General features: G+C 66.1%; 50 protein-coding genes (1 of these 50 running past the window's edge). 20 read left to right on the top strand and 30 right to left on the bottom strand.

The window, feature by feature from the left end; translation table 11 throughout:
- From gyrB to dnaA, 6 genes are all read right to left on the bottom strand, one after another.
- On the bottom strand, positions 1-870 hold the 5' end (the start) of the coding sequence (gyrB, locus tag GOPIP_RS05685) for a DNA topoisomerase (ATP-hydrolyzing) subunit B (protein ID WP_006368621.1). The gene continues 1,209 nt to the left of window position 1, outside the view; 870 of the gene's 2,079 nt are visible here — the first part of the coding sequence; its start codon is at positions 868-870; its stop codon lies beyond the left edge, outside the window.
- 365 nt (positions 871-1,235) lie between these two features.
- A complete protein-coding gene (locus GOPIP_RS05680) occupies positions 1,236-1,826 on the bottom strand; it encodes a DUF721 family protein (RefSeq protein ID WP_006368620.1) in 591 nt (196 codons plus the stop codon).
- Positions 1,823-3,121, bottom strand: coding sequence for a DNA replication/repair protein RecF (gene recF / locus GOPIP_RS05675; protein ID WP_006368619.1), 1,299 nt, complete (start codon positions 3,119-3,121; stop codon positions 1,823-1,825). Before recF ends, GOPIP_RS05680 begins: the two co-directional genes overlap by 4 nt.
- A gap of 2 nt (positions 3,122-3,123) precedes the next feature.
- On the bottom strand, positions 3,124-4,137 hold the full coding sequence (gene gnd, locus GOPIP_RS05670) for a phosphogluconate dehydrogenase (NAD(+)-dependent, decarboxylating) (RefSeq protein WP_020172915.1): 1,014 nt from the start codon (positions 4,135-4,137) through the stop codon (positions 3,124-3,126).
- A gap of 23 nt (positions 4,138-4,160) precedes the next feature.
- On the bottom strand, positions 4,161-5,351 hold the full coding sequence (dnaN, locus tag GOPIP_RS05665; RefSeq protein ID WP_006368617.1) for a DNA polymerase III subunit beta: 1,191 nt from the start codon (positions 5,349-5,351) through the stop codon (positions 4,161-4,163).
- A gap of 583 nt (positions 5,352-5,934) precedes the next feature.
- A complete protein-coding gene (dnaA, locus tag GOPIP_RS05660) occupies positions 5,935-7,605 on the bottom strand; it encodes a chromosomal replication initiator protein DnaA (RefSeq protein ID WP_006368616.1) in 1,671 nt (556 codons plus the stop codon).
- 605 nt (positions 7,606-8,210) lie between these two features.
- Here dnaA and rpmH point away from each other — a divergent pair.
- From rpmH to GOPIP_RS05620, 9 genes are all read left to right on the top strand, one after another.
- The gene (rpmH, locus tag GOPIP_RS28180) at positions 8,211-8,354 is read left to right on the top strand and encodes a 50S ribosomal protein L34 (protein ID WP_006368615.1); all 144 of its coding nucleotides are present in this window, start codon (positions 8,211-8,213) and stop codon (positions 8,352-8,354) included.
- Between the two features lie 55 nt (positions 8,355-8,409).
- The gene (rnpA, locus tag GOPIP_RS05655) at positions 8,410-8,847 is read left to right on the top strand and encodes a ribonuclease P protein component (protein ID WP_026920443.1); all 438 of its coding nucleotides are present in this window, start codon (positions 8,410-8,412) and stop codon (positions 8,845-8,847) included.
- A complete protein-coding gene (yidD, locus tag GOPIP_RS05650) occupies positions 8,844-9,326 on the top strand; it encodes a membrane protein insertion efficiency factor YidD (protein ID WP_006368613.1) in 483 nt (160 codons plus the stop codon). Before rnpA ends, yidD begins: the two co-directional genes overlap by 4 nt.
- A gap of 3 nt (positions 9,327-9,329) precedes the next feature.
- Positions 9,330-10,685 (top strand): membrane protein insertase YidC, encoded by a 1,356-nt coding sequence (gene yidC, locus GOPIP_RS05645; protein ID WP_006368612.1) that lies wholly within the window; start codon positions 9,330-9,332, stop codon positions 10,683-10,685.
- Positions 10,686-10,854: 169 nt separating this feature from the next.
- The gene (locus GOPIP_RS05640) at positions 10,855-11,415 is read left to right on the top strand and encodes a Jag family protein (RefSeq protein WP_035727266.1); all 561 of its coding nucleotides are present in this window, start codon (positions 10,855-10,857) and stop codon (positions 11,413-11,415) included.
- A gap of 314 nt (positions 11,416-11,729) precedes the next feature.
- Positions 11,730-12,380 carry a 16S rRNA (guanine(527)-N(7))-methyltransferase RsmG gene (rsmG, locus tag GOPIP_RS05635; protein ID WP_014362115.1) on the top strand — a complete coding sequence of 217 codons (651 nt, stop codon included), beginning with the start codon at positions 11,730-11,732 and terminating at the stop codon, positions 12,378-12,380.
- Between the two features lie 171 nt (positions 12,381-12,551).
- A complete protein-coding gene (locus GOPIP_RS05630) occupies positions 12,552-13,472 on the top strand; it encodes a ParA family protein (RefSeq protein WP_043457406.1) in 921 nt (306 codons plus the stop codon).
- 70 nt (positions 13,473-13,542) lie between these two features.
- Positions 13,543-14,634 (top strand): ParB/RepB/Spo0J family partition protein, encoded by a 1,092-nt coding sequence (locus GOPIP_RS05625; protein WP_006368608.1) that lies wholly within the window; start codon positions 13,543-13,545, stop codon positions 14,632-14,634.
- 164 nt (positions 14,635-14,798) lie between these two features.
- Positions 14,799-15,656: a hypothetical protein gene (locus GOPIP_RS05620; RefSeq protein WP_006368607.1), complete on the top strand. Its 858-nt coding sequence runs from the start codon at positions 14,799-14,801 to the stop codon at positions 15,654-15,656.
- 44 nt (positions 15,657-15,700) lie between these two features.
- Here the strand turns inward: GOPIP_RS05620 and GOPIP_RS05615 are convergent, their stop codons facing one another.
- From GOPIP_RS05615 to GOPIP_RS05590, 6 genes are all read right to left on the bottom strand, one after another.
- Positions 15,701-16,861: an N-acetylmuramoyl-L-alanine amidase gene (locus GOPIP_RS05615; RefSeq protein WP_006368606.1), complete on the bottom strand. Its 1,161-nt coding sequence runs from the start codon at positions 16,859-16,861 to the stop codon at positions 15,701-15,703.
- A gap of 226 nt (positions 16,862-17,087) precedes the next feature.
- Positions 17,088-17,426 (bottom strand): thioredoxin, encoded by a 339-nt coding sequence (trxA, locus tag GOPIP_RS05610; RefSeq protein ID WP_006368605.1) that lies wholly within the window; start codon positions 17,424-17,426, stop codon positions 17,088-17,090.
- A gap of 67 nt (positions 17,427-17,493) precedes the next feature.
- On the bottom strand, positions 17,494-18,489 hold the full coding sequence (trxB, locus tag GOPIP_RS05605) for a thioredoxin-disulfide reductase (protein WP_035727288.1): 996 nt from the start codon (positions 18,487-18,489) through the stop codon (positions 17,494-17,496).
- Positions 18,490-18,654: 165 nt separating this feature from the next.
- Positions 18,655-19,422 (bottom strand): RsmA family anti-sigma factor, encoded by a 768-nt coding sequence (locus GOPIP_RS05600; RefSeq protein ID WP_006368603.1) that lies wholly within the window; start codon positions 19,420-19,422, stop codon positions 18,655-18,657.
- 127 nt (positions 19,423-19,549) lie between these two features.
- On the bottom strand, positions 19,550-20,143 hold the full coding sequence (gene sigM, locus GOPIP_RS05595) for an RNA polymerase sigma factor SigM (RefSeq protein ID WP_006368602.1): 594 nt from the start codon (positions 20,141-20,143) through the stop codon (positions 19,550-19,552).
- Positions 20,144-20,380: 237 nt separating this feature from the next.
- Entirely contained in the window at positions 20,381-20,599 is a 219-nt protein-coding gene (locus GOPIP_RS05590; RefSeq protein WP_006368601.1) for a hypothetical protein, read from the bottom strand.
- Positions 20,600-20,831: 232 nt separating this feature from the next.
- On the opposite strand from GOPIP_RS05590, the gene GOPIP_RS05585 reads away from it, so the two are divergent.
- On the top strand, positions 20,832-21,380 hold the full coding sequence (locus GOPIP_RS05585) for a DUF1990 domain-containing protein (RefSeq protein ID WP_108772678.1): 549 nt from the start codon (positions 20,832-20,834) through the stop codon (positions 21,378-21,380).
- 99 nt (positions 21,381-21,479) lie between these two features.
- Here GOPIP_RS05585 and GOPIP_RS05580 read toward each other — a convergent pair whose 3' ends face one another.
- From GOPIP_RS05580 to GOPIP_RS05570, 3 genes are all read right to left on the bottom strand, one after another.
- The gene (locus tag GOPIP_RS05580) at positions 21,480-21,896 is read right to left on the bottom strand and encodes a histone-like nucleoid-structuring protein Lsr2 (protein WP_210739690.1); all 417 of its coding nucleotides are present in this window, start codon (positions 21,894-21,896) and stop codon (positions 21,480-21,482) included.
- Between the two features lie 274 nt (positions 21,897-22,170).
- Positions 22,171-22,599, bottom strand: a complete 429-nt coding sequence (locus tag GOPIP_RS05575; RefSeq protein ID WP_006368598.1) for a PPOX class F420-dependent oxidoreductase — start codon at positions 22,597-22,599, stop codon at positions 22,171-22,173.
- Between the two features lie 81 nt (positions 22,600-22,680).
- A complete protein-coding gene (locus tag GOPIP_RS05570) occupies positions 22,681-23,268 on the bottom strand; it encodes a TetR/AcrR family transcriptional regulator (RefSeq protein ID WP_035727263.1) in 588 nt (195 codons plus the stop codon).
- 266 nt (positions 23,269-23,534) lie between these two features.
- Between GOPIP_RS05570 and GOPIP_RS05565 the strand changes: the two genes are divergently transcribed.
- Positions 23,535-24,491, top strand: coding sequence for a sterol desaturase family protein (locus GOPIP_RS05565; RefSeq protein WP_006368596.1), 957 nt, complete (start codon positions 23,535-23,537; stop codon positions 24,489-24,491).
- Here the strand turns inward: GOPIP_RS05565 and GOPIP_RS05560 are convergent.
- The 3 genes from GOPIP_RS05560 to GOPIP_RS29000 form a co-directional block, all read right to left on the bottom strand.
- A complete protein-coding gene (locus tag GOPIP_RS05560) occupies positions 24,475-28,290 on the bottom strand; it encodes a murein biosynthesis integral membrane protein MurJ (RefSeq protein WP_035727261.1) in 3,816 nt (1,271 codons plus the stop codon). The genes GOPIP_RS05565 and GOPIP_RS05560 overlap by 17 nt on opposite strands.
- A gap of 256 nt (positions 28,291-28,546) precedes the next feature.
- Positions 28,547-31,378 (bottom strand): DUF6049 family protein, encoded by a 2,832-nt coding sequence (locus GOPIP_RS05555; protein ID WP_280110114.1) that lies wholly within the window; start codon positions 31,376-31,378, stop codon positions 28,547-28,549.
- Positions 31,371-32,663 carry an NUDIX hydrolase gene (locus tag GOPIP_RS29000; RefSeq protein WP_006368593.1) on the bottom strand — a complete coding sequence of 431 codons (1,293 nt, stop codon included), beginning with the start codon at positions 32,661-32,663 and terminating at the stop codon, positions 31,371-31,373. Before GOPIP_RS29000 ends, GOPIP_RS05555 begins: the two co-directional genes overlap by 8 nt.
- 206 nt (positions 32,664-32,869) lie before the next feature.
- Here GOPIP_RS29000 and GOPIP_RS05545 point away from each other — a divergent pair, with 206 nt between their 5' ends.
- On the top strand, positions 32,870-34,342 hold the full coding sequence (locus tag GOPIP_RS05545) for a CCA tRNA nucleotidyltransferase (protein WP_006368592.1): 1,473 nt from the start codon (positions 32,870-32,872) through the stop codon (positions 34,340-34,342).
- Between the two features lie 27 nt (positions 34,343-34,369).
- On the opposite strand, the gene GOPIP_RS05540 is transcribed toward GOPIP_RS05545, so the two are convergent.
- The gene (locus tag GOPIP_RS05540) at positions 34,370-35,464 is read right to left on the bottom strand and encodes an aminotransferase class V-fold PLP-dependent enzyme (RefSeq protein ID WP_006368591.1); all 1,095 of its coding nucleotides are present in this window, start codon (positions 35,462-35,464) and stop codon (positions 34,370-34,372) included.
- 85 nt (positions 35,465-35,549) lie between these two features.
- Here GOPIP_RS05540 and GOPIP_RS05535 point away from each other — a divergent pair, with 85 nt between their 5' ends.
- Positions 35,550-36,092: a hypothetical protein gene (locus tag GOPIP_RS05535; RefSeq protein WP_006368590.1), complete on the top strand. Its 543-nt coding sequence runs from the start codon at positions 35,550-35,552 to the stop codon at positions 36,090-36,092.
- Here GOPIP_RS05535 and GOPIP_RS05530 read toward each other — a convergent pair.
- The gene (locus GOPIP_RS05530; RefSeq protein ID WP_006368589.1) at positions 36,059-37,402 is read right to left on the bottom strand and encodes an MFS transporter; all 1,344 of its coding nucleotides are present in this window, start codon (positions 37,400-37,402) and stop codon (positions 36,059-36,061) included. The genes GOPIP_RS05535 and GOPIP_RS05530 overlap by 34 nt on opposite strands.
- Positions 37,403-37,438: 36 nt before the next feature.
- Here GOPIP_RS05530 and GOPIP_RS05525 point away from each other — a divergent pair, with 36 nt between their 5' ends.
- From GOPIP_RS05525 to GOPIP_RS05515, 3 genes are all read left to right on the top strand, one after another.
- Positions 37,439-38,116, top strand: a complete 678-nt coding sequence (locus tag GOPIP_RS05525) for a YqgE/AlgH family protein (RefSeq protein WP_006368588.1) — start codon at positions 37,439-37,441, stop codon at positions 38,114-38,116.
- Positions 38,117-38,213: 97 nt separating this feature from the next.
- Positions 38,214-40,265 carry a CocE/NonD family hydrolase gene (locus tag GOPIP_RS05520; protein WP_006368587.1) on the top strand — a complete coding sequence of 684 codons (2,052 nt, stop codon included), beginning with the start codon at positions 38,214-38,216 and terminating at the stop codon, positions 40,263-40,265.
- Between the two features lie 36 nt (positions 40,266-40,301).
- Positions 40,302-40,925 carry a DedA family protein gene (locus GOPIP_RS05515; protein WP_006368586.1) on the top strand — a complete coding sequence of 208 codons (624 nt, stop codon included), beginning with the start codon at positions 40,302-40,304 and terminating at the stop codon, positions 40,923-40,925.
- A gap of 112 nt (positions 40,926-41,037) precedes the next feature.
- Here GOPIP_RS05515 and GOPIP_RS05510 read toward each other — a convergent pair whose 3' ends face one another.
- A complete protein-coding gene (locus GOPIP_RS05510; protein ID WP_006368585.1) occupies positions 41,038-42,045 on the bottom strand; it encodes a bile acid:sodium symporter family protein in 1,008 nt (335 codons plus the stop codon).
- An 8-nt stretch (positions 42,046-42,053) separates the two neighbouring features.
- Entirely contained in the window at positions 42,054-42,590 is a 537-nt protein-coding gene (locus GOPIP_RS05505; RefSeq protein WP_006368584.1) for an SdpI family protein, read from the bottom strand.
- A 113-nt stretch (positions 42,591-42,703) separates the two neighbouring features.
- On the opposite strand from GOPIP_RS05505, the gene leuS reads away from it, so the two are divergent.
- On the top strand, positions 42,704-45,580 hold the full coding sequence (leuS, locus tag GOPIP_RS05500; protein WP_006368583.1) for a leucine--tRNA ligase: 2,877 nt from the start codon (positions 42,704-42,706) through the stop codon (positions 45,578-45,580).
- Positions 45,581-45,629: 49 nt separating this feature from the next.
- Here the strand turns inward: leuS and GOPIP_RS05495 are convergent, their stop codons facing one another.
- Positions 45,630-45,956: an ArsR/SmtB family transcription factor gene (locus GOPIP_RS05495; RefSeq protein ID WP_006368582.1), complete on the bottom strand. Its 327-nt coding sequence runs from the start codon at positions 45,954-45,956 to the stop codon at positions 45,630-45,632.
- 76 nt (positions 45,957-46,032) lie between these two features.
- On the opposite strand from GOPIP_RS05495, the gene GOPIP_RS05490 reads away from it, so the two are divergent.
- On the top strand, positions 46,033-47,085 hold the full coding sequence (locus tag GOPIP_RS05490; RefSeq protein WP_006368581.1) for an SDR family oxidoreductase: 1,053 nt from the start codon (positions 46,033-46,035) through the stop codon (positions 47,083-47,085).
- Between the two features lie 37 nt (positions 47,086-47,122).
- On the opposite strand, the gene GOPIP_RS05485 is transcribed toward GOPIP_RS05490, so the two are convergent.
- The 3 genes from GOPIP_RS05485 to GOPIP_RS28175 form a co-directional block, all read right to left on the bottom strand.
- Positions 47,123-47,458, bottom strand: coding sequence for a TfoX/Sxy family protein (locus tag GOPIP_RS05485; protein WP_035727284.1), 336 nt, complete (start codon positions 47,456-47,458; stop codon positions 47,123-47,125).
- A 480-nt stretch (positions 47,459-47,938) separates the two neighbouring features.
- Positions 47,939-48,808, bottom strand: a complete 870-nt coding sequence (locus GOPIP_RS28665) for a hypothetical protein (RefSeq protein ID WP_006368579.1) — start codon at positions 48,806-48,808, stop codon at positions 47,939-47,941.
- Positions 48,808-50,157, bottom strand: coding sequence for an AAA family ATPase (locus tag GOPIP_RS28175; protein WP_006368578.1), 1,350 nt, complete (start codon positions 50,155-50,157; stop codon positions 48,808-48,810). Before GOPIP_RS28175 ends, GOPIP_RS28665 begins: the two co-directional genes overlap by 1 nt.
- 953 nt (positions 50,158-51,110) lie before the next feature.
- On the opposite strand from GOPIP_RS28175, the gene GOPIP_RS05475 reads away from it, so the two are divergent.
- Positions 51,111-52,307 (top strand): acyl-CoA dehydrogenase family protein, encoded by a 1,197-nt coding sequence (locus GOPIP_RS05475; protein WP_006368577.1) that lies wholly within the window; start codon positions 51,111-51,113, stop codon positions 52,305-52,307.
- A gap of 41 nt (positions 52,308-52,348) precedes the next feature.
- Here the strand turns inward: GOPIP_RS05475 and GOPIP_RS05470 are convergent, their stop codons facing one another.
- On the bottom strand, positions 52,349-53,218 hold the full coding sequence (locus GOPIP_RS05470; protein WP_006368576.1) for an RDD family protein: 870 nt from the start codon (positions 53,216-53,218) through the stop codon (positions 52,349-52,351).
- An 83-nt stretch (positions 53,219-53,301) separates the two neighbouring features.
- Here GOPIP_RS05470 and GOPIP_RS05465 point away from each other — a divergent pair, with 83 nt between their 5' ends.
- Positions 53,302-54,297, top strand: a complete 996-nt coding sequence (locus GOPIP_RS05465) for a stage II sporulation protein M (RefSeq protein WP_006368575.1) — start codon at positions 53,302-53,304, stop codon at positions 54,295-54,297.
- Here the strand turns inward: GOPIP_RS05465 and GOPIP_RS05460 are convergent.
- From GOPIP_RS05460 to GOPIP_RS05450, 3 genes are all read right to left on the bottom strand, one after another.
- Positions 54,228-55,553 carry a PE-PPE domain-containing protein gene (locus tag GOPIP_RS05460; protein WP_006368574.1) on the bottom strand — a complete coding sequence of 442 codons (1,326 nt, stop codon included), beginning with the start codon at positions 55,551-55,553 and terminating at the stop codon, positions 54,228-54,230. The genes GOPIP_RS05465 and GOPIP_RS05460 overlap by 70 nt on opposite strands.
- 153 nt (positions 55,554-55,706) lie before the next feature.
- Positions 55,707-56,999 carry a DUF58 domain-containing protein gene (locus tag GOPIP_RS05455; protein ID WP_006368573.1) on the bottom strand — a complete coding sequence of 431 codons (1,293 nt, stop codon included), beginning with the start codon at positions 56,997-56,999 and terminating at the stop codon, positions 55,707-55,709.
- On the bottom strand, positions 56,999-57,671 hold a 673-nt coding region (locus tag GOPIP_RS05450), incomplete at its 5' end, for an AAA family ATPase (RefSeq protein ID WP_006368572.1). The genes GOPIP_RS05450 and GOPIP_RS05455, both read right to left, overlap by 1 nt.

Here is a 57,671-nt window from a genome sequence, read left to right as displayed (position 1 = left end):
CGACTTGTGGATCGGGTTCTTGGTGCGGTTGAGGTGCTTGATGTAGTCGATCAAACCGTCCGGATAGTGATAGGTCCGCGTCTTGGGTTTCGTTGCGGCAGCGGCTTTTTCCTCGTCGGACTTGATCTCTTCGGCGGTCTCGGTGGTGCCCTCCTCGCCCTCGCCGTTCGGGTCGCCGGGCGCCTCGACGGCCTTGGGTCGCCGGTCGGTGAGGGTGATGGTGAGGCCCTTGTTGAGGAAGGCCATCTCCTGCAGTCGGCGCGCGACCGTCTCGGCGTTGAACGAGGTCGTCTCGGTGAAAATCGACGCGTCCGGCCAGAACCGCACCGTGGTGCCCGTCTTCCGGGTGGGCTCCCCCTTGACCAGGCCGTCCGGCTTGGAATCGGTGAAGGTCTCCGACCAGTGGAAACCGTCGACGTCGATCTCGACCTCGACCTTGGTCGACAGCGCGTTCACCACGGAGATACCGACGCCGTGCAAACCACCGGAGACCGCATAGGAGTCGGAGTCGAACTTGCCGCCGGCGTGCAGCTGGGTCAGGACGACCTCGACGGTGGGTACACCGGTCGCGTGCATGCCGACCGGGATGCCTCGACCGTCGTCGACCACCTCGACGCCACCGTCCTCGAGCAGGGTGACGTCGACCTTGCTGGCGAATCCGGCCATCGCCTCGTCGACGGAGTTGTCGACCACCTCCCAGATGAGGTGATGAAGGCCACGTTCGCCGGTGGACCCGATGTACATACCGGGTCGTTTGCGCACGGCCTCGAGACCCTCGAGGATGCTGATCGATTCGGCACCGTACTCGGACGGCTTCTTCCGGGGCTTCTTCGATCCCGAACCACCGGTCTTGTCACTGCTGTCGGCCACGAGGTGCGTCCGCTCCTGTTCTGATCGATTTCGACCCGACGGTCATGAGATGATCAGCACAAAAGCGCCCGCACGACATGCTGTGGTCGGACGAAATCGTCCGCTGTCACCGCTGCCATCGCGGGCGGCTGATCCCCCTGTCGGGACAACTCTCAATTCATTGTACTGCCTCAGTCAGTCAGAAACCCACATCTGGTGCCGCTGATTTGCACACAGACCGATTTTTTCCGGCATCTGCCGGTCCGGTCGTGGTCTGAGGATGAAATATGGCTCAGAGTCGACGTGACGCGGAAAACTGTCGGTGGGGTGGAGTAGCACGTCACGCTGCACTCCGCCGGCTTGTCCGAGTCACCGGCTCCACCGGGTCATCCGTACGTGTCGCGGGGTCCGCGTCCACGCACGTGCCGCTCCCCCTTGCGCCACGACGGGCCCTTGGGTCCGGTGATCTTCAGTGACGTGACCATTCCGTCGCCGATCGCGGCCGCGATCTTGGCAAGGATCTGCGCCTGCACGTACCGCAGCTGCGTCGCCCAGGCCGTGGATTCGGCCTGGACGTATAAGACGTTGTCGCGCAACGATGTCGGTGTGGCATGCGCGGAGATGTCGGAGCCGACGATCTGCTCCCACATGCCGAACAAGGTGCCCTCGGCGATGCGCGGCTGCCATCCCCGTTCGCGGGCCAGTCCACCGACGAGGCGCCCGAAGGGCTGCGGATCCCGTGCGTCCGGACCGGATCCCGACCACCGCCGACGACCACCCTGGCGCACGCCGGACCGCCGCCGCGGTGGCGACGCGCGACCCTGACCGACCGACTTGCCGGCGGCACGCGCCGAGGCCCTCGCCTCTTCCAACGCGCGACGCGCACGCTCGTAGCCGGTGAGTCCATCGGCGGGCGCCGCGGAGCCAGTCCCCGGTGATCCCGTGTCAGGCGCCCCCGTGTCGGGCTGATCGGTCATGACGTCAGTCTCCCCGGCGGGTCTGACACGGCCGTCTCCGACACCTCAGGTTCTGCGACATCGCGTTCTGGGCCGTCGGGGTCTGGGCCCTCGGGGTCTGGGCCGTCGGGGTCTGGCGTCTCGGCTGCCGGCGCGACCACCGAGTGCCGGACCCCGTCCTCTTCGATCATGTTCACCGCGATCCGCCGACCCCCGACTCCCTCGGGGACGTCCTCGGCGACGGCAGCGGTGATGATCAGCTGCTCGGCACCCGCGGTGAATTCGGCGAGTTTGCGACGTCGCGTGGCGTCGAGTTCGGCGAACACGTCGTCGAGCATGATCACCGGTTCGACGCCCTCGGCTCTGGCGAGTTCCACCGATCCCAGTCGCAGCGCGAGCGCGAGCGACCACGATTCCCCGTGGCTGGCAAAGCCTTTCGCCACGTCGGTACCGAGAACGAGATCGACGTCGTCGCGGTGCGGCCCCACCAACGACAACCCGCGCTCGATCTCCTTGCCGCGGATCTCGCCGAGCCGGGTCAACAGCGCCGCCTCGATGGCCTCCGGGTCGGCGGATTCTCCTGCGGCAGGCACGATCTCGTCGCCGACACTGGGCCGATACCGCAGCGTCGCCGGTCGCGAGTGCGGCGCGATCGCCGCATACGATCCGGCGAAATGCGGTTCGAGGTCACCCAGAACGTCGATCCGTGCGGCGGTCACCTGCCCACCGAGAGCGGCGAGTTGGGCGTCCCAGACATCGAGTGTCGAGATCACCGAGTCGGCGTCGGATCCACCGCGCCGCATGGCCGCACCGGCCGTCTTCAACAGCGCCGAACGTTGTCGCAACACCTTGTCATAGTCTGAGCGTGCCGCGGCGAATCGTGGACCACGTTGTGCGACAAGCTCATCGACGAAGCGTCGACGGTCACCCGGATCGCCTCGTACGAGGAGGAGATCCTCGGGGGCGAACAACACCGCGCGCAGAACGCCCAGAAGATCGCGCGGCCTGCGCTGGGGTGCGGTGTTGAGCCACGCCTTGTTGGAACCTTCGGCGTTGATCTGCAGGGACGCGGTCAATTCCCGGCCGGCGTTCTCGACGGTGGCGGTCACCAGCGCCGACGTCGCCGACGAACGCACCAGCGGCGCGTCGGTGCTGACCCGGTGGGATCGCAAGGTGGCCAGATAGAACAGCGCCTCGACCAGGTTGGTCTTGCCGAAACCGTTGCGGCCGGTGATGATCACCGGTCCGGACGCCAACTCCACGTCCACCCGCGGCCACGAGCGAAAGTCACGCAGATGCAGTTCACGGACGAACACGGCTAGCCCGCCGAGGTGTCCGGCGGCGAGCCGGTCTCCCCCACCGAGCGGCCCGTGGTGTCGCGAACAGCGTGCCCGCCGAACTGATTTCGCAGTGCCGAGACAGCCTTGAGGGCCGGCGACCCGTCCTGGCGGGAGGCGAACCGGGCGAACAGCGCGGCCGAGATGACGTTGGCCGGAACCGAGTGCCGGATGGCCTCCTCGACGGTCCAGCGACCCTCGCCCGAATCGGTGGTGTAATCCGAGATCTCCGCCAGCCCCGGATCCTCCTGCAGCGCGCGCACCAGCAGGTCGAGCAACCACGAGCGGATCACCGTGCCATGGGTCCAGGCCCGCAGGGTGCCTTCGACGTCGGTGATCAGGGGTTCGGCCGAGAGCAGCTCGTAACCCTCGCCGTAGGCGTGCATCAGGCCGTACTCGATACCGTTGTGCACCATCTTCGCGTAATGACCGGCACCCACCGGCCCGGCGTGCACGAAGCCGTCGGCGCGTTCGCCCTCGGGACGCAGCGCGTCGAAGATCGGCATGACGCGTGCGACATCGGCGTCGGCACCGCCGGCCATCAGACCGTAGCCGTTCTCCAAGCCCCACACGCCGCCGGACACACCGCAGTCGATATATCCGATTCCCTTGGCTTGCAACAGTTTTGCGTGCTCGAAGTCGTCGGTGTAGCGCGAGTTGCCACCGTCGATGACGATGTCACCGGCCGACAACTCCTCGGCCAGTGAGGCCACGGTGGTGCGCGTCGGATCGCCGGAGGGCACCATCACCCAGATCACGCGGGGCGCATCGAGTGCGCCGACCAGATCGGCGAGGGTCTTGACGTCGGAGACCTCGGGACGCGGGTCGTAGCCGATCACCTCATGCCCGGCGCCGACGATACGGGTGCGCATGTTGGCACCCATCTTCCCCAGACCGACAAGTCCCAGCTGCATCGCGATCCTCTCGAAGGTGGTGGTGGCGATCCGCTTCTGATGTGGAAACCGTTGTGTAGGAACGTCTTCGGGGTGGAACATCTTCGCCGGAGAGGCGAACCGGCTCAGCCCGGCAGGCGGACCGGCATGAGCAGATAGCTGAAGGCGCTGTCGGGAGCGACGAAGGCACCGGACTCGTCGGCGACCGGCTCATCTCCGGTCGACACCCGCAGCACCGCCGGGCGACTGGGTGTGGTGAACCCGAAATCGACGGACTTGGCGTTGATCGCCGACAACCCGTCCTGCAGATAGCCGGGGTTGAACGCGATCGTCAGCGGCTCACCACGGAACTCGACGGGAAGCTCTTCCTCGGCCTTGCCCGCCTCGTCGCCGCCGGCGGTGAGTAGCACCGATCCCTCGGTGAATTCCATCCGCACCTGAGCTCCGCGCTCGGCCACCAGTGCCACACGCTTGATCGCCTCGATCAGGGGAGCGCTCTCGACGGTCGCGACGGCGGTGTGAGCGGCCGGCAGCAGCTGACGGAACTTGGGGAACTCGGCGTCGAGCAGGCGCGTCGTGGTCTGCTTCGACTCGCCGAGAATGCCAAGGATGCCTTCCGAGCCGATGGCATCGCCGGATCCGAACGCGAGTCGAACAGCCCCGGTGCCCTCGGCGCCTGCCGTCTTCGCGCTCTCCGACAAAGTCTTGGCGGGCACGAGGACCGCTCCACTGACGTCGGGCTGGGCCGGATCCCACTCGAGTTCACGCACGGCCAACCGGAAGCGGTCCGTGGCGGCGAGGACGACGGTGTTGCCCTCGATCTCGACGCGCACACCGGTCAGCATCGGCAGCGTGTCGTCACGGCCGGCGGCGATCGCCACCTGCGACACGGCCTCGGCGAACCGGTCGGCCGGGATGGAGCCGGTGATCGCGGGCACGTCGGGCAGCTGCGGGTAATCCTCGACCGGCATCGTCGGCAGCGAGAACTTCGCGCTGCCACAGGCGATGGCCACCCGGGATCCGTCGAGCGTGACATCGACCGGCTTGTTGGGCAGCGCCCGCGTGATGTCGGCGAGCAGGCGTCCCGATACGAGGACCTTGCCCGGTTCGGCGATCTCGGCGGCGATCGATTCCTGCGCGGAGACCTCGTAGTCGAAACCAGAAATCGTCAGACCGGCGTTGGCGTCGGATCCGGTCTCGTCAGGAGCCTCGAGAACGACGCAGCCGAGCACCGGCACCGGCGGACGGGACGGCAGGCTTCGGGCGACCCAGGCAACCGAATCGGAGAACTCGTCGCGCGCGACACGAAACTTCATAACTGGGGATGCGCCCTTCTCTCGTCTGCCTTGGTTGCTGTGCGGGGTCGGTGTGCGGGCCGGCATGGATGCGCTCAAGCGGCGTGTGGGCACGCGCTCGGTGCGAATCGGGAATTCCCACTCTAGAACGCCGACGCGTGCGGGTGGGCGGTTGGGGTCAAGTCGCCACGCCGCGAATCGGCGATCTCCACGCCGACCCCGGAGTGGGTGTGTACACACATCCTTCTTCAAAAGAGATTTCTTGAAAGAGAGATCAACAATAGTCATAGGAGCTGTGGATCCTGTGGAGATCGTGGTGTTTGAGCAGGCCATGTGCCTGATCGGGGTGTGCACAGTCGTGGGATGAGCCGTGGAGGTGCGGCGCGGTTGATGTGGATGACGAGTGTTGTTCGATTCCTGTCCACCTTCGATGCACATATCTGCGGGCTCGATCCCAAGGTCCATCCACAGGGCGGCGGGCACGGATTTCCGGCGTCGAGAGCTCGGAGATCCGTGGGTGAGGACGGCGCGTCGGAACCACAGAAGGCTCGCGTGTGAGTTGAGAGTTGATGCCCGTGGGGTCGGTGACCCGTGCCCAACCGGGTCAGCGGTCGGCGCGCTGCTTGATGCGGGCGGTGAGTTCCTGCACGTGGTCGTAGACCTTGCGCCGCTCGGCCATCTCCTTGCGGATCTTGCGTTCGGCGTACATGACCGTGGTGTGGTCGCGGTCGAAGGTCTCACCGATCTTGGGCAGGGAGAGGTCGGTGAGCTCGCGGCACAGGTACATCGAGATCTGCCGGGCCTGGGCGATCGCTCGGGTCTTGCCGGGGCCGCGGAGTTCGTCGACGGAGATGTCGAAGTACTCGGCGGTGATGGCGAGGATGCCGGCGGCGCTGATCTCGATGGTGCCGGAGTTGGGCAGCAACGCCTGCAGCACGACGTCGGCCAGTGATTTGTCGAGCTCGGTGTTGTTCAGCGACGCGAATGCGGTGACCCGGATGAGAGCACCCTCGAGCTCGCGGATGTTGCGTTCGATCTTCGACGCGATGAGCTCGAGCACATCGTCGGGGACCGCGATGTTGTCCATCTGGGCCTTCTTGCGAAGGATCGCGATCCGGGTCTCCAGATCCGGCGGCTGCACATCGGTGATCAGGCCCCACTCGAATCGAGTGCGGAGCCGATCCTCGAGTGTCGCAAGCTGTTTCGGCGGGCGATCCGAGGAGATGACGATCTGCTTGCTGGTGTTGTGCAGCGTGTTGAAGGTGTGGAAGAACTCCTCCTGGATACCTTCCTTGCCGATCAGGAACTGGATGTCGTCGACGAGGAGGACGTCGACATCGCGGTAGCGGCGTTTGAACGCGACCCGCCGATCGTCGCGCAGGGAGTTGATGAAGTCGTTGGTGAATTCTTCGGTGGAGACGTACTTGACCCGCATGCCCGGGAACAGACGCTGGGCGTAGTGGCCCGCGGCATGGAGCAGGTGGGTCTTGCCCAGCCCCGACTCGCCCCAGATGAACAACGGGTTGTAGGCGCGTGCGGGCGCCTCGGCGACGGCGACGGCCGAGGCGTGCGCGAATCGATTCGACGCGCCGATCACGAAGGTGTCGAAGGTGTACTTCGGGTTCAGACTGACCGGCGTTCCCGATGCGGAGGCGGTGGAGGTGGTGGGTCGCTCGGCGAAATACGACGACCACTCGGCGCCGGGGGTCGCGTTCGGCGCGCCCGGACCGGAGGAATCGGTTGCGCCGGAGTAGCCGGCGCCGGTCGGAGTCGGGTGCGGGAACGAATCGGACGGTGCTCGGTGCTCTCGGCCCGCGAAACCCTGTCCCGCCAACGGTCCCGATCCGTCGGGGGACGGGCGACCGGGCGCCGACGGATCGATCGGGCGGCCGGGCCCGGATTCGTCGAATGCCGTGTGAGACAAGGGAATCGGATTGGTGGAGGCACCGGAGCCGACCGAATCGGTGGTTGCCGGATCGGGTGTCTCCTCGAGTGGCGCGGGCGTGGCGGTCCGCACCCCGAGGTCCACGGGCTGGCCGAGATGACGACTCAATGTGGTGCGGATCGTGTCGCGCAGATTGCGTTCGATCTGTTCCTGAACCAGTGGTGTCGGCACGGCCAGCAGGGCGAATCCCTCGGCCAGCGTCAGTGGCTGAACGAGGGACAGCCAGGCCTTCTGCTGACGGCTGAGAGGCTCATGATGGGCGGCGTCATCGTTGAGTTCGGCGACAACCTGCTTCCAGACCTCGCCGAAGGAGTCGCGATCCGATGTCACACTGACCCTCCTGCTCGACGCCTGCTCACCACCGACGCCTGCTCTTCATCACTGCTGCGAAGGCCGGCGGCGTGCCCTACCGGCTTCCGCCTCCGACGAAACTACCAGCATCGGCGGGGGTCGGTCGGGGGTGGACGGATACCACCTTGGCGGGGTCGGGCGGACTTGTCCACACACTTATCCACATCTGTGAATAAAAGGAGATGGAAGATCGGCGCTGCGGGTCGTGGTCACCGTATACCGTCAATGGGATGTGACTGGCGTCAATGGGACGTGCCTGGCGAAACCGTAACAGACCTGATCGGGCGCCGACAAAGGAAACGAGCGGTCGATCCTCCGATCGGGGGAACGCGTCGGGCTGGCCTGCACGATCGGTGCTCGTTTGATTTGGCCGGGTTCACTCCCGTACTCTCGACTGGTCATCCAGGTTGCGGATTTGCGGTGGATCACGTCATCAGCAGCGTCGTCGAGCACTCGGCGTCGGTGCGGGGGGCGCCACCACCCCGGCACTAGTCCGGCACCGCGTCAGGATAAGCAGAGACCACCACAGGATGTGGGAACGCGAGCCATCGGCGTGCCCATGTCACCGAGCACAAGGAGTCACCGTGGCCAAGGGAAAGCGGACTTTCCAGCCCAACAATCGTCGTCGCGCACGCGTGCACGGCTTCCGGCTGCGTATGCGCACCCGTGCGGGTCGTGCCATCGTCAACAGCCGTCGCAGCAAGGGCCGCGCGAAGCTCACGGCCTGATCTCGACTTGCGCTGCCGGTCGTGACCACAAGTCCGGCCGGCTTCGTGTTGTTCGATGATGTCGGCCCAACATGGGATCTCTCGTGGATCCGACTTCTCCCGCACGCTGAAACGCGGTGTGCGGACCTCGACGCGTGATCTTGTGGTCAGCGTCGCCGTGGTGCCGTCGATCTGGCCGGACCCGTCGGGACGTCGTACCCAGGTGGCGATGTCCGGCGGGCCCTGGCTGGGGCTGATCGTCAGCAAGTCCGTCGGCCCCGCAGTGGTTCGGCATCGAGTGGCCCGTCGGCTGCGCGCGGCCTTCCGCGATGTCCGCGGGCGGGTTCCGGCCACCGAGACCTTCGTCGTCGTCCGCGCCCTCCCGGGCGCCGCACATCGCTCCAGTGACGAACTGGCCGATCAGCTGCGAGAAGTGATGGGACGTAAGCGTGTTCGCGAGCTTGCAGCGCGTTCCGCAGGGGTCGACGTCGCCGGCGCCGGGGTGTCGGCATGACCGATGTCGAGCCCCTCCCCCACTGCTGCACGCCCACCGCCATCGAGGACTCGCGGTCAACGCGGGTCATGCGATGGATCCATCTGTTCCCGCGGCGCGCGCTGATCTTTGTCATCGAGCTGTATCGCACCTGGGTGTCGCCCCTGCGACTGCCGACATGTCGGTTCGAGCCGACCTGCTCGGCATATGCGGTCGAGGCGTTGACCCGACACGGGTTCTTCCACGGCGGTGCGCTGGCGGTGATCCGGCTGCTCAAGTGCGGACCGTGGCACAAGCCCGGCTATGACCCTGTCCCCGATCGAGGATTCCGCCATCCGCCGGTGCCCTCGCAGGTGACGCGGCGTGATGGCGCGCAGAGCGACGTCGCTCACGGAGACCTTTCTCAATCGGACGACCTTTCTCAATCGGACGCGGCGGAAACGTCGTATCGCATCGCCGACGACGGCGTACGCGCATCTATGGAAGTGAGGGATAGCTGACCCGTGCTGAACTTCATCTATTGGCCGGTATCCGCGATCATGTGGTTCTGGCACTGGCTGTTCGACTTCATCACGCCGGACTCTCCCGGCGGTAACGGCGTCGCCTGGGCACTGTCGGTGGTGTTCCTCGTGTTCACCCTGCGTGCGATTCTCTACAAGCCCTTCGTGAAGCAGATCCGCACCACGAAGAAGATGCAGGAGATCAACCCACAGCTGCAGGCGATCCGCAAGAAGTACGCCAAGGATCGGGTCAAGATGACCGAGGAGATGCAGAAGCTGCAAAAGGAGCACGGGTTCAATCCCCTGCTCGGCTGCCTCCCGATGCTGCTGCAGGTCCCCGTGTTCATCGGCCTGTTCCACGTGCTGCGGTCGTTCAACCGCACCGCACACGGTATGGGTCAGCTCGGCATGTCGCCCGAGGAAACACGGTCGGTCGGCAACTACATCTTCAACGTCGACCAGGTGCAGAACTTCCTCGACGCTCGCCTGTTCGGGGTGCCGCTGTCGTCGTTCATCACCGAGCCGAAGACCGAGTGGGCGGCGTTCGTCCAGCCGGGGCAGCCGATTGACTTCACGCGAGTCGACATCGCCATCGTCGTCATCCCGATGATGATCATCGCGTCCATCGCGACCCACATGAACTCCCGGGCGTCGGTCGCACGTCAACCCGAGGCCGCGCTCGAGAATCCGCAAACCCGGATGATGAACATGCTCGCGCTGTACATCTTCCCGCTCGGCATCTTGGTCACCGGCGCATTCTTCCCCGTCGCGATCCTCCTGTACTGGATGAGCAACAACGTCTGGACCTACGGGCAGCAGCACCTCGTCTTCGGTCGCATCGCCAGGGAAGAAGAAGAGGCCCGACTGGCCAAACAAGAGAAGTTGAAGGCCAACGCTCCCAAACCCGGGGTCAAACCGGACCGCACCAAGAAACTCGGTGACGGTCAGGGGTCGGAGAACGGTGTGGACCTCGAGAAAGCCGACGGTGCGGAAGAGGCTTCCGACAACTCGGCGGAGAGCACCAAGAACGCATCGCTGATGGAACGACTCACCAAGGCGCTCGGGATCGGTGGGGCCGGCAGTGCGAAGGCGAGTGGCTCGAAACATGAGGACTCGAAAGCTGACGCCTCGACATCCGCGGCCGCGACTGAGTCCGAGGCGGCAGGCGCGTCCGGTTCTGGGGCGTCTGGTTTTGGGTCGTCCGGTTCCACGGGGAACGGGAATGGGTCCGCACCCGCCAAGCCGAAGCCGGGACAGAAACCTGCGGCGCAGACTTCCGGAGGGTCGGGAGCCAGGCCAAAAAATCAGGGGTCGAAGAAGGGCGGAAAGCGAGGCGGCCGCAAGGGCGGCCGGCGCTGAACCGTTTGCAGTACTCCCCCATCACGGGCCGGGTCATACCGGCGACCGCGCCAGACATCGCAAGTACGAGTAAGAAGGTGGAACCGAGATGACAGCTGAGACCGCGACGCACGGCGAATCAGATGTGACGGAACCCGAAGTGACCGAGTCTTCTGAGACTGAATCTCCTGTGACCGAGTCGGACGTCAAGGAGTCCGGAGTTGCGGAACCTGAGGTCGCCGAGTCGGAAGAGACCGGTGCTGAGGACGACGGTGCTGAGGACGACGGCGACCGTCTCTTCGAAGAGGGAGAGATCGCCGGCGATTATCTCGAGCAGCTCCTGGACGTGTTGGACTTCGACGGCGACATCGATCTCGACGTCGACGGGGACCGCGCGGTGGTGAGCATCGACGGTGGCGACGATCTCGCGAAGCTCGTCGGCCGCAAGGGTGAGGTTCTTGACGCGCTGCAGGAGCTGACGCGTCTCGCGGTCCAGCAGGTGACCGGCGACCGTAGCCGGCTCATGCTCGACATCGCACGGTGGCGGGCGGACCGCCGCGATCGGCTGGCGCGTCTTGGGACCGAGGTGGCCGAGCGAGTCCGGGACAGTGGCGGCCGCGAAGCGCTGGATCCGATGACCCCGTTCGAGCGGAAGATTGTGCATGACGCCGTCGCGGCTGTGGATGGCGTCATCAGCGAGAGTGAGGGCGTTGAACCCAAGCGTAAGGTCGTCGTCATCAAGGTCGACTGACGATCAGCCGCGGCACGCGGCATGCTCGGTGCCATGAAGTCGACCATGAGGTCGGTAGTGACGAAGTCCCGGCTTAGCGCCGGGACTTCGTCATTTCTGGCCCTGCTAATTACACATCTGTAATTCCTGGTGCTGTGATGTTCTCCGCGGCGAAGGTCCGTGTTTCACGTGGAACATGTGGCGTGGGGAAGACAAACGGAAGGATCGCGTTTCACGTGAAACATGAGAGCGGCAGTGCCGCGCCCGACGACGGTGCGCACCCCTCCCCTCCCCCATCGGCCCATGCGGTGTTCGAGGAGCGGCTAGAACTGGCGATGCGGTATCGCGAGATGCTCGCGACCGACGGCATCACGCGTGGCCTCATCGGGCCGCGGGAAGTACCGCGCCTATGGGATCGCCATATCGTCAATTGTGGGGTACTCGGTGAGGTCATCGCCGACGGGGAGTACGTCATCGACATTGGTAGCGGCGCCGGCTTGCCGGGCATCCCACTGGCCTTGGCACGACCCGATCTCCGCATCACGCTCGTCGAGCCCCTCCTACGACGAACAACGTTCCTGGAAGAGGTCGTCGCGTCTCTCGGGCTGGACGTCACGGTCGTCAGGGGTCGCGCCGAGGAGCGAGCAGTGCGAGCTGAGGTAGGGCTCGCCGATGTGGTGACGTCGCGTGCGGTCGCGCCACTGGACCGTTTGGCTTCGTGGTCTGCTCCACTGATTCGACCCGGCGGGCGGCTGGTGGCGATCAAGGGATCGACAGCGTCCGACGAGATCGAGCGGGACCGCATGGCTGCATCGCGCCGAGGGCTGATCGATCTCGAGGTACGACAGTGTGGTGTCGGCGTGATCGAACCGCCGACTACGGTTGTCGTAGGCGTCCGAAATGATCGTGTCAGCGGGTCGCAGTCATCCAAGAAGAAGCGGGTTGATCGGCGTAGCCGATCGGACTCTCGTGGGTCAGGGAGGTAATTGGTGCGGATCGGTCGCAGGGCGCAGAATAGAAGAGCGTCATCAAGTGGCTCGGAGATCTCTGGTGATGACACCCCATTGGTCGGTCGAAGGAGTCCCCGCGTGGTCCAGCAAGATCGCAACGTTTCACGTGAAACCGTCTCCCCAAGCAAGAGCGCATCGGACCCTCGCATCATCTCTCCCACTACTTCGACGGCCTTGGAGGCATCGTTGGACGACACACCTATCGCCGCCGCGGCCGCCCGAGCCAGCCAGGTGCTGACACCCGGTGCGGCTGGGCGGCTACCCCGCCCGCGGGAGACCCGCGTCCTGACGGTTGCCAACCAGAAGGGTGGCGTCGGCAAGACGACGACAGCCGTCAACCTTGCAGCGGGACTGGCTGTCCACGGCCTCCGTGTCCTTGTCGTCGATCTCGATCCTCAGGGCAACGCCAGTACCGCGCTCGGAATCGATCATCGCGCGCCCGACATTGCCTCGGTGTACGAACTGCTCCTCGGAGAAGTCGGGGTCCGCGAGGCGATCAAACAGAGTCCGAGCAACGAGAACCTCTACTGTGTCCCCGCAACGCTTGACCTTGCCGGTGCCGAGATCGAGTTGGTTTCTCTCGTCGCACGTGAAAACCGCCTTCGGAATGCGTTGAACGACGAGGCGATGGCGGAGTTCGGCTTCGACTATGTCTTCATCGACTGCCCGCCGTCACTCGGTCTGCTGACCGTCAACGCGATGGTCGCGGCGCGCGAGGTGCTCATTCCCATCCAATGTGAGTACTACGCGCTTGAAGGTGTCGGGCAGTTGCTCCGCAACATCGAGTTGGTCCAGGCACATCTCAACAAAGAGCTCCACGTGTCCACGATCCTCCTCACCATGTACGACGGACGCACAAAGCTTGCCGACCAGGTGGCCGAGGAAGTCCGCCGACACTTCGGCGAGAAAGTCTTGTCCACGATCATCCCTCGAAGCGTCAAGGTCTCCGAGGCACCCGGATACGGGATGACGATCATCGAATACGACCCGGGTTCACGTGGATCAATGAGTTACCTCGACGCTGCCCGAGAACTCGCGATGCGCGCCGACACGGCGCCCGTGCCCTGATACCGCCTGATACCGCCTGATACCGAATGTCACCCGAGAGTGTCAGCCCGCCTTGCCCGAGAGGAATCCAGTGAGTCAGAAAGAGACCGCACACCGACGTGGTGGACTCGGCCGCGGTTTGGCGGCATTGATCCCGACCGGTCCCACCGACGAGGACCCGACCGCTCCGAAGCTCGGAGCTGCCGCAGCCGACGTCGTGATCGGCACCGGAAACGGCGGGGGTTCGGCAGCGTCATCGGCAGGCGCACCGAGCCAGAAGACCGCTGCGGCCACAGCCAACGGTGCCGACGCGCCAGGTGCATCCACTCCCCCGGCTCCGATCGGCACACCCGATGAGGTCGGCGCGGTGTACCGGGAGATCCCACCGAAGCTCATTCAGCCGAACCCGCATCAGCCGCGGACCGTCTTCGACGAGGATGCGCTGAACGAGTTGATTCATTCGATCCGCGAGTTCGGTCTCATGCAGCCGATCGTGGTTCGCAAGTTGCCCGCTCCCACCGCCGACGGTGTCGAGTTCCAGATCGTCATGGGCGAACGTCGGTGGCGAGCCAGTCAAGAGGCCGGCCTCGATGCGATCCCGGCGATCGTTCGGGAGACGCCCGACGGTGACATGCTCCGCGACGCACTCCTGGAGAACATTCACCGCGCGCAGCTGAATCCGCTCGAAGAGGCGGCCGCGTATCAACAACTCCTCGAAGAGTTCGACGTGACACATGAGGAGTTGGCCGCCCGACTCGGTCGATCGCGCCCGGTGATCACCAACATGATCAGGCTGCTGAAGCTACCCATTCCGGTCCAGCGACGTGTCGCGGCCGGGGTCCTGTCCGCCGGACATGCGCGCGCGCTGTTGTCTCTCGAGACCGGAAGTGATGCTCAGGAGGCGTTGGCGGCGCGCATCGTCGCCGAGGGACTGTCGGTCCGTGCGACCGAAGAAGCGGTCACTCTCGAGAACCGTGACGGCGGATCGACGGCCCCCTCACCGACCTCCAAGCGCAAACCGATGCAGATGCCCGGTCTCCAAGACCTTGCCGAACGCCTGTCGGATCGTCTGGACACTCGCGTCACGGTCAGTTTGGGTAAGCGAAAAGGCAAGATCGTCGTCGAGTTCGGTTCGGTGGACGACCTCCAGCGAATCGTTGGAGTGATCGATCCGGGTAAGTGATTTCGCCGACGATTTTCCACGACCAACCACCCTCGGGAGTAACGTCACTGTGACGCAACAACGTGAACGCGGAACGATGAACATCGAATATCGTTACAGCACAATCGGTTTCGGTGTGACTGCGGCTTCCGACGGCAATGTGGCGATGGGACGGATGAGCTGACATGGAACCGGTGGTCTCGCGGCTGACTCTCGAGTCGTTCGAGTCACTACCTCCGCATGCGCGTCGGTGTGTCTTCTGGGAGGTCGACCCCGGCATGGCCGGCCCGCTGGATCAACCCGAGTCCGCGGGGCATACCGAGGTGGTAGGTCGCGGCGAGATCGTCGGTCGTGGCGTGGCCCGCGCTCCGTTCGAGAGCGAGTTCGACAAGGAAGCCTGGATCTCCTCGGTGCTCTTGGAGTGGGGTGCGTGCGGTCAGCTCGCCACCGATCCGGCGACCGGAGTCATCGTCGGCACAGCCTTCTATGCACCGCCCGGCCGTGTCCCACGATCTCGGTTGTTCCCGACGTCGCCGGTCAGCGCCGACGCCATTCTCCTCACTTCCATCCAGGTGGAGCCCGGTTATGAGGAGGTGGCCACTCCCCTACTCGATGCGGTGCTCGTCGACCTCATGCGTCGCGGTGTTCGCGCGGTCGAGGCATTCGGATTGGTTCGTGGCGGCGGACCGGACGGTACTGGATCCGGCACGGCGCGCCGGAACCCGACGCCTGATGCGACTCCGGGAATGCGCGACATCAGTGAATGGTCCGATGAGGAGATCGTCAGCGTCGCGCGTGAAATCCTCGACAACCCGCAGCCCGATCTGTGCACTCGATGTCTGCTCGACGCCGCCTTCCTGAAAGCATCGGGATTCGATGTCGTTGCATCTCACGCCCGCTTCCCCCGGCTGCGGTTGGAGCTCGATGAAGGTCTGGGGTGGAAGTCGGAGGTCGAGGGAGCTCTGGAGAAACTGGTCGTGATGGCGGCGATCGACATGACGGGACGGGAACGAACCTTCGCCCCGGTAGGACGCCGACTCTAGACCGCTACGAAAAGCCAAGTGGCGCGGTGATTTACCGCGTCGGTTCAGGAGATCTCTTCGGCGGCAAGGAGATCGGCGAAGGTGTAGGTCCCTGTGGGGCGATCGTCGTCGCCGAGCAGATACAGTCGCTTGACCGCGACGAGGATCGCCTCCGCGATGACGTTGCGGTAGTCGGCGTCCTCGAGGACCCGAGCGTCGTCGGGGTTGGTGATGTAGCCGACGTCGAGGATGATGACCGGCATCCTGGTGAGCCGCAACAGCTCCCACGTGCGTTCGTGAGTGCGGCAGTCCGTCAACGGGGTCCGTGCGGCGACCTCGCGTTGGACGAAGCCGGCCAGGTTGCGGCCGATTGTGGAGAACGATCCGTGGCTGTTACCGAAGTAGAAGGCCGCCACGCCGTTCGCGGCCGAGTTCGGGTAATGCCCGACGCGGAGGGAGATCATGACATCGGCGTCGATCATGTTCGCGACCCGGGCGCGCTCCTCATCGGTGGGCCGTCCCCTGCCGTCATGTGACAAAAAGGTCTCCATGCCGGCGGCCGCCATCCGGCCTTCGAGGCGGGCAGCGAGATCCCACAGCAGGCGACTTTCTGTGTCGGCGAGATCACCGGTCGAAAGGTCATGCAGCCCACCGGATCCCGGATCGATCACGATGCGCTTGCCGGACAATCGGGGACCCGAACGACGAACGTGCTCTTCTTCGCGGATGGCGAGAGGCGACCCACCGGTCACCCGGGTACCGAGGCGTTCGAGAGAACGCAGGGTGGCGGGCCCGCAGATTCCGTCGGCGAAGAGCCCGTATTCGCTCTGATAGAGACAGACAGCGTTGTGGGTTGTCTCACCGAAGACACCGTCGACCAGCGCGGTGTAGTAGCCGAGGTTCTGTAGGCGGTTCTGCAGCTGTGCGACGTCATCGCCGACCATCGGCGCCGAGAAACGGAACGCGAGCACACGTGCACCGAGCTGATAGGAGGCCTCGCGCAGCGCGCGGTAGGTCGCGGGTCCGACGATGCCGTCGACGATGAGGCCGCGCTGCTGCTGGAAGGCCCGCACCGCTTGGTCGGTGTCGGCATCGAAAGTGTCACCCGGCGTGTCGGCTTCGGCGGCGTGTCGGCCGTGAGTGGTGCTGAGAAGACCCTGTCCGGCGAGGATCGAACGGATTTCGGCGACTGCCGAGCCCTGATCACCCAGTCGGAATTGTGGCATCTTCAGACTCCTTGGTCGCGACGAACAATCAGTGTCCGTGCGGATCGCGATTCGACGCCGGTACTCACGGAAACGCACTCGGCAGAACCACGAGCATTCTTTCAGTTCGACCGATGTGGGCCAAACCGGATCAGGTCACAATGTAGCGACAGGCACCGTCACCAGGTCGAATGTCGGTGACCGTGCCTGTCGTTATGCCATCTCCAACGATGTCGGGCGAACGATGTCAGGCGTTGGTGCCGACCACCGAATCCAGCTCGCGCAACAATGCGGCTTTGCCCTTCGCGCCGACGATGGTCTTGGTGGGCTGTCCGTTCTCGAACAGGATCAACGTCGGGATCGACATGATCTGGAAATCACGGGCGGTCGCCGGGTTCGCGTCGACGTCGAGTTTCGCGACGGTCAACTTGTCGCTGTGTGCGTCGGCGATCTCCTCGAGAACCGGTGCCACCATGCGGCACGGTCCGCACCAGGTGGCCCAGAAGTCGACGAGCACCGGCTTGTCGGAGCCGAGTACGGCGTCCTTGAACGTGGCGTCGGTGACGGCGACGGTATTTGCTCCCATGGTGATGTCCTCCTGTGATGAGTCTGGGGTTGATGAGGCTCGGGCTCGGGTGGCGGGTGCGGCCGGGTCAGCTGTGTGCGTCGACGACCAGCACGTCGGCCTCGACCGGGGTGGGGTCGATGTCGCCCTGTTCGGCCAACCACCGCTCGGCGTCGATCGCCGCAGCGCATCCGCTGCCCGCCGCGGTGATGGCCTGCCGATAGGTGTGGTCGACGAGATCGCCCGCGGCGAAGACGCCGGGCAGCGACGTGTAGGTGGTCCGGCCCTGGACCTGGACGTATCCGTCGGAATCGAGATCGACCTGGCCGCGCACGAGTTCGCTACGCGGGTCGTGGCCGATGGCGACGAACATGCCGGTCACATCCACTGTCTGGGTGTCGCCACTGCGGGTGTCGATGAGTTCGAGACCCGTAACCGATCCGTCGCCGATGACGGACTTGACCGCCGCGTTGGTGACGAACCGGATCTTGTCGTTGTTGCGGGCACGATCGAGCATGATGCGCGAGGCCCGGAACTCCTCCCGGCGGTGGATCAGGGTCACCGATCGCGCGAACTTGGTGAGGAATGTGGCCTCTTCCATCGCCGAGTCACCGCCGCCGATGACCGCGATGTCCTGGTCTTTGAAGAAGAAGCCGTCGCAGGTCGCGCAGGCCGAGACGCCGCGGCCGAGCAACTCTTGCTCTCCTTCGATACCGAGGTACCGCGCAGCGGCACCCATCGCGAGGATGACCGCGCGGGCGCGGTGGGTCTCACCGGAAGCCACGACCTCCTTGATGTCGCCGTCGAGCCGGAGCTCATCGACGTCCTCCATGCGGAGGTCGGCGCCGAAGCGGATCGCCTGCTCGCGCATCTCGTCCATCAGTGCCGGACCCTGGATGCCGTTCTGGAACCCCGGGAAGTTCTCCACCTCTGTGGTCGTCATCAGAGCGCCGCCGAACTGAGTTCCCTCGAAGACGAGCGGGGCGAGTTCGGCGCGAGCCGCATACACCGCCGCGGTGTAACCGGCAGGCCCGGATCCGACGATGATCAGCTCGTGGATCTGCTGGTTGTCTGACTGGGTCAATTCGTCCTCCGTGTCATCGACGCGCCGGCCCGGTGAGCCGCACGTACCTGGCATTCAACACAAGGGTATGCGGACATGTTCCCCGACGCGTCGGCCCCACGACGCGCGATCGGGCGTTTCGGCTGCATGGTTGACGAACGATATACCCGGGCGTTCTCGGCGGGATCATCCCCCGATGATCGCGCGGGAGATCGTGGCCGGATTGCCGGAATCACACTCGGGGCCGACCACGAGCGCCAGGAACCGCCCGGCCGTCCCGGTGGCGAGCAGGATCACCACCTGGCGGACACCGTTGACCATCACCGGTCCCGACCCCAGCACCGGTGTCTCGGCAGCGACACCGTTTGCAGCGGTGCACCGGCGTAATGCGGCTGTGGAGGCGAATGGTGCACCGTCGGTCCGGCCGAGCACCGACAGCGCTGCTGCGGCACCAGGCGCGGCGACGGAGGGCGCAAGGGACGAACTCGCCGTGCGGGTGCCGTCGGCCTGTGCACCGGTAGACGGAGCGCCGGTACGGGCCGAGTGGCTGACCAGGACGACACCCACGATGACGGCAACGAGGACGGCTGCGGCCACCGAGAGCAGAGCCGCCGCCCGCGGGGCAGAGCGCAGCGGCCGCCGGCGCGCGAGCGGTGTGATGTCACTTCCGCTGCCGACCTCGGCGGCGATTCGGGCGAGCGTTTGCTGCGTGCGCGCGTCGACCCACTCGGGAACGGGCTGCTCGGGCACCGGAAGATCGCGCAGATCGACGCGCAGACCCTCCAATGCCGCGAGAACCTCCCGAGCTCCGGAGTCGTCGGCAAGTCGGGAACGGATGTGCGCGGCGACATCGGGTTCGAGTACGCCGGCATCGAGATCGGTCAGCAGATCCACGGAATACGGTGGATCCGGAAAGCGCGGTGATCCTGCAGAGCGCAGGTCATCGTCGGTCATCCGCGCTCCCCTCGTGTCGTGTCGCTGTACCCGGTGGGAACCCGGTCGTGATGGGACCCACGAATAGTTGGACGCAGCAGGACCTCCAGGGGTTCCATGGCGTTCGAGACAAAGTTCACGCCCGGCCTCACTCCGACTCGTCCTGCAGTGACTCGTGACGGAGATGACCGAGCAGTTTGGCCAGGCGCAGCCGTCCGCGCGAACTCCGACTCTTGATCGTGCCCTCGGGCACGCCGAGCAACTGCGCCGCCTCCGAGATGGAGTAACCCTCGACGTCGAGTGCGAGGACCGCCGCCCGCTGACCGGACGGCAATTCGTCGAGCGCTCGAGAGATCGTCTCGGTCAGGTCGACGCGCTGATAGTCGTCGGTGTGATCGGTGAGAATCGCGGTGTCGAACTCCGGTAGCGGCACAGTGCGGCGAGCCGCGTTGCGCCGCAGTCGATCCAGCGAAGCGTTGACCACGATGCGATGCAACCAGCTCGATACACGTGCCTCGGCGCGAAAGGAGCCCGCGGTCCGGTGAGCCGACAACAGTGCCTCCTGCAGGGCGTCGGCGGCATCGTCGGGGTCTCGGGTGGTGCGCAGGGCGACATTCCACAGGTACGTGTGGTGTCGGGTGATGAGTGTGGTGAATGCGGTGGGATCGCCATGGGTGTGCGCGGCGAGCAGTTGCTCGTCGCTGCGTGTGTCGCCCTGTGGCGAGTGGGTCCCCCCGGACATGGGATCGAGCGTAGTGGGCGCGGGTGTGCCGGGATAGTCGTGGTGCGGTGCTTGTGGACAACCGCACCGACGGTGGGGAGACCTGGATCAATCGAGGTTCCTCGGGCCCCGCGACCGAGTGCCGCACCGCAGGCGGTGTCATCGAATGTCGATGTCATCGACTTGATTCACCTGCTGCACAACCGACGGAAGTGCCTGCGGCGCAGCCGAACCTGCGCGGAGACGCACTCGAGCTCGCTACCCGGCCGGCGTTGTCCATTGGATCGTTGACGCACCGTCATGACCATGAACCGCCTCGACATCGGCGATCCCGCCCCACACCGCCGTCGAGCGGTGTTCGCCGGCCACCCAGTGGATCGCCACGCTTCCGTCGGTGAATTCGACGCCCTCGGCGACCACACCGGTGCCGGTCACCCCGGATACGTCGATGTGACGGTAGAGAAAGAAAGTCCGCATGGTGCGCTCCCCCCAGAGCGCGGATCAAGCCCGTTGCCCGGTCGCGCACTCCGACGGAGATTAAATATCAGATAGTCGGGCTTCACTACTTCATTTGCATAGACGTGAGCAAGATCACCACGCCGAGTCCGGTCCCGGAGCGGCCATGCGGCGTCCACGACACACACGCCGCACGCTCCCGGAAATCGCTGTGCGCCAGCGCTTTCACACCGTTCGGGGCTACAGTCGGGAGGTGTCCCGCGCCCGGCTGCGCCTCCTCGACGATGTCGAAGTACGACGTCTGCGCGCCGAAGAATTCACCTATTCGGAGGTCGGCGAGACGACCGGAGTGACACCCACCGGCTATCGACACGTCCGCCTGCGGACGCAACTGGGCAGCGGCCGTGATCATTTCGAAGTGGCGCGTGAGGCCATGCTGTCCTGGCAGATCCAACTGCGCGCGAATATCGCGGTCGCCGCGTCGCATCCCACCATCACCGACGATGCGGTGGCGATATTGGGCCTACGGATCGGGAGGGTGAATGCCGTGCGGGCACCCGTGGCTATCGTCGCGGTGGAGTCCGATGAGGACATGGCCGGGTTCACCTACGGGACGCTGCCCGGGCACCCGGAAATGGGTGAGGAACGATTCGAACTGCGTCTGATGTCCGACGAGTCGGTTCAGTTGTCGATCAACGCCTTTTCGAGGCCGGCCACCCTCATGACCAGGCTCGGCCGACCTGTGGCCGCCGCGCTCCAGGATGCGATCACCCGGCGATACGGCCGCGCATTACAGGCGTGACGGGTATCCACCGTAGAAAAGACCCGGTACCCCGACGTCGGTCGACGTCGCGAATCAGGTACCGGGTCAGTTCGATAATCGTGGGATTTGGGGTGCAGGTCAGTTTGCCGCGTCGTAAGCCTCGAGGATTTCCTTCGGGAGTCGGCCACGCAGCGGCACCTCGTAACCCGCTTCCTGCGCCCACTCGCGAATCACCTTGGTGGACGGACGTGCTGAACTCGACGACGATTCCGAGCTCGCCGCGGGGGTACTGACCTTCGGCGCGGTCGACTGCTTGCGGCCACCGACCCGGGTCGACACCTCGAGTAGTTTGGCGACCGGAACCCGACCGTTCTCGATCTTGTCGAGATTCGCCGACGACACATCGATCTGGTAATCGACGCCCGACCACGACCAAGAAATGGTGTGAGCATCGTCGATATCGAGTTCACGGCCGTCGAGGTCATCTATGAACGACACAACTTGTCTTTTAGCCACGCCACGAGAATAACGCACGCCGCGGGCCAGACGTCGCATATGTGTGCACTGGCCACGTGCAGGGACGCCGACGGCGTCCGACGGCAACCCTCGCCCGACGCCGGCAGCAGCGTCAATCGGGCGTCTCGGCCCGGTGGCGCGGATATCCGCGAAATTGTCCCCGGTATTTCAATGAGCTTGCAGTGCAACAATTTTCGACAACTCTGGAACGCTCTCAGCGAAACGCGCCTCATCGTATTTCCCGCGCAGTGCAAGAAAATCGGCGACTATGTGGTGCCCTACCGAATCGCCGGCGAGAGATTCGGTCCCGCGATCAGTCGGCGATGTCGAATACCGCATTCACCTTGGTGGGCGTGAGGCGGACGACGAGCTCGCCGGGTACCGCGTTACGCCTGCCGTACGCGTCGGCGAGATCCGGCCCCATATATCGGGCAGCGATACGTGTTGCGGTATCGAGGAGATCGGCGGGATCCTCACCGATCTCCGCGGTGCCCTGGACCTGAACGAAGGAGAAGGGCGGACGCTCGTCGTCGACAAGTATTGTGAGTCGCCGATCACGACTGAGCGCACGCCCTTTTGCGGTGTCTGCCCCGGTATTGAACACGAGGACACCGTCATCCACGATGAACCAGATGGGCGCGACGAGCGCTCGTCCGGACGCGGAGACGAATGCCACCTTTCCGGTACGCGTGCCCTCGGTGAGAAATGCGACAACCCGGTCGTCGAGTTCGGTGTGTGCCATCACCCCATCATGGCCGACCGTGCGACGAAATTCAGCGCCGACAGTCCGGCGAGCGAAAGGAAAAGATGACGCCGAACCTTCTCAGCGCATGAGCTGATCGTAGGTGGCACCGAACATATCGACACAGACGTCGAGCACGACGTCGAGGTCGGTGGGTTCAGCGCCGATATCCACGGGATCGGGCGCGACATTCGTGAAATACCAATCGACGAGCAATTGCGTGACCGCGCCGACGAGTCCGACCGCGGCGAGGTGTTGTGCCGGCGACACCTCGCGCTCCCCCATCGCCAGCGCGAGAATGAGACTCGCCCAGTTGTGGATGGCTCGTAGGCGAGTCGACTCCACCGTCGGATCCACTCCGACGACCTCGACGAGCATCACGCGTGCGCGTCGCGGATCACCTGTCAACGTTGCGAGGAACGCCCCGAGGGTGTCACGGGCCGCTGCGTGCACGGCGTCGGGCGCGACGCCTGCCGGGTCGAGGAGATATTCCGCGGCGGCACCCACGGTCGCGGTTCGGGTGACCTCGACGCAGTGCTCGTACACGGCGATCAGCAATGCGGGACGGTCGGCGAACGACTCGTAGAAGTAGCGCTGGGTCAGACCGGCCTCGTCGCAGAGCCGTTTGACGGTCACCGCGGGGTAGCCGAGTTCCCCGAACAGCTGCAAACCGGCGTCGATGAAGGCTCGTCGCCGGCGGGCGCGTCGCTCGTCGGCCTCTGCGCCCCCGTACCGGCGCCCCTCCGCGGACTCGGGCTCCGCGGACTCGGGCTCAATGGAAGAGCGCTGCTCCCGGGATGGCAATGCTCTCCCCTTTCGGCGTGTGCGATCCGACGGCACCGTGGACAACCCGTCATCTGACACGCTATCGTGTCACACACAGATCTGACACGAGACTGTGTCAGATAACTCGACGACCACCGGAGAACAACGCCGTGCTCGACCTACTTCCCGACCCGATGCACGAGCCGACGGTGCTCGCGATCCCGTTCTTCCTGGCGCTGCTGGTACTGGAATGGTTCGCGGCCTGGAAACTGGAGGATCGGGCCACCGATACCGAGGACACCGATACCGAGGACACCGGTCCTGCCGTCGAGCGCCGGTCACCGGTCGGTGCCTACGAGAAGCGTGACGCGCGGGCCAGCATCTCGATGGGACTGGTGTCGATAGCCACGAGCGCGGTGTGGAAGATCGCGGGGCTGCTGGTCTACACGGCGATCTTCGTCTACATCGCGCCGTGGCAGCTACCGATCGGCTCCTGGTACACGTGGGTGATCGGATTCGTCGCCGTCGACGTCCTCTACTACTGGAATCACCGCATCTCCCACCGGGTCCGGTTGGTGTGGGCGACTCATCAGGCCCATCACTCGAGCGAGTACTTCAACTTCGCGACCGCGTTGCGGCAGAAGTGGAATATCAGTGCGGCGCTGGTGATGTGGATACCGCTGCCGTTCCTGGGCATCCCGCCTGCGGTGGTGTTCGCCTGCTACGGCGTGAATCTGGTGTACCAGTTCTGGATTCACACCGAACACATCGATCGCATGTGGCGGCCCGTCGAATTCGTCATCAACACCCCGTCACACCATCGGGTGCATCACGGCAGCGACCCGGAGTACCTCGACCGCAACTATGCCGGGGTGTTCATCCTGTGGGACCGGATGTTCGGATCGTTTCGTGCCGAGGCGCATCGGCCACATTATGGGCTGACCAAACCTGTTGGCACCTACAACATCTGGACACTGCAGACGCACGAGTACGTCTCCATCGCCCGTGATGTGCGGGCGGCCGCGGGCTGGCGTGCCAAGCTCGGCTACATCTTCGGACCACCCGGGTGGAGCCCCACGACCGGGGACGCCCCCTCGGCGAGCGGCGCGGTCAGCTCGTCGCGCTGATCTTGGAGATCTGCACCTGATAGCTGCCCCCCGCGCCGGGCAGGGAGGTGACCCACACCAGTAGATACCGCGACTGTGTGGGACTGGCGATAGACAGTGTGGTGTCGGGCTGATCGACGGTGCCCTGTGCCAGCTGGGTTGTCTGGGCCAGGGTGGCGTCGGCGCTCTGCGCACCGCGCAGCGATACCGCGAATCCCGGTGTGGTGGTGGTGATCGAGACGGACTTGACCGTCTGTGGCGATCCGAGATCCAGCATCAGGCCGAGCCCCTGCTTGAGGCTGCCGAAGTCGGCGGTGCGGTAAGTGTCACTGCGCCAACCAGATCCGGCTCCGGTGATCACGTTGCGGGCGAGGTCGGGATTGTCACCGGACTGCCCGGAATAGTCGACGAGGGTGGCCGAGCGCAGCGCGATCGGTCCGCCCGCGGATGCAGCTGCGCCGGGTGCCGGTGCAGGCGCCGACGTGGTCGACGACAGGAACTTGTTGATGTCGGTCTGCTCGTCACCGCCGCCGAAGACACCGGTCAGCCACACCACCAGGGCGATCACGACGAACAGCACGAGCAGAGCCGCACCGACGAGCAGCGCGACGGTCCGGTTGCTGCGCGCGGGCTCGTCGGAACCGATCCGACCTGACGGGCCGATCGACACCGGTGGCTCGTCGGAGTCACCGAGTGCGGGGATCATGTCGGTCTTGAGGTCGACGACGGTGGCCTGATCGAGAACGTGCTGAACCGTTGCGGCAGTGCGGATTCCACGACTCCCCGACAACGCGCGGGCGGCGACGGCGGAGATCTCGAACGGGATCTCCGGGTCGACCTCGCGTGGCTCTATGGGGCCCTCGCCGTCGGCGGCGGGCGAGGCGATCGCCAGACCGCCCACCGGGGTGGTCGTGTTGATGGTGGTCACCAGCTCGGAACCGGTGGCGCCGTCGAGCGGCCACCGTTGCAGCAGTAGTGCGTAGAGCACCGCTCCGAGTCCGCGGACGTCGGAGGTGGCATCGTCGCCGGCGAGGGTGCCGGGGAAGGCGAGCACCGCATTGCCCTCGGCGGAGATGCGGATGCGATCCGGATGGTCGATGGACAGGGCGCCGCCGGAGCGATGCGCGGCCTCGGCCGCGGCGGCCAGCGCGCGGACCGCACGTGCGGCACCGATCGGTGACGGATGCGTGGCGGCGACCTCCGACAGCGAGGAACCCTGAACCCATTCGGCCACAACGATGCCGCCCGATGAGCCGCGGACCACGTCGAGCACGCGGGCGACGCCCGACGAGCTGATCTGGCCGAGACGCAACGTACGGGTGAGCACGGCCTGCGGTCCGGTGTCGCCGGATCTGCTCGGAGCTCCCTTGTCCGGTGGGGGTGCGAGCTGTTCGGCGTCGACGAAGGTCAGTCCGACCTCGCGGTCGAGGTTGATGTCCTGGGCCTTCCAGAACTGCAGACCCCGTGTGCCGCCGTGATGTTCGAGCAGGCGGTACCGGCCGCCGGCGACCGCGGCGCCCGGCACGAGGCGGGGTCCGCGGCGTCGCGCCGGGCGGATGGGCTCGGCGCGGTCGGGATCGACGGGGGTGGCCGGCATCGCGTCGGCCGGCTGGGCGCCGCCCGAACCATTGGCCGAATTCGACTGTGCGACCGGCCTTTCCGGAGGTGTGGTGGTATCGGAAGTCGGGGTGACGCCGCGTTCGGCCGGGCTGATCGGGGATTCCGGTGTGGCGTCGATTCCGCTCTCGTTCACGCGGCGAACTCCTCTCCTCCGATAGCGCATGTCCGGGGGTCGTTGGGGCGGGGTCCACGGCGCCACACCGGCGCCGCCCGCGGCGCCACCGGTGTGCACCGCATACGACTGCCACGTCGCGGAACCGCGATCGAACCGTCGAACGACCTGTACCTGACCAGAGTACGGTAGCGACTCGTCGCTGGTGACCCGCGGAAACTGAACCGTGATCGTTGCCGATGGTTGTTGTTGCGGTTCGCCGTTCGGCGCAAGTGCGGGGATGAAGCGACCGGCCACGCGTCGCACCGACATCAGGACGGAGACCACGTCGGGAAGACCGGCCGCCGCCAGGCCCGCATAGATCACGCCGAGCACCACGATCGCGGTGAGCAGAAGGTAGGCGATCGACCCGATCTTGCCGTGCTGTGTCGCCAGATGCAGGCCCGAGATCTCGGCGATCAACCACACCGCGAAGGCGCTGCCGACGGAGATCGCGAGCGTCACCACCGTCGTGCGGGCGACGTTGGTCAGCCGGGCATCACGCGGATCGCGGGCATCGGCGCGCAATCGGCTGCGCAACAGATAGTGGCCGACGATCGCGCCGACGAGATAGCCGAGACCGTTCGACAGGGCCAACCAGCGCACCACGAGGTCCGGGTCGGAGAACAGCACCGGGCCGAGATAGGAGGCGGCGATCTTGACGACGGTGATACCCAGAACCATGAAGGTCGGCGTCCACGCATCCTCGCGGGCGTAGAACACCCGCAACTGCACCAGCGTCATCGCATAGGGGATCAGGGTGAAGGCACCCCAGGCGAGCGTCGAACCCAGCTGCGTGGCCACGTGCGCGTCGAACCGGCCGAAGTTGAACACCGCGACGCCGATGGCCGGGCCGAAGAAGGTCATGTAGGCGACGACGGGCACCAACGCGACCATCGTGAGCCGGGTGGCCAGCGACATGTCGTCGACGACGGCCTTGGTGTCGTCGCCGGCGGCATTGCGCGAGAGCCGCGGCATGATCGCGGTCAGAATCGTCACGCCGAGCACACCGTAGGGCAGCTGCAGCAGCTGCCAGTGCGTGACGTAGACGCTGATGCCGGTCTCGGTGGCCGCCGACGCGATGCGATAGGTGACGATGAGACCGACCTGCAGGACCGCGACGTAGGAGACGATCGCCAGCGCCATGTTCCCGAACTTGCGCAACCGTGCGTCGAGCCCCCACTCGACGCGCAGCCGGATGCCGGCACGACGCAGGTAGGGCAACAGCACCAGCGCCTGCAACACCACGCCCATCGCGCAGCCGATCCCGAGGACCAGCAACTGCGGATCGCTCATTCGGAACGGGTTGAGCGTCAACTGGCCGGGCATCAGCCAATACGCGATGAGTGCGCTGATCTGGACGACGTTGTTGAGGACCGGCGCCCACGCTCCGGGCTTGAAGTAGCCGCGCAGATTCAGGATCGCGGTGAACAGTGCGGTCAGCCCGTAGAAGAGGATCTCGATGAGCAGGAAGTAGGCCAGCCCGGTCGCCAGCGGGCGCAGTTCCGCGTTGTCGATGTTGAGGCTGGTCAGCAGGGGGGCAGCGGCGATCGCGGCGATCGTGCCGATACCCAGCACGACGACGGTCAGCGTGAAGATCTTGTTGATGAACGACGCGCCGCCGTCGGGGTCCTCGGCTTCGGCGCGGGCCAGCAGGGGGATGACGATGGCAGTGAGCACCGCGCCGAGCAGGATCTCGGCGATCATGTTCGGCAGGACGTCGGCAGCCTGGAAGGCCGACGCCACCGAGGCGCCGAGCAGGGCCAGGATGAGCACGGTCCGGACGAATCCGGTGATGCGGCTGGCCAGGGTGGCGATCGCGATGGACCCGCTGGTCCGCAGGATGCTCGAGTCGGAGTCGCGTGCCAGTCCGGTGGCGGACTCGTCGGACGGGCCGTCCTCCGGTCGGGTTTCGTCGGACCGGGTTTCGTCGGACCGGGGATCGCGGTCGAGTGTCGGGGTCAGGGTGTGACGCGGGGCCCGCGCGGGTGGCGGGGTGACGCCGGGCCGGGGTCCGGTGCCGCCGGATGCGGCGCGGCCCGCGCCCATGCGTCGGGTCTCGGGGGTGACAGGTGCGCCCGACAGCGGCGGGGCGTCGGCGAGCGGGCCGGCCAGCGGCGGCGGTCCCGACCGGTGGGGACCCTGACGGGCCGGTCCGTCGGCCGGCCGGGACTGAGTCCGGCGGGGCGGGTTCCGGCGGTCGGGGATCTGCCGTTCCGGAGCCGGAGTAGGGGGAATGCGACGGGGTGCGGCGCGACGCGGTGGTTCGCCCGGTCCTCGCTCGCTCATTCGCCTGCCTTGTCGGTCATCTCGGTGGGGTACTGCTGTGTTCTGCCGGTGTCGTCGGATTCTCCGCCGGTTCCGGCTCGTCGGGTTCCGGACCGGGCGTCGGCCCGTCGGTGGATCCGGGGTCGGTGTGCCGGTAACCCGGGTCTTCGGACCCGTCACCACCCGGCGAGGTCCGCACCGACCCGGCATCGTCGGCCCGCTCGGGATCCGGTGGCCACGAGTACCCCGCGTCGTCCGACCACGCACCCGAATGAACTTCTTCGATGTGCAGCGTACGTCGTCGTTGCTGATAGGTTGCCGCGGCGAGCAATCGCTCCTGCTCGTCGGGCTCGGGACGGTCGGCGTCGGCCGGGTCGGGTTCGCCGCGGAAACGGTGCCAGAGTCGCCGTGCCGTCAGCAGCACCAGGGCTGCACCAGCGATGATCGTGATGATGAACAACGCCTTGCCGTAGGCGTTGGAATGCACCGAGAGTCGGATGTCGGAGCCCATCGGCAGGCCGGTGACCGTCGCGATCGAGATGGTGACGGTGATCGCCTCGGAGGTCTCGGCCCGCGTCGGCAGCTGCAATTGGCGCGTGCCGCGTGCCGGGATCTCGATCGTCCCGACGTCGCCGATGTCGAGGTCGTGGGGCGCGCTGGTCCTGATGTCCACCCGAATGGGCAACGCCAGATCGTTGCGCACCACCAGTAGCAGTGGGCTGCGTTCGGAGGCGAGCGTGTAGCGACCGCCCGGGTCGAGGATCGTCACCGCGGCCCGCATGCGATCCAGCGTCGAGGTGACGGCACGGATCGTCTGCGCCCGGGTGTCGGCCAGTCGGGTGCGCGTCGCAGCGCCGGCCCGGGCGGGCACGGTCAGCGAGCGCAGCATGTCCTCGCGCAGTGGCGCGAGGTAACGCTCCGGGGTGGTCTCCACGTCGGCCGAACTCACCAGCGAGCCCTGCAGCTGGTAGCTGAGGTCGGCCTGCTCACGCATCGCGGTCGCCGTCTGCTCCGGCAGGGGCACCGACACCGATGCCACCGGTCCCACACCGGGCAACGGGGCCAGCCGGGCGTCGGCGCGCGCAGCGTCTGCCGAGTCGACGACGCTGGTCAGCGGGGTGGGGGTGGCGACCCTGGAACCCAACAGCACCTCTGCGGTGGAGATGAGTGCATTGGCGTCGTCGGTGGTCGGCGACCAGTACAGGGACGGAAGAACCACCTGCGAGCGACCGGTCGTCGGCTGCTCCGCGGTCGGGGCGACGGAGCCCTGCTCCGAGTCGCCGCGCTCGTCATCGGGAGTGTCGACCGCGGCGAAGGCCAGCGCGCCGATGCCTGCCTGACGTCTGCTCAGGGGCGACTCCGCAGCGAGGTCGACCGTCTGGTCGGCAGGCGTGATCGCCGGTGTCGACGGGTCGGTCCCGAGAGCCGCGAGTGCGGCGGTCACCGGCTCGTCGTAGGACTGCGCGGCCAGCGGTCCGACGCGGTAGGCGCCGGTGCTCTGCGGTTGCGTGGTCGACAGATTGCCCGCGGAGGTCAGCACGGTGGTGTGCTTGGTGTCCTCGAGCAGTGTCGCGCCCGCCTGGTTGATCGCGCCGAGGGCCGGAATGGTCAGTCCGCGAACGCTTTTGACGCCGAGAATGGAGTCGACGACGTCGGCGGGGGAGTCCAGTGCGGCCGCGGTCAGGCCCGAATTGTCGATCTCGGCGAGTGCAGAGAGGTCCGCCCCGGCAAAGGGCAAGGCCACCACGCACAGTCGCGAGGCGACGTCGTGCAGCTCGTTGAGCCAGGTGGTCGCCGCGTCCTGACCGGTGCCCGGCACCGTCGACGACGTCGGGTCGGACGGATCGGAGGACACCACGTAGCCCAGCGACATCGCGCGCACCGTGACGAGCAGATTGGGGTCGACGGCCAGGCACATGCTCCGCGCGAGGTCCGAGGTCTGACCGGACTGTGCACCCGGTGCGGGGGCCACCGACGACGGCGCATTCGGGTCGGGCGCCGACGGCGGCGCGGCGTCGGCGATCGCCCGCAGCGGGGCGAGCACCGAATCCAACCGACCGCCCGGCGACAACGAGCGGGCCATGTCCTCGCTGATCAGCCGCACCGGTTCGGTGTTTCCGCCGAGGGCGCCCGGAGCGAGCTGCGGGGGCGCGGCAATCGGCCACAACAGGGTGAATCGCGACGGACTGGAAGTGTCGGCGGACACCGAACCGTCGGCACCGAGACCGGGGGTCACCGACGACGCGTCGCCGCTGCCCGGGTCGGTGTAGGAGGCCGCCCGACTCCGGTCCGGCGGCAACGACAGCACCGGCAGCAGCGTGCGCGATCCGGCGACCTGGGCGACGCCGCCGTAATCGGGGAGTCCGTTGACGTTGAGCTGCAACGGATACACCCCGCGTTGCGAGATCTGCAGACCACCCGTACCCGACAACGGCGCCGTAATCGAAAAGCTTGCCTGCGCACCCGGGCCCAGGGTGTCCGACGACAGATCGGTGAAGTCGGTGGCCGCCGCGATCGGTGGATGCTCACCGGCCAGCGCCGACCGCAACTGTGTGGCATTGGTCAGTGCGTCGCCCCGCTCGAGCCGGATACCCAGATCACGCAGTGTGCGGCTGCTGGTGTTGACCACATGCCCGGAGATCGCCACCGTAGAACCCGAACTGCTGGTGACCATCGACGGCGTCATCGAATCGATGACGATCTGGGCAAATCGATCCGGTTGTGAGGTGGCGTCGGCGCCGGGTGCCGCAGCGGCCGGGGCGGCCGACAACACCGCGGCCGGGGCCGCCGACAACATCGTCAGCATTGCCACTGCGACGACCGTGCAGAAACGAGCCCACCATGCGCGCCCCGACGAGCGTTCAGCCATCACCGGCCGCGGGGCGGCGGGGACGCCTCCGGCGCCGACGCGAGGGCGCCGCGGGAGGCGGCTCGTTTCGGCGCTGGTTGCGGGCGGCTGCGGCTCTCTCATAGGCGTTGGGTTCTGTGCGACTGCTCTCGGCCTCGGACTGGGCCAACCGCTGGGGGTCGGCGGCCAGGTCGGCGATGACACCGCGGGCCATGCGGGCCAGTCGTCGCTCGTCAGAGTACGTCAGTCGGCGGGGTAGCTCGTGCAACGGCACCCACGCCACCTCGCTGACCTCGTAGTCCGCATCGGAGAGTTCGCCGCCGACACTGCGCAACAGATAGTGGTGCACGGTCTTGTGGATGCGACGACCCTCGCTGACGAACCAATAGTCGATCTTGCCCAGCGGCGCGACCACCAGGCCCTGGATGCCGGTCTCCTCGGCCACCTCGCGGACCGCGGTCTGCTCGGCGGTCTCCCCGGTCTCGATGTGGCCCTTCGGCAACGACCACATCATGCGCCCACGTCGGTCCACGCGGCCGATCAAGGCCGCCGACAGTTCCTCGACCGGCAGATCGAGGTCGGAGATCACCAACCCGCCCGCCGACGTTTCCCGGACGGTGCGTAAACGCTCCGCGCGCTCCGGACGACGATTGCCGCGCCTGCGCCGACCCGGTGCAGGCGTCGCCGCGTCCTGGGTGAGGCCGGTCTTGGTGATCTGGGCCGACATCACGGCCATGTCCGACGGCTTCGGCGCGCTCACCCGCGTGCCCTTGCCGGTCGGTGTGGCGGCGGCCACGGACGCCGGGGACGGGTGACGGGGACCCCCGGGCTTGGGCGCGTGCACACCTGTGCCGTGCCCTCCTGTCCCGTGCCCTCCTGTCCCGTGCGCGCCGGTCCCGTTGACCCCGGTTCCGTTCACGGGAGCCGCCGACCAGTTCACCGGGCCGGGCTTGGCGGTTCCGTTCTTGCCTGTGCCGTTCTTGCTCGGGCCGTTCTTGTCGGCGCTGGTGCTGGTGTGGTTCCTGGTACCGCCGGCCCGATCGGCGAGATCTGCCGGAGATGGCCGTTTCGGGCGGGGCGTCGGATGCTCGGCACTGGTCGGAGGCGTTTCCGGGCGTGGATGGAACTCCGCATCCAACCGCGATTCCGGAGTACCCCGGCGCTTCCGGCGACCCCGACGACCACGCCGCCGACCCTGCCCACCGACACCATGCGCCTCACCCGACCCGGCCTCTGCGGCCTGGCGCCCACCCGCGTTGACGTCGGCGGAGACGTCTGTGGGGTCGGTTGACGGGTCGGTGGGCACGCCTTCGATGCTAGCTGCTGGTCACCGGCCGTTTGCCCACATGGTGCTGGCAGCAGCGCAGACAGGCGTATCCGGTCGCTACAGATCCGGCCCGCTCGCTTCGCTCCCGGCGCCTGGCCCCGATCCGGCCCGCTCGCTTCGCTCCCGGCGCCTGGCCCCGATCCGGCCCGCTCGCTTCGCTCCCGGCGCCGGTAGGCTGTCGTGCCGTGACCGAGCAGCCCCACCCCGACACCACCGCCGAGCGCCGCACCCGGCTCCTCGCCGCGGCGGCGGTGTCGCTGCGCGCGCTCTCCGACATCACCGAACCGCTCGGCGCACTCTTCGCCGACGCCGGCCACGACCTCTATCTCGTCGGCGGCTCGGTTCGCGACGCCGTCCTCGGCCGCCTGGGCACCGACCTCGACTTCACCACCGACGCCCGACCCGAGAAGGTCCAGGAACTGTTGTCCGGCTGGGCCGACACCATCTGGGACACCGGTATCGAGTTCGGCACGATCAGCGCTCGCCGCAAGGACCTGATCCTCGAGATCACCACCTACCGCGCCGAGAAGTACGACGGCGTCGGCCGCAACCCCGAGGTCACTTTCGGCGACTCCATCGACGACGACCTCGTCCGCCGCGATTTCACGATCAATGCGATGGCCGTGCGCATCGGCCGCGCCGGGGCCCAGGAATTCCACGACCCCCTCGACGGATTGTCGGCCGCCCTTGCCGGGATCATCGACACCCCCGCGACCCCGCAGGAATCCTTCGGCGACGACCCGCTGCGCATGCTGCGTGCGGTGCGCTTCGTCTCCCAACTCGGCTTCGACGTCGCACCCCGCGTTGCCGCGGCAATCACCGACATGGCCGAACAGATCGATCGCATCACCCCCGAACGTGTCCGCGTCGAACTCGACAAGATGATCACCGGCGCGCACCCCATCGAGGCCATCGAACTGATGGTCGACACCGGACTGGCCGAGCGCGTGCTGCCCGAGGTGCCGGGGATGCGTCTGACCATCGACGAGCATCATCAGCACAAGGACGTCTATCAACACTCGCTGACCGTCCTGCGGCAGGCCATCGATCTCGAGGACGGCGACCCCGATCTCGTCCTGCGCTGGGCGGCGCTGCTGCACGACATCGGCAAACCGGCCACTCGTCGCCACGAACCCGGCGGCGGCGTGAGCTTTCACCATCATGAGGTGGTCGGCGCCAAGATGGTCCGAAAACGTATGCGCGCGTTGAAGTATCCGAAGGCCGTCGTCGAAGACGTCGCATCGTTGGTGTTCCTGCACCTGCGCTTTCACGGATACGGCGACGGTGCCTGGACCGATTCCGCGGTCCGCCGCTACATCACCGACGCCGGGCCGCTTCTGGACCGTCTGCACAAACTCGTGCGCGCCGACTGCACCACCCGCAACAAGCGACGGGCCCGGCGCCTGCAACAGAACTACGACGATCTCGAACGCCGCATCGACCAACTCCGCGCCGCCGAGGACCTCGCCCGTGTCCGCCCCGACCTCGACGGCAACGCGATCATGGAGTTGCTCGGTCTACCGCCGGGGCCGCTGGTCGGCAAGGCCTGGCGCCACCTCAAGGAACTACGCCTCGACCGCGGGCCGCTGTCCCGCGACGAGGCGGAGGAGGCACTCCGTCAGTGGTGGGCCGAACAGGGCGGGGCGGGCACCGCGTAGTCGCGCGAGGGTCGTGCCGGAACTGCGTCAGTACCCCATCGTCCGCAGGGCGTCGGCGAGCCGGTCGAGGTCCTCGCGGCGCACGTCGAGGTGAGGGCTGATCCGCAGCACCGCCTGGTCCCCGGCCAGCGGTGCCCGCCACGATTCGGCGGCGGTGACCAGGATGCCGAGCTCGTCGAACAACCGATCGCGAGCGGCCCGGAGGTCGGAATCCTGCCAACCCGGCGGTGGGGCGAGGGTGACCAGCGCAGACGGTTCGTCGACGGGTTCGCAGACCACCCAGCTGCCGATCCCGTCGAGGCGTTCGCGGGTCGCGCGGCCGATCGCCGCGAGCTCGCGGAAGACTCGTTGCTGGCCGATCTGCTGCAGTTCGGCGACCGCGACACCGAGCCCCAATCGGCCCGCGAGGAACGCCTCCGAACTCTCGATCTCGACGGTCCGCAACGAGTCCCGGCGCACCGCGAGAAAGCCGACGCCGCGGGGCCCGGTCAGCCACTTGCGGCTGGTGCCGTAGACGATGTCGGCGCCGGTGACGGTGGGGACATGGCCCACCGACTGCGCCATGTCGACGACGACGGGCACCTGTGCCGCATGGGCGATCTCGACGATCCGCGCCACCGGCTGCACCACCCCCGACATCGACCCGATGTGGCAGATGTGGATGAAATCGGGCTGCTCGAACTGCAGCATGTTCTCGAGCGCATCGAGGTCGATGTGCCCGTTGAGGTCGCCGTCGGGCAGTGGGCGCACGGCATAGCCGCGACGTTCGAATTCGACGAGGTTGGGCCCGAACTCGTTCTTGGCCACCCACACCGTGGTCGAGACCGGCAGGCTCCACCCGTTGAGCAGTGCCCGCAACGCCGCCCGCGCACTCTCGCGAAAGGTGATCTCCTCGGCGGTGTGTCCGATCAGAGAAGCGAGATCCCTTGTGTCCCTGGCGAATTCTTCGGCACGGTCATCGGCGGCCACATAGGATCCACGCTCGGCCTCACGCCACAGGTGCGCCGAGATGGTCCCGATGACGGCGTTGGACGACCGACCCGCCGACGCCGAATCGAGATGGGTGATCGCCGGCGACAGTCGCGCCCGGTGGAACTGCTCGCCGAGAACGCTGACGTACATAGCCGTTGAACCTACCGTGTGGGTCGTCGCCGCGACCATCGACCGTCGAGGGAACCGTGGACCCCGCCCGTGCGTCCAATACCCCATGGATCCTGTCCTGGAGTACGTGTTCGGCAATGGCGACTCAGAGCCCACGCACTGGCACACCCCCGCCGACACCGATACCGACGCCGACGGTGTGCTCGACGCGATCGCGCTCGACTTCGACGGCGACGGTCGTCGCGACGATCTGCTCATCGACACCGACGCCGACGGCATCGCCGACCTCGCGGCCCTCGACCTCGACGACGACGACACCGTGGAGCACCACTATCGCGACTCGGGAAACGGGATCTGGGGTGTCGCCGTCCCGACACGGGAGGCGCCTGCGCCACACATCCCCGGCACTCCCACCCCGGCCACCCCCACCCCTGCGGATCCCGCTCCCACCGACACCCGGGTCCAGGCGCACGACCTCGACGGCGACGGCACCCCCGACATCGAGATCCTCCTCGACGCGGGGGCGATCCGACGGCTCTACGTCGACACCGACTCCGACGGCCGCCCCGACCAGGTGCTCGTCGACTCCGACGGCGACGGCACCGCCGATGCCGCCTACGCCGAGGGGGAGCCCGGTTTCGGCAGGTGATCGTCGGGGACGGGCGGCGGTGAGTAGTTGTGGCGGGCAGGATGCAGGCCGCGGACCACCACGATTCCGATGAGATAGAGCGCGCACCCGATCAGCACGAGCGGCACCGAGCGGCCGTCCGGGGAGATGATCACCGCGGTGATCACCATCGCGATGACATAGGCGAGGTTGAACAAGGCGTCCTGCACGGAGAAGACCTGTCCGCGCACGGAGTCGGAGATGTCCACCTGCATGGCGACGTCGCCGCACAACTTGGTGGTCTGCCCGACCAATCCGAGCACGACGGCGGCCACGCAGAAGCCGGGGATCGTGAACGTCAGCAGCAGCACCTGGGCCAGCGCGCCGAGCAGCAACATGAGCATGATCGTGGCGCGTCTGCCGTAGCGGTCGACGAGGATCGGTGTGGTCACCGCGGCGGCGAAGGCCCCGGTCGCCACACATCCGAGGACCAGGCTGATCCGGCTCAGTCCGTCACCGCCGCCGTGCACGTGCCGGGCGAAGACGAACAGCATCAGGGTGTTCAGACCGAAGACCAGCCGGTGTATCCCGATCGCCGACAGCGCCGCCGACGCCGGACGGCACCGGGCGATCGCCCGCGCCCCGTGCAGAAAGCCGACGGCCACCGCGTGAGCAGCCGAGTGACCGATGTCGTCGGGACGGTCGGGTCCGAGCTGACGGGCCGGAAAACCGTGTGCGACCAGCCCGGCGACGAGCGCGAGCACCACACCGATCAGTGTGGTCTCCGCGCTACCGACGTTGTCGTTGCCGACGAGGGCGCGCATGCCGAGCGCGAGACCTGCACCGACCGACAACATCGCCCCGCCGAGTGTGGTGAACAGCGCGTTCGTCGCGACGATGACCTCGCGATGCGCCACGTGCGGCAGCGCCGCCGACAGCCCCGACGCCACGAACCGGCTGGCCCCGGTGACCGCGAGCGCGCTGATCAGCACCAGGGTGTCGGAACTGCCGGTGCTGATCGCGATCGCGACCATCACGATCAGCAGGGCGCGCAGGACGTTGGCCCACAGCAGGACGCTGCGCCGATCCCACCGGTCCAGCAGCGCTCCGGCGAACGGGCCGATCACCGAATAGGGCACCAGCAGCACCGCGAAACCGAGCGCCGCGGCGAGCGGATCGGCATGGCGTTCGGGATTGAACAGCACGCCACCGATGAGCGCGGCCTGGAAGACTCCGTCGGTGAGTTGACTGGTCAGCCGCACCGCGAGCAGCCGGCCCAGGCCGGGTGAGTGGCTCAGCGAATGGGTAAAGATCTTCCACGAGGACGTACCTTCGGTCACCGCGGAATTCACGTACCTACATTACCGACCGAGCCGACTTCTCATGCGATGATGGATGTCGTGGACGGCGGTGACAGCGCAGACGATCTCACCCCCGACCGGCCCGAGCGCGGCGTCGGCGGTGGCGGCGGAGCCGCGGATGCGGCACGAGACATCGAGTCGGCCAACAGCATTCGGGCCGGCACGCTCCTGCTCGCGTCCACCGATCTGCTCGAACCCACCTTTGCGCGCACCGTGATCTATGTGATCGAGCACAATGACGCGGGCAGTCTCGGAGTGGTCCTCAATCGGGTGAGCCAGACCGCGGTCCACAACGTGATGCCGTCGTGGACCGATCTGGCCGCGCAGCCGCGGGCCCTGTTCGTCGGCGGCCCGGTCAAACAGGATTCGGCCCTGTGTCTCGGCGTTGTCCGGCACGGCGCCGACATCTCCGGGATCGAACAGATCCGGCCGGTCAGCGGCCGCGTCGCCCTCATCGACCTCGACGCCGATCCCGAGCTGATCGGGCCGGTACTCGAGGGCCTTCGCATCTTCGCCGGATACGCCGGCTGGGGGATCGGTCAGCTCGACGCGGAGATGGCCCAGGACAGCTGGATGTTGGCCTCGGCGCTCCCGCGCGACATCCTCGCCCCGTCGACCACCGACATCTGGGCCGACGTGCTGCGCCGCCAACCATGGCCGTTGCCGTTGTTGGCCACCCACCCCGTCGACGTCACCGGGAACTGAGCGCCGACACCCGGTCAGGCGATCCCGCAGGACCGGTGACACGCCTCACAGGTCTTGCTAGGCTCTCGTCCGGTCACATCTCACCGGGGGGACGGCGATGCGGGTACGGGAAATTCGGGTACGGGGAGTCGTCGTTGCGGCGGTCATCGCGATCGTCGCGTTGCTGACCGGCCCGACTCTGGGAGCGGCAGGAACGGCGCACGCGGCCACCGGCCCCGACGGCGGAGCCCCGGCCAAGCGGTGGCTCGCCTCGCACGACGGTCCGCATCCCTACGCCGACGTCAACACCCAATGGGACGTCCCGATCCGGATGAGCGACGGCACCATCCTGCGCGCGAACGTCTACCGCCCGGCCAACGCGGCCCGGATACCGACGACGGCCAAGACGCCGGTCATCGTGACCATGACGCCCTACACCAAACTCGTCTCCGCGATCACCGCGGCCGCGTTGGCCAACCCGGTGCTGGCGCCGCTGGCCGTCCAGGTGGCCTCGGCGATCAACTTGTCGGGCACCCCGATCGACGGCATCAACGACGTCGCGCACCTGATCCGTGATCAGGGATTGCGCAACTTCTCCGTCGACTTCGATCTCGTGCGCAGCGGCTACACGGTGGTGGTCGTCGACGTCCGCGGAACCGGCTTCTCCCAAGGGGATTGGGACGTCTTCCAACAACGGGAGCAGCAGGACTCCGTCGAGGTCATCGACTGGGCCGCCAAGCAGAAATGGTCCGACGGCAAGGTCGGCATGTCCGGCGTCTCGTATTCGGCGATCAACCAGATCCAGGCCGCCAACAAACATCCCGAAGCCCTCAAGGCGATCTTCCCGGTCGAACCGGGCGGCGACCTGATCCGTGACATCGTCGCACCGGGCGGCGCGCTCGGCGTCGGATTCCTGCCGCTGTGGCTGACCCTGGTCAATTCCACCAAGCTGGTCCCCAACGTCGCGTCGATGCTCAACGGCACCTTCGACTGGACGTGGCTGGCCGACCGCCTGCGGGACCCGTTCACCTTCTTCCCGCAACTCATCCAGGCGCTGACCGTCCCGAACATCGCGTCCATCCCACCCCAGCTGCGTGATCTGCTGAGCCCGAATTCCGGTCCGCGGACGGCCTGGCAGGATCACGCCGACACGATCACCACCCCGACGCTCATCTACGGCGGATGGTTCGATCTGTTCACCAACTCCGAGGTCGCGATGTACAACAAGATCCCCCTCGCGCCCGGACGTAAGCAGTTGATCATGGGCGACGGTTACCACCTCACGATCGGCGGTGGGCAGGGCCGGCCGGGTACGCCACCACGTCTCGACGTGCTGCAGAAGGCGTGGTTCGACAAGTGGCTCAAGGGAATCGACAACGGGATCGACCGCTACGGCCCGGTGAACCTCAAGCAGGTCGGCGACCGGTGGATCACCGCCTCGCAGTTCCCCCGCGCGGGCATGACCCGTCAGCGCCTCTACCTGGGTGATCGGCGCTCGGGCACGGCCCCGTATGCGCTGGGTGACGGCAGTCTGGGCATCGGTGTCCCGGCGACCCGCGCCCGGATGACGGTGGCGCCGGGACTTGCGACGCTGTGTTCGCGCGACTCGGCACAGCAGATGGCCGGCCTGACCGCGATCTTCCCCGACTGCGCCGACGACGCACGGATCTCCGAACGCAACGCGCTGAGTTTCACCAGCGCACCGATGACCACCACCCGCAGCGTCAGCGGCTACGGCAACGTGCATCTGAACACCGTGCTCGACGCCCCGGACGGCTACTGGACCGCGACGCTCAACGACGTCGCCCCGGACGGCACGTCCAAGGTCATCAGCTCCGGGCAGGTGGTCGCGTCGCTGCGCGAATATGACCGTAGCCGTTCGCAATTCGCGCCCAACGGGGATGTGATCGATCCGTTCTACACGCTCACCCTCGACACCCGCCACCCCGTGACGCCGGGTAAGTCGGTGGGCATCGACATCGGACTCCTACCGACGGAGGCGCTGATCGGCAAGGGTCACCGGCTGCGGATCGACGTGTTCGCGATGAACCTGCCGCGCGGGCTCCCGCTGCGGCCGCTGCTCAACGATTCCGGGCTTCGACCCCAGCACATCGAGCTGGATCCGAGTAACCCCAGCTTCGTGAACCTGCCCCTGTCGGCACCCCTGTGAGAAACCCCCTGGACGGTTCATCGTTACGGTGAACTGGTGCACGCCTTCGCCGACTGGCTCATCGGGGTCATCGAGTCGGTTCCCTCCTGGGCGGTCTACCTGATCGCGGCGGGCATCGTCTACCTCGAGACGGCCCTGCTGATCGCCGGTCTGGTGATGCCGAGCGAGGCGGTGCTGCTCGCGGCCGGGGTCGCGGCAGCGGTCGGCTCCACCAACATCGCCTGGCTGGTGGTCGTCGTGGTGTTGTGCGCGGTCGCCGGGGATGCGACCGGGTATTGGCTGGGCCGGGTCGGTGGGCAGCGGCTCAAGGAGTCGGGGCTCGGGCGCCGATTCGGCGAACAACGCTGGGACAACGCCCAGCAGCGTCTGGAACGATCCGGCCTGCTCGTCGTCGGCACCGGCCGCTGGGTCGGGTACGTGCGGACGATTGTGCCGCGGATGGCGGGCATCAGTCGGATGAGTTTCGTGCGGTTCGGCATCGCTGATGCGATCGGCGCACTGACGTGGGCGTCTGCGGTGCTGCTGGCCGGCTATTTCGCCGGGGCGGTGCTCGGTGCGACGATCCTGCTCTACGCCGTGATCGCCCTCGTGGGTGTGGTCGCGGCCTTCTACGGCGTCAGCTGGGCGGTGCATCGCTGGCATCGCGGTGACATCGGCTGAGAGCCGACCGCTCGGGGAAGGCGAATACAGATTCCACCGATTCGGCGCGACACGCCGTGGAATCGGGGTCGGTGGCCCGCTCCGGTGGAAGCTGTACTCGTACCTGACGCTCTCAGCCCGGTTCCGACCCGGATTCGGCGGCTTCGAGGGCGGCGGCCTCGCGACCGTAGCGGGTGGCCAACCACGAGCACATGATCAGCTGTATCTGGTGAAAGATCATGAGCGGCAACACGATCAGGCCAACCACCGACCCGCTGAACAACACCGTCGCCATCGGTAGACCGGTCGCGAGGCTCTTCTTGGTGCCGCAGAACTGGATGGCGATGGCGTCCTCGCGGTGGAAGCCGAGCCGTCGTGGCAGCCAACCAGTCAGCCACAGCATGAACGCGACGAGCACGATCGCGACCACCGCCATCGCCACCACCTGCCACACCCCGACGATCGACCAGATGCCGTTGCGCACACCCTCGCTGAACGCGGCGTAGACGACGAGCACGATCGACCCGCGATCCACGTACTTCGTCGGCTCGGCGAATCGCTTCAGGATCGGCGTGACCAGTGGCCGGCACAGCTGGCCGAGGATGAACGGCACCAGGATCTCCAGCAGGATCTCCAGGACCTGCGACCCGGTGATGTGCACACCGTTGGTGCTCGACATGAGCACCACAACCAGCACCGGGGTGAGAACGACGCCGAGTAGGTTCGACGCCGACGCACTCACGATCGCGCCCGCGACATTGCCCCGGGCCATCGAGGTGAACGCGATCGAGGACTGCACCGTCGACGGCACCAGGCACAGATACAGCAACCCCGATGTGAGGTCGTCGCCGATCACCGGCCGCAGCAGCGGTTGCAGCGCGAGCCCGATGAGGGGGAACACCACGAAGGTGAAGGCCAGGATGATCAGGTGCAGGCGCCAGTGCGTCAGCCCCTCGAGTGCCTGCCGGGGGTGTAGTCGGGCGCCGTAGAGGAAGAACAGGAAGCCGATGGCGACCACGACGACCCAGTCAAGGACGTCGGCGAATTGGCCACGGGCCGGCAGGAAGGCCGCGGCGACGACCGCTGTGAGGATCGCCAGGATGAACCCGTCGATCGGCGAACGGCTCAGTAGGGAGCGCATGCGGTCGCTCAGCGCTGGGCGGTGTCGGCTGCCGGTTCGGCCGCGCACACACCACGCAAGGTGCATGATGCGCAGCTCGATTCGCCACACTCGTCGGCCGGGCCCTGCGCGTCGGTTTTCGCCGCATCCGTCGCGGGGGCGGTGTGGTCATGGGAGCCGGCATCGGCAGAACAGCATGAGCAACCCGAGTCGTCGTCGGGGTCGACCGCCCAGCGCGCCGCGCGCACCCCGTAACCACTGACCACGCCGACCACCACCAGCGCGGCGAGCAGGGCGCCGACGGCGAACAGGAACGACCACGTGCCGCCGACACCGAGCGTCAGCAGGCCGCCGGCGATCAGGATCACCGCGGCGCCGAGGGTGCCGGGGGCGGCCACCTTGTTGGCCAGCGCGAAGGCCTCGTCGGAGACCAGCGTCTCCGGTGCGCGAACGCCGAGCCAGCGGTTGCGTCGCAGCGTGCCGCGCAGACCGGCAACCCCGACCACGACCCACACGAGGGCCAGGACGAACACGCAGACGGCGACGACGACGGACAGAACGCTCACCCGACCACCATACGAGCTGGGGCAGGCAGGGGCGAAACTCGCCCGCGGACTCCGCGCGCGAGTGGGACGAGTGCCGCTGCAGTGTGCCTCGGGCCACCATTTACGCTGGTGGGGTGACTTCAGCGGATACCTCGACCCCACCGGCCCAGGGCACCCATCGCTACACGGCCGAACTCGCGGGACAGATCGAGCAGCGCTGGCAGCGGAACTGGTCCGACCGGCACGCCTTCGAGGCGCCGAACCCGGTAGGGCCGCTGGCCGGTGATCTCAGCGCCTTCGGTGGCGGCGCTCCCGACTCGCCCGAGAAGGTCTTCGTCCAGGACATGTTCCCGTATCCCTCGGGTGCGGGTCTGCACGTCGGACATCCCTTGGGGTTCATCGCCAGCGACGTGTTCGCCCGGTATCAGCGGATGATCGGCCGCAACGTCCTGCACACGATGGGTTTCGATTCCTTCGGTCTGCCCGCCGAGCAGTACGCGGTGCAGACCGGTACCCATCCGCGGACCACCACCGAGGCGAACATCGAGCGCTACCTCGGTCAGATCCGCAGGCTCGGGCTCGGTCACGACGAGCGGCGCCGTGTGGCCACCACCGACGTGGACTTCTATCGCTGGACGCAGTGGATCTTTCTGCAGATCTACAACGCCTTCTACGACGCCGAGCAGCGCAAGGCGCGGCCGGTCTCCGAGCTGATCGCCGAATTCGATTCGGGTGCACGCACTCTCGATGGTCACGACAAGTTCGGCGGGCGTGTGTGGGCCGATCTGTCGCCGGCCGAGCGCAACGAGGTCGTCGACTCCTATCGTCTGGTCTATCAAAGTGATTCGCTGGTCAACTGGTGTCCCGGGCTGGGTACCGTGCTCGCCAACGAGGAGGTCACCGCCGACGGTCGCAGCGACCGCGGCAACTTCCCGGTGTTCCGTAAGCACTTGCGGCAGTGGATGATGCGCATCACCGCCTACTCCGACCGCCTCCTCGACGACCTCGAGGACCTGGATTGGCCGGAGAAGGTCAAGACCATGCAGCGCAACTGGATCGGGCGTTCCCGGGGCGCGCAGGTCCGCTTTGCCGCCGGCGGCACGACGATCGAGGTCTTCACCACCCGCCCCGACACGCTGTTCGGCGCCACCTACATGGTGCTCTCACCCGAGCATCCGCTCGTCGACGAGCTGACCGCCGACGCCTGGCCCGACGGCACCGATCCCCGATGGACCGGTGGCGGTGCCGACACCCCGACCGCCGCCATCGCGGCCTACCGCACCGCGATCGCCGCCAAGTCCGATCTCGAGCGGCAGGAGAACAAGGAGAAGACCGGCGTCTTCACCGGCACCTACGCCACCAATCCCGTTGACGGGCGCGAGATCCCGGTGTTCATCGCCGACTACGTGCTGATGGGCTACGGCACCGGGGCGATCATGGCGGTGCCCGCTCACGACGGTCGTGACCATGAGTTCGCCACCGTCTTCGGCCTGCCCATCCTCGAGGTCATCGGATCCGAGCAGGGGGTGGCCACCGAACCGTTCGTCGGCGACGGGCCGCTGGTCAATTCCGGTTTCCTCGACGGCTTGCGCGTCGAGGAGGCCAAGGCCGCGATCACCGCGTGGCTCGAGGAGCGCGGTGCCGGTGAGGGCACCATCCAGTACAAGCTGCGCGACTGGCTCTTCGCCCGGCAGCGGTATTGGGGCGAACCGTTCCCGATCGTCTACGACGCCGACGGTCAGGCCCACGCGTTGCCGGAATCGATGCTGCCGGTGGAACTCCCGGAGGTCGATGACTACGCACCGGTCTCCTTCGACCCGGAGGATTCCGGGTCGGAGCCGTCCCCGCCGCTGGCCAAGGCGACCGAGTGGATGACCGTCGAGCTCGATCTCGGCGACGGTCGTCAGACCTATACCCGTGACGCCAATGTGATGCCGCAGTGGGCGGGCAGCTCGTGGTATCAGCTGCGCTACATCGATCCCACCAACGACGAGACGTTGTGCGCCAAGGAGAACGAGGCCTACTGGATGGGCCCGCGGCCGGCGCTGCACGGGCCGAATGATCCCGGCGGCCTCGACCTCTACATCGGTGGCGTCGAGCATGCGGTGTTGCACCTGCTGTACTCGCGCTTCTGGCACAAGGTCCTCTTCGACCTCGGTTATGTGACCAGCCGTGAGCCGTACCGAAAGCTGTTCAATCAGGGCATGATCCAGGCCTACGCCTACACCGACTCGCGCGGCATCTACGTGCCCGCCGAGGAGGTGACCGAGCGTGACGGGAAGTTCTTCTACAACGGCGACGAGGTCTCCCAGGAGTACGGGAAGATGGGGAAGTCGCTGAAGAACTCGGTGACCCCCGACGACATCGCCGCCGACTACGGCGCCGACACCCTGCGTCTCTACGAGATGTACATGGGGCCGCTCGACCAGTCTCGCCCGTGGGCCACCAAAGATGTTGTGGGACTGCAACGATTCCTGCAGCGGGTGTGGCGTCTGGTGGTCGACGAGGAGACCGGCACGGTGTGCGTCACCGACGCCGAGCTCGACGACGTGACGAAGCGGTTGCTGCACACGACGATCGCGGAGGTGCGAGAGGAGTTCGCCGGGCTGCGTTTCAACATCGCGGTCGCGGCGCTGATCAAACTCACCAATCACCTCACCAAGCAGTTCGAGGGTGGTGCCCCGCGCGCCGCCGTCGAGCCGCTGGTCACCATGCTCGCCCCGCTGGCCCCGCACATCGCCGAGGAACTCTGGCACCGCCTGGGCCACGATGAACTGCTGGTTCGGGGGCCTTTCCCGGATGCCGACCCGCAGTGGCTCGTCGCCGACTCCGTCGAGATCGCCGTGCAGGTGAAGGGAAAGGTCAAGAGCCGCATCACCGTTGCCGCCGATGCCGACGAGGCCACGCTACGTGAGGTGGCGCTGGCCGACGAGAAGATCGTCGCCCTGCTCGACGGGGAGCCCCGCAAGGTGATCATCGTGCCGGGGCGATTGGTCAACATCGTTCCATGACGGCTCGCGGTGATGGTGCCCGCCGGCCACCATCACCGCGAGCCGAGTATCAGATGATCTCGGGCAGAAGCTGATTGAGGCGCGCGAGGGCATCCTCATTGCGTCGGTAGTGTGACCACTGGCCGATCTTGGTGCAGTGCACGAGGTCTGCGCGCTGCAAGACCGCCACATATTGCGAGACGGTCGACTGGGATGCACCCATCCTGGCTTGAATGTGCTTGAGGCAGACGCCCACTTCGCTTGCGGGTTCGAGTTGGGGCGGGAAACTTTCCGGGTCGCGCAGCCATCGCATGATCGCCATCCGCTGCGGATGCGCGATCGCCTTGAGGGCGGTGACCACCCACTCGTCGGTGTCGAGCAATTCACTGCTGTTCATCGCTCCAGCATATCTGCTCATCGCGATCTTGTGATATACATTCATCGTAAAATCACGATCTAACGATGGAGGCTTCATGTCGGTACGCGGGAACGCTCTGGTCATCGGTGCACTGGGGGTCATCGGCGGCAACCTGGTCGAGCACCTGGCAGGCACGGACAACTGGGATGTGGTCGGGATATCCCGACGTGGCGCAGAGAACCGGCCACGCATACGCCACGAGCGCGCAGATCTCCTCGATCTCGACTCCACGCGGGCCGCGATCGGTCGTGCCGCGGAGACGACGCATCTGTTCTACGCCGCCTACCAGGACCGTCCGAACTGGTCGGACCTCGTCGAACCGAACGTGACGATGCTGCGCAACGTCCTGGATTCGGTGGATCTCCTACCCGCCTTGGAGCACGTCAGCCTGATGCAGGGCTACAAGGTCTACGGGGCCCATCTCGGTCCGTTCGCGACGCCTGCCAAGGAGAGCGATCCGCCGCACATGCCCCCCGAGTTCAACGTCGATCAGCAGCAATTGCTCGAGCGACGGCAGCGTGGCCAGAGCTGGTCGTGGTCGGCGATCCGCCCGTCGGTCGTTGCGGGAGTCACCGTGGGCAATCCGATGAATATCGCGATGGTGCTCGCCGTGTACGCGTCGATCAGTAAGGAGCTCGGAATCCCGCTGCGCTTTCCCGGCAAGCCGGGTGCCTACTCCAGCCTCATCGAAATGACCGACGCGGGCCTGCTCGCGCGCGCCACCGAATGGGCGGCGACGACTCCGTCGGCCGCCAACGAGGCCTTCAACATCACCAACGGCGACATGTTCCGGTGGCAGCGCATGTGGTCGGTGGTCGCCGACTTCTTCGATATCCCGGTCGCGGATCCGTTGCCCATGTCGTTGTCCGAGGTGATGGCCGACAAGCAGCAGGTATGGGACGCGATGGTCGCCGAGCACGGACTCGAGCCCACCCCCTACGAGGACGTCTCCTCCTGGCAATTCGGCGATTTCGTGTTCGGCTGGGACTACGACGTGATCGCCGATACCTCCAAGAGCCGACGCGCCGGATTCCACGACTACGTCGAGACCGACGCCATGTTCACCAGGATCTTCGAGCAACTCCGGGAGCGCAGGCTCATCCCCTAGTTCTTCGGCAGCTGCAGTTCCTCGGCACTCCGGTGGGTCAGTACTTCGCCGGGAGTTTGCGGGCGTAATCCGATCCGAGGGTCACCCACCGGCTCAACTGGCGCTCGGTGCGCACGCCCTCGCCGCCGACGCGGAGCCAGCCGCGTGTCTCGCGGCCGGACATGACCATCGGCTCGGTGTGCGGATACTCCAGGAGTACCTCGGTCTGCTCGGGCGGGACCCGCACCATGAGTCCACCGCGGGAGCTCGCAGCCAACGCCATGTTGCCGTTGATGAGGAACGCGAGACCGCCGAACATCGGCTTCTCGTCCACGTTGCTCTCACCGCTGAGCAATGCGCGGATCCGAAACGCGAGTTCATCGTCGTAGGCCACCACTCGAGGGTAGGCATCGCGGCCGCCACCGCGCACGCTGACGCATGCACGCGGTGATCTTCGCACCCACCCGCGGCAGGACCGCCGTCATCATGTCCGCCGAGCAGCTCGCCGAACCGACGTCATGATCTGCACACCGGCACCAACGTTGGCAGGCTAGAGCCACCCGGCTCGCCCTCGACGCGCACCCCGCCACCGTCACCGTCGACGGACTAGTCGACATCCTGCACTACCCTGCCTGCCGACATCAGCAGTCCGCCGGCCTCCTTCGAATACCGACGGCCCCTCGGGGGCGACACGACGCACCTGAAGTCGCTACCCAACTCCACACGCTCTGCACGAACTTGACACGGCTAGCACCAAGTTCGCTCCGCGATTCCTGGCCCGGCACCGTCCACCTACCTGCACACCTTTATGTCACCATTCAGGGTCGTGCCCGATAGCATCAGTGTCCTGCCGTCCGCCGCATATCTATCGGAGTTATGCCGATTCTTCACACGGGCATGCGAAGCAAGACTCTCCAGACTCTTCTTTCGATCGAGAAGAGAGGTCACTATACCAACCGGTCCGTCCGATAGCACGGCAATGCACCGCTGCGATGAAACTGGTCGCGAGCGTCGAACCTTTTACATTGGCTAGACCTGCAAGCTTAAGCACGTGGGCAGTGGCAGAAAAGTAGTCGTGGTCCCCGACTATCGCAGTGGATTGATCCCGATAGTCGTTCAAAGCACTAGCCAGAATCCGTGCTAGATCGATGGTGTCCTCCGTGATCGGTGGTGAGTTGTTCAGCGCAATCCGCACGATCTCGTCGACGCGCGGCTCTATCGACCTAAGTTTACCGAAGGGGAAATCACGTAGCTTTAGTCCCCATTGGTGTTTGACGCTAAGGAGTCGTAGAACTCCGACCACGAAGGCTAGTGCAAGTCCCTTCTGAATTAGTTCGCTGGCGGAGATTCGTACCCCAGTGCCTGCCGTGGCTGTCCGCAAGTGGGCGCCCAATACTCGCTGCATCACTGATTGGTCGACCAAGACCAGGTCCATCACAAAGTCGTGCCCGTCCGAGGTAACAACTCGCGTGCCATACGGAACCTCAGTCGGAACGAAATCGTCGTAATCGCTGTCTACTAAGAAGTAGGCACTCGGGATCGCGTACTGATCAGCTTTGATTGATGCTTCAAGGACTTCTCGCTTGCCACCGTGTGCTCCTATGACGGTTACGGATGCACCGGTGTGATAATCCATTGTGTACTCGTCGTCACTGCCCTCTACCACAAGAATCATCCCTTTTAGTTCGGGACGGATCATCGCAATTTCATTGAAAAGTGTATTGGAGTTTAGGTATTCGATCATTAGAAGCTCGTATCAGACGGTCCAAGTCGGATGGCTTTGTCCCATCTGTCGTTGATGATCTGAGGCGAGTGTGTCGCAACAATGAACTTCAGCCCTCGGATCTTTGCGATCCTCTGCACGTCCGGGATGAACTCGATTTGCCAACTCACGTGAAGTGAAATTTCGGGCTCATCAATCAGAACAAGAGCGCCCTCTGGAACATTGAACAGGAGGTCAAACATTAGGATCACCTCATGCTGCTCACCGGACGACAGTGTCTCAAGTGCTATCTTGCGACCACCTGATTCATCGGAAACAGAAATTCCCTCGCTAGAGTCTACGTGAACTTTCTTTCGCAGGAGGCGACGGTTGAGGATATCCTCAAGTAGTTCGATTCGGCGTAGAATATTAACAAACGGCTGTAGCTTCTGGTCGGCATCTGACAGGTACAAATCGAGAAGTCGAAGCTCCCAATTCTCCAGCGATCGCGAAGGTAGCGACAATTCACTTTCTAGGGGAACGGATACAACACGCCCTAGCCGCGACCGAAATTCATTTTGTTCATTGTACCTGGCTCGTATACCCGAATCGTCATTTGCTTGTGCTGACTCACCTGAAGCTTCGAGAATACGACTTGGAAAGGTTCTATCAAGTTGTTGGGTAATTCTCGAATGTTCGGTCTGTGCATTATTTATCTGAAACTTCATTACTTCGGCCTGGTCATTGATCCGGGTTGCGTTAACGGCCGTTCGCCTGCGCCTTTGGAAACTGGCCGGTCGTCGAAGGATCGGACGGGGCGTCGAGCCTGTTCGAAGTCTCTGCGTTTCGATCAGATAGACAGGAAATCGTTTCCGAAATTGCTCAAGGGCTTCCGGTATCTTGCCGCCCAACCCCGAACTTAGCTGAGAAGAATAGAGGGACTCCAAATGCTCATAGGTCGATATCTCGCCGTCGGAGCGGTCCTCCCACAGGCCATTTTCAATTGGTCGCCACGGTGTGTTGTCGATCAGCCAATCGACAGCCTCTGGCTGGTCGTACGTCCACCGGTCCTGCAATTCTCCATCAATAAGTAGGTCGAAGGTAACGAACTGTTCCGCAGTTTCCCAGCTGGAAGTGGCGGTGATTTTATTGTTACGATCAAAAAGTATCTCGGCAGTGTCAAACGGTAGATTAGAAAGCGCTCGACCGTCAATTCGGCAGAGGCCGTCTAGTACCTCCAGAGTCTTAGTTTTGCCGACACCGTTGGGGCCGTAAACGATCACGAAATCGTCATCGGAGCCGAACTTAATGGTGTGGTCGTAGGCACCGAGTACACCATATACGCTAGCCTGTATGAGCTTGAGTGGTTTCTGGTCCGTCACACCGGACATCTTCTCATTCCAACCTATCGCCGCACACTGCATTCGCGTCTGACGCCGTGTTGTGCCAGAAGCCTGTCTCGCCTATCGAGCGCAACGCCCGTGCGGACGATATTGGCCGCGACCATGGCGGGAAGGGACTGACTAGCGGACCGTGACTGTACTCTTCGGCTGCGACTTGTCCCGAATCTCGCAGTCGAGGAACTGACACCCCCAACTCCCCTGATGGCCTCCGCTGAGACGTCCGTCGTCCTTGGGTGCACTGCGTGCGGTTGTCCATCGCGCTGTCTCGGGTGGCGCGGGGTTATCGTTACGCAGCATGCCTTCAGGACCAGTAGGAATTCGACTCATCGCCTACTTGGGTCCGCACCTGTTCATCCGGGCACCGGACGTGTCCGCAGCATGAAGATGCCAGCGCGCCAGGGTCGCCTTTGTGTCATTTGCCAGCCGGCCGCGCTTCTTGGTGCCGTCCACCGGCATCGTTTCAGCCAGCGCATAAGACCGACAGATTTCGGCTGCATGATCAACAATCGATCAACTGAACCGCACATTCAGGCGGTCGGGCACCCGGTGAGGTCCACGGGGGTCGAGCACTACGACGTACCCACGGTCTAAGCGGCCGGCGATCGTCGCGGTAGGCAGATCGGCGCGGTACAGGTGGTTGGCAGAAGACGCAGCGGCTCAGCAGCGCGGCCTCTCATTGCCACCGGTCGACAAAGCCGACGTTCACGCGGTGTCTGCTGCCAACAAGACCTGTTCGCCTTGAGTGTGTTCGACGTGGAGTTGACCGCCAACTATCTACGGGTAAAGGTCCTTACTCGGGGAGTGTCCCGCGACGGAGCGCGGGTGGCCACCGCACGCGACGCCAGGGCGGCTGCGTTACGGCGCCCCGACTACTCGTGCCAGCGAATCCCCTCCGCGAAGGTGGGCTGGACAGCAACTTACTTCTGAGTAAGATAGCCCGCATGGCGATCAACCTGGAGCTCCCGAAGAAGTTCGATTCGGCGGTCGAGCAAGCCCACCTCGCGGCCGAGCACATCTTCCGACCGGTCTCGCGCAAGTACGACAAGGCCGAGCACGAATACCCCAAGGAACTCGACGACCTGGGCGCACTCGCCAAGAAGGCGCGCGAGGCGGCCAAGGAGTCCGACAAGTCGGGCGGCGCCGATGCCGATGCGGGCACCGTCAACGGCGCCAACATCCGCGGTGTGTTGCACGGCGTCGAGATGGGTTGGGGCGACGTCGCCCTCATGCTGTCCATCCCGTATCAGGGTCTGGGCAACGCGGCGATCTCCGCGGTGGCCACGCCGGAACAGCTCGAGAAGTTCTCCGGTGTCTGGGCGGCGATGGCGATCACCGAACCGAGCTTCGGCTCCGACTCGGCGGCGGTGTCGACGACGGCCACGCGCGACGGCGACGAATACGTCATCAACGGCGAGAAGATCTTCGTCACCGCCGGATCCCGCGCCGACCACGTGGTCGTCTGGGCGACCGTCGACAAGAGCGCCGGTCGCGCCGCGATCAAGAGCTTCGTCGTGCCTCTCGACGCCGACGGAGTGAGCGTGGTGCGCCTCGAGCACAAGCTGGGCATCAAGGCCTCCGACACCGCGGTCCTGCGCTTCGAGAACGCGCGCGTGCCCGCCGAGAACCTGCTCGGCTCACCGGAAGTGGAGACCAAGAAGGCGTTCGCCGGGGTCATGCAGACCTTCGACAACACCCGCCCGGTGGTCGCGGCGATGGCCGTGGGACTCGGCCGGGCTGCGCTGGAAGAACTGCGCAGCCTGCTCAGCGACGCCGGCCACACCATCGACTACGACGCCCCCGCGGCCACCCAGCATGCTGCGGTCGCCGAGTTCATCCGGCTCGAATCCGATTGGGAGGCTTCCTGGTTGCTCGCGATCCGGGCAGCCTGGATGGCCGACAACTCCCAGCCCAACTCCACCGAGGCGTCCATGTCGAAGGCCAAGGCCGGCCGCACGGTCACCGACATCACCAACAAGGCGGTGGAACTCGGTGCGAGCGCGGCATTCTCGGAGACCATGCTGCTCGAGAAGTGGGCTCGCGACGCCAAGATCCTCGACATCTTCGAGGGCACGCAGCAGATCCAGCAGCTGATCATCGCCCGCCGTATCCTCGGAAAGTCCAGCGCCGACCTCAAGTGAGCGACGGGTTCAACGGACGCCGAGTCCGATGACCGAAAAGCTCAGCCCAACAATCGTGTTCGCAGCAGGTCCTCGCGGACCAGGCGTGCCGTGTCGCGTTCGCGGCGCGCTGCCATGACCGCGGCGAGGACATCCTCGGCCGGCGCCTGCGGCGGAGGAGCGGGCGCGACATATGGCGCGATCGCGAAGATCAGACGCTCGGCGAGAGCCGACCGCGCCGCCGGGCTGTAGGCTTCGCGCCGGTTGAGGAACTGCCGTACCGACACCGCCAACGGGTCCGGGAGAGCGGCGATGTCGGCGGCCCTCGCCCACGGGACCAGTGGCGGCGGCATCGGGATCGGTTCGGGCAGCGCGATCGTGAATCGTTCGCGGATCACGTATGTGCCGGCGACGAGGTCGCCGATGCGTTTGTTGCGGCGGTTCACCGCCGCGCAGATCATCGCCGGGACACCGAAGAACGTGTAGATCTCGACCACGCCGATCATCGCCCGGGTCAGGGCGTGGCGGAATCGGATCGGCCCGGCGTCGTCGCGGACGGTCCGCAACCCGAGTATCACGTGCCCGAGGGTTTTTCCGCGGGTGAGCGTCTCCCACGTCGTCGGCACCGCGGCGAATGCGATCACCGTCGACACCGTGAGACAGGCGCCGAACAACGCGTCGTCGACGTCGTAGGCCAGCTTGAACGACAGGTAGATGCCGAGGATCAGCACGAGGTAACCGAGGATCAGATCGATCACCCCGGACAGGATGCGCAGCCCGAACGAGGCGGCCGGCAAGTCGAGCGCCACCGCCTCACCCGACACCTGGTCGTCGCGTCCGACGCCGACCGTGCCGACCGCGCCCCGACCCCAGGTGACCGGCGGATACGGCCGCACCGGATAGGGCATCTGCTGCGGATACATGCGCCACACTCTAGGCCACCACGCCGGCCGCGGCGTCGATCAACCGGTTCACATCCGCACTCCACCGTCGCCCGGCGTTCTAAGCTGTCGAGGTGGATCTCGATGCCTACGTGGGCGACAAGCGGCCGACCTGGGAGCGGCTCGAGCAGCTCACCAAGCGCCGCCGGCTCTCCGGCGCGGAGGCCGACGAACTGATCGACACCTACCAGCGGGTGGCCACCCACCTCTCGGTCATCCGGTCCACCGCTCCCGACGCCTCCCTCGTCGGCTATCTCTCCGCGTTGTTGGCCAAGGCGCGGACCCGATCCGCCGGTGTCAAGGAGAGCAGTTGGGCGATCGTCGGCCGCTACTTCGGGCGGACGTTCCCCGCGGCGTTGTATGCGATGCGCTGGTGGTGGCTCAGTGTTCTGATCGTGTCGTTCGTCGGAATGTTCGCGATGACGTGGTGGTTCCTGGACCATCCCAGCACCGAGACCGCGTTCGGCAGCCCGGCCGACATCCAACGACTCGTCGACAACGACTTCGCGAACTACTACACCGAGAACGCCGCGACGTCGTTCGCGTTGCGGGTCTGGACCAACAACTTCTGGCTCGCCGCCACCTGTATCGCCTTCGGCGTCTTCGGTTTTCCGATCGTCATGGTGGTGTGGAGCAACATCCTCAACGTCGCGGTCACCGCGTCGATCATGATCCGGCACGGTCGCGCCGATGTGTTCTTCGGCTTGATCACCCCGCACGGATTGCTGGAGATGACCTGTCTGTTCGTCTCCGCCGGAGTGGGCCTGCGGGTCTTCTGGTCGTGGATCGCGCCCGGCCCGAAAACACGAATGCAGTCGCTGGCCGAGCAGGGTCGCGCGGCGATCGGTATTGCGTTGGGATTGGTTGTCCTGCTGCTGATCACCGGGCTCATCGAGGCATTCGTGACACCGTCGGGGCTGCCCACGTGGGCACGTGTCGGGATCGGCGTGTTCGTCTGGGTGGGATTCTTCGTCTATGTGTTCACCGCAGGCCGGTGGGCCTACAACGACGGCGAGCGCGGCGACATCCCCGATCCCGACCGCGGTGACGCAGTGCCCGTGGCGGCCTGAGCGGCGTCCTGACCGGAGGAGCCCGGACCGGAGGAGTCCTGACCGGAAGAGTCGTGGCCGGCGGTGGCCTCGGGAGCACGGTGCCGTCCGACGTAGCCGCCGGAATCCGATGTCGGTGAACTCGATGTCGGTGAACTCGATGTTGTTGTACTCGGGGTCGCCGAGGCCGGGGTGATGGGTGTCTGGGGGGCAGACGTTGTCGTGGTGGCAGCGGGAGCCGATGTCGGGGTGGGTGTTCCGAGGGCCGAGGATGCGCTTGTCGTCACGGCGTAACCGGTCGCCGCCGGAGCCGCGACGCTCTGACGGGCCGCGGCGCGGGATGCGGTGTTCTCGGCGGATCTCGCGGCGTTCGTGGTGGCAGTGGTCCCGAAGACACTGCCGATCGTCTGCTGCGCGGCCGGATCGTCGCCGAGGGTGGTGTAGCCGGTCCGGTTGTATCCCTGATCGACGATCGTCTTGAGCGGACCGTTGAGTTGGTCGGCCACACCACTCAGACCCATCATCCGGAGTGGTTCGAGCAGAGGCAGATTGGCGGTCGGAACGAGGACGTAGGTGGTGCCGCCGACGGTCTGGACGAGATTGTTCTGGTCCTCGACGTCCACGCCGGTGTAATCGGTGTGGACGACGAAGTACCCGGCGATGGCGTTGGCGACCGCCAGCCCGTTCAACGGGTTGTTCGGCCAGTCCGATTCGCCGTCGTACTCGCGGGAGACGTCGATGACGGTGTACCCGGTGTCGGTGGGGGTCGCGGACCCGACGCCCAACGTGGGCGCCTGGCCGTTGAGCCCTCGTTGCGGGTTGCCCAGCAGAACAAATGTCAGATCCGACTTCGGCGGGGCCGTGGCCGACGCGGCACTGTCCTGAAGCCAGGAGGTGACGATCATGCCGCCCTGAGAGTAGGCGAACACCACCTTCTTCCCGGGTGTCGTGTTGATGTCGGTGGTCAGGGCCGCCACGCCCTTTTGCAATGCGATACCGCCGATGTCGCCGGAGGGGTAGACGACCGTCTGGCACACATTGGGCGGTGAGCAGAGCGCGCCGCCGAGTTCCTCGTTCATCGGGATGTTCACGACCGTGGTGTTGCCCGCCACCGTCAGCACGGTCGACGCCAGGCGCACGTTCGCCGGGGACAAAGTCACCGGTGCGGAATCCGCGGCATTGACCCCAGGACTGACCCCATGACCGGCCGCAACGGCCGCAGCGATCAGAGACAGTGCGGCCACCGATACGGGGGAGCTGAGATGATTCGGGCGCATCGGATTTCCCCTCCTGAGCAAACCCCAACCCGCCCCGGACGCTACACGATGATGGTGTGCAGGTGGCGAGTAGCGATGGCTGTCAACCAGATTGGGTTGCCTGACAACCAATAGGGGAGTGAACGGACCGGGTTGGGGAGCACACCGACCGGCTCAGAGCAAACCGCGTGACTTGAGGGTGAGGTAATGATCGGCGAGTGCCGCCGGGAGATCTGCCGGGTCGGCGTCGACGACGTCGACACCCAGGCGCGACACCGCCGATTCGGTGCGTCCGCGCAGGGCCAGGGTGCGGGCGGCAGCGGCGGCGTCGTAGATGTCGGCCGCGTCGTCGCGCAGAGCAGCCATCGCGGCGAGCTGCGGGTCACGGACCGATCCGATCACCACCTTGTACCGCTGCGCCAGCACCGACAGCGGTGCCAGCATCGACTCCTCGACGGCGGCCGGCTCCAAGGGCGTCAACAACACGAGTAACGCACGTTGCCGGGTCAGTTTGCTCACCTCGGCGGCCAGCAACGGCCAATCTGCTTCCAGTAGAGCGGGTTCCAACGCTGTCATCGCGCTGACGAGATCACCGAGCAGGGTGGTGCGCGACGCGCCGACCACGCGCCGGTGGACGACGCGATCACCGGCGATCAGATCGACGCGATCACCGGCATGCGCGGCGAGGGCGGCCAGCAGCAGGGCCGCGTCCATCGCCGCGTCGAGACGCGGAGCATCACCGATGCGGCCCGCGGAGGTGCGCGAGGTGTCCAGCACGATCACGATGTGGCGGTCCTTCTCGGGCTGCCAGGTCCGCACCACCGTCGACCGTCGCCGGGCGGTGGCGCGCCAGTCGATGCTGCGCACGTCGTCGCCGTCGACGTAGTCACGCAGGGAGTCGAATTCGGTGCCCTGCCCACGAATCCGCACCGCCGAGCGGCCGTCGAGCTGACGGAGCCGGGCGAGCCGGGACGGCAACAACTTTCGGGAGTCGAACGGTGGCAGTGCACGAATGGAGCCGGGTACGACATAGCCCGATTGCCGCCCGGCCAGTCCGAGCGGACCCATCCGCCGTACCGTCACCCGATGCGTGAGCCGATCCCCCCGGCGGGTGGGCCGCAGCCCGGTCACCAGCTGTTGCTGCTCGCCGGGCGCCAACGACACCGCGTGCACCGCGTTCACCGCGCCCGCCGACGGCTGCCACGAATCGTTGATCCGCGCCCGGAACCGGCGGCCGGTCGCGTTGTGCGCCATCAGAACCGAGCTCCCGGTCTCGCCGAGGCGGATGGGCGCCGACGGAAGCCGGTAGAGCCGCAGGGTTCTCGTCGACCCGGCGGCGATCAGATCGACGACCATGAGGACCACGCATCCCAGGACCCACAGCAGGGCCACCCAGTAGCGCGGGTAGGCGATCACCGGGATCGCGCCCGCCACCACGAGCGCGAAGAACCGGCCGGTGAGCACCATCAGCGCGGCACGGGCACCGAGGCGATGGCGGCGTCGAGGACCGCCGCCACCGACACGCCTTCGAGCTCGGCCTCCGGTCGCAACGAAAGGCGATGTGCCAGAGTCGATTGGGCCAGCGCCTTGACGTCGTCGGGTGTGACGAAGTCCCGTCCGCCCAGCCATGCCCACGCCCGGCTGGTGGACAACAGGGCGGTGGCGCCGCGCGGGCTGACCCCGAGCGCGAGTGACGGTGAGGTCCGGGTGGCCCGGGCGATGTCGACGATGTACGCCGCCACCTGCGGGGCCACCGCAACGTGCCGGACGGCATCGGCGGCGGCGACGATGTCGGCAGCGGAGGCCACCGGTCGCAGCCCGGCCGCTCCCAGATCCTTCGGGTCGAATCCCGCGGCATGCCGTGCGAGCACGGTGATCTCGTCGTCACGGGGTGGGACGGGCAGGGTCACCTTGAGCAGAAAGCGGTCGAGCTGCGCTTCCGGCAGGGGATAAGTGCCCTCGTACTCGACGGGATTCTGGGTCGCCGCGACCAGAAATGGGTCGGGGAGCGGGCGGGGCACACCGTCGACCGAGACCTGCCGCTCCTCCATCGCTTCGAGCAGCGACGCCTGCGTCTTGGGTGGTGTCCGATTGATCTCATCTGCCAGAAGGAGATTGGTGAACACCGGCCCGGGCCGG

This window comes from Gordonia polyisoprenivorans NBRC 16320 = JCM 10675 (genome assembly GCF_000241325.1).
Taxonomy (GTDB): Bacteria; Actinomycetota; Actinomycetes; order Mycobacteriales; family Mycobacteriaceae; genus Gordonia; species Gordonia polyisoprenivorans.
The sequence above is the reverse complement of the archived record's forward strand: the minus strand, read 5'-3'. Positions and strand labels throughout refer to the sequence as shown.

Bases quoted from the DNA above. Each gene is read 5' to 3' on its own strand.
- GOPIP_RS05680 (WP_006368620.1), bottom strand. From the start codon at position 1,826: ATGACCGATCAGCCCGACACGGGGGCGCCTGACACGGGATCACCGGGG.
- gnd (WP_020172915.1), bottom strand. From the start codon at position 4,137: ATGTTCCACCCCGAAGACGTTCCTACACAACGGTTTCCACATCAGAAG.
- dnaN (WP_006368617.1), bottom strand. From the start codon at position 5,351: ATGAAGTTTCGTGTCGCGCGCGACGAGTTCTCCGATTCGGTTGCCTGG.
- rnpA (WP_026920443.1), top strand. From the start codon at position 8,410: ATGATGTCGGCCCAACATGGGATCTCTCGTGGATCCGACTTCTCCCGC.
- yidD (WP_006368613.1), top strand. From the start codon at position 8,844: ATGACCGATGTCGAGCCCCTCCCCCACTGCTGCACGCCCACCGCCATC.
- rsmG (WP_014362115.1), top strand. From the start codon at position 11,730: ATGCGGTATCGCGAGATGCTCGCGACCGACGGCATCACGCGTGGCCTC.
- GOPIP_RS05620 (WP_006368607.1), top strand. From the start codon at position 14,799: ATGGAACCGGTGGTCTCGCGGCTGACTCTCGAGTCGTTCGAGTCACTA.
- GOPIP_RS05615 (WP_006368606.1), bottom strand. From the start codon at position 16,861: ATGCCACAATTCCGACTGGGTGATCAGGGCTCGGCAGTCGCCGAAATC.
- trxA (WP_006368605.1), bottom strand. From the start codon at position 17,426: ATGGGAGCAAATACCGTCGCCGTCACCGACGCCACGTTCAAGGACGCC.
- GOPIP_RS05600 (WP_006368603.1), bottom strand. From the start codon at position 19,422: ATGACCGACGATGACCTGCGCTCTGCAGGATCACCGCGCTTTCCGGAT.
- sigM (WP_006368602.1), bottom strand. From the start codon at position 20,143: ATGTCCGGGGGGACCCACTCGCCACAGGGCGACACACGCAGCGACGAG.
- GOPIP_RS05590 (WP_006368601.1), bottom strand. From the start codon at position 20,599: ATGCGGACTTTCTTTCTCTACCGTCACATCGACGTATCCGGGGTGACC.
- GOPIP_RS05580 (WP_210739690.1), bottom strand. From the start codon at position 21,896: ATGCGACGTCTGGCCCGCGGCGTGCGTTATTCTCGTGGCGTGGCTAAA.
- GOPIP_RS05575 (WP_006368598.1), bottom strand. From the start codon at position 22,599: ATGGCACACACCGAACTCGACGACCGGGTTGTCGCATTTCTCACCGAG.
- GOPIP_RS05560 (WP_035727261.1), bottom strand. From the start codon at position 28,290: ATGGGCGCGGGCCGCGCCGCATCCGGCGGCACCGGACCCCGGCCCGGC.
- GOPIP_RS05555 (WP_280110114.1), bottom strand. From the start codon at position 31,378: ATGGCTGAACGCTCGTCGGGGCGCGCATGGTGGGCTCGTTTCTGCACG.
- GOPIP_RS05540 (WP_006368591.1), bottom strand. From the start codon at position 35,464: ATGTACGTCAGCGTTCTCGGCGAGCAGTTCCACCGGGCGCGACTGTCG.
- GOPIP_RS05535 (WP_006368590.1), top strand. From the start codon at position 35,550: ATGGATCCTGTCCTGGAGTACGTGTTCGGCAATGGCGACTCAGAGCCC.
- GOPIP_RS05525 (WP_006368588.1), top strand. From the start codon at position 37,439: ATGATGGATGTCGTGGACGGCGGTGACAGCGCAGACGATCTCACCCCC.
- GOPIP_RS05520 (WP_006368587.1), top strand. From the start codon at position 38,214: ATGCGGGTACGGGAAATTCGGGTACGGGGAGTCGTCGTTGCGGCGGTC.
- GOPIP_RS05510 (WP_006368585.1), bottom strand. From the start codon at position 42,045: ATGCGCTCCCTACTGAGCCGTTCGCCGATCGACGGGTTCATCCTGGCG.
- GOPIP_RS05495 (WP_006368582.1), bottom strand. From the start codon at position 45,956: ATGAACAGCAGTGAATTGCTCGACACCGACGAGTGGGTGGTCACCGCC.
- GOPIP_RS05490 (WP_006368581.1), top strand. From the start codon at position 46,033: ATGTCGGTACGCGGGAACGCTCTGGTCATCGGTGCACTGGGGGTCATC.
- GOPIP_RS28665 (WP_006368579.1), bottom strand. From the start codon at position 48,808: ATGATCGAATACCTAAACTCCAATACACTTTTCAATGAAATTGCGATG.
- GOPIP_RS28175 (WP_006368578.1), bottom strand. From the start codon at position 50,157: ATGTCCGGTGTGACGGACCAGAAACCACTCAAGCTCATACAGGCTAGC.
- GOPIP_RS05475 (WP_006368577.1), top strand. From the start codon at position 51,111: ATGGCGATCAACCTGGAGCTCCCGAAGAAGTTCGATTCGGCGGTCGAG.
- GOPIP_RS05460 (WP_006368574.1), bottom strand. From the start codon at position 55,553: ATGCGCCCGAATCATCTCAGCTCCCCCGTATCGGTGGCCGCACTGTCT.
- GOPIP_RS05455 (WP_006368573.1), bottom strand. From the start codon at position 56,999: ATGGTGCTCACCGGCCGGTTCTTCGCGCTCGTGGTGGCGGGCGCGATC.